This is a genomic window from Spirosoma sp. 209 (assembly GCF_002006735.1).
Classification (GTDB): Bacteria; Bacteroidota; Bacteroidia; order Cytophagales; family Spirosomataceae; genus Spirosoma; species Spirosoma sordidisoli.
Genome location: NZ_MVEC01000009.1, coordinates 56,966 through 114,636, shown reverse-complemented (window position 1 = coordinate 114,636; position 57,671 = coordinate 56,966). Strand labels below are relative to the sequence as shown.

General features: G+C 54.7%; 50 protein-coding genes and 1 tRNA gene (2 of these 51 running past the window's edge). 18 read left to right on the top strand and 33 right to left on the bottom strand.

Annotation, left to right across the window (positions count from 1 at the left end; genetic code table 11):
• Positions 1-1,255, bottom strand: the start of a protein-coding gene (locus tag B1C80_RS15795; protein ID WP_077922158.1) for a glycoside hydrolase family 3 N-terminal domain-containing protein. The gene continues 1,817 nt to the left of window position 1, outside the view; the window shows 1,255 of its 3,072 coding nt (coding positions 1-1,255); the start codon lies at positions 1,253-1,255; the stop codon falls past the left edge of the window.
• A 211-nt stretch (positions 1,256-1,466) separates the two neighbouring features.
• Between B1C80_RS15795 and B1C80_RS15790 the strand changes: the two genes are divergently transcribed.
• Complete coding sequence (locus tag B1C80_RS15790) at positions 1,467-1,967, top strand: rhodanese-like domain-containing protein (protein ID WP_077922157.1); 501 nt, start codon at positions 1,467-1,469, stop codon at positions 1,965-1,967.
• Between the two features lies 1 nt (position 1,968).
• Here the strand turns inward: B1C80_RS15790 and B1C80_RS15785 are convergent, their stop codons facing one another.
• Positions 1,969-2,214 (bottom strand): hypothetical protein, encoded by a 246-nt coding sequence (locus tag B1C80_RS15785; protein WP_077922156.1) that lies wholly within the window; start codon positions 2,212-2,214, stop codon positions 1,969-1,971.
• Between the two features lie 143 nt (positions 2,215-2,357).
• Positions 2,358-3,173, bottom strand: coding sequence for a T9SS type A sorting domain-containing protein (locus B1C80_RS15780; protein ID WP_077922155.1), 816 nt, complete (start codon positions 3,171-3,173; stop codon positions 2,358-2,360).
• Positions 3,174-3,348: 175 nt separating this feature from the next.
• Between B1C80_RS15780 and B1C80_RS15775 the strand changes: the two genes are divergently transcribed.
• From B1C80_RS15775 to B1C80_RS15760, 4 genes are all read left to right on the top strand, one after another.
• Positions 3,349-5,280 carry a HAMP domain-containing sensor histidine kinase gene (locus B1C80_RS15775; RefSeq protein WP_077922154.1) on the top strand — a complete coding sequence of 644 codons (1,932 nt, stop codon included), beginning with the start codon at positions 3,349-3,351 and terminating at the stop codon, positions 5,278-5,280.
• A gap of 49 nt (positions 5,281-5,329) precedes the next feature.
• Positions 5,330-6,010: a response regulator transcription factor gene (locus tag B1C80_RS15770; protein WP_077922153.1), complete on the top strand. Its 681-nt coding sequence runs from the start codon at positions 5,330-5,332 to the stop codon at positions 6,008-6,010.
• 68 nt (positions 6,011-6,078) lie between these two features.
• Positions 6,079-7,059, top strand: a complete 981-nt coding sequence (gene hemB, locus B1C80_RS15765) for a porphobilinogen synthase (RefSeq protein WP_077922152.1) — start codon at positions 6,079-6,081, stop codon at positions 7,057-7,059.
• A 109-nt stretch (positions 7,060-7,168) separates the two neighbouring features.
• Positions 7,169-7,894, top strand: coding sequence for an SGNH/GDSL hydrolase family protein (locus B1C80_RS15760; protein ID WP_077922151.1), 726 nt, complete (start codon positions 7,169-7,171; stop codon positions 7,892-7,894).
• Here the strand turns inward: B1C80_RS15760 and B1C80_RS15755 are convergent.
• Entirely contained in the window at positions 7,863-9,026 is a 1,164-nt protein-coding gene (locus B1C80_RS15755; protein ID WP_161492775.1) for an acyltransferase, read from the bottom strand. The genes B1C80_RS15760 and B1C80_RS15755 overlap by 32 nt on opposite strands.
• A gap of 146 nt (positions 9,027-9,172) precedes the next feature.
• On the opposite strand from B1C80_RS15755, the gene B1C80_RS15750 reads away from it, so the two are divergent.
• Both B1C80_RS15750 and B1C80_RS15745 read left to right on the top strand, forming a co-directional pair.
• The gene (locus tag B1C80_RS15750; protein WP_077922149.1) at positions 9,173-10,510 is read left to right on the top strand and encodes a dihydroorotase; all 1,338 of its coding nucleotides are present in this window, start codon (positions 9,173-9,175) and stop codon (positions 10,508-10,510) included.
• Between the two features lie 83 nt (positions 10,511-10,593).
• Positions 10,594-10,677 (top strand) — tRNA-Leu (locus B1C80_RS15745).
• Positions 10,678-10,951: 274 nt separating this feature from the next.
• On the opposite strand, the gene B1C80_RS28430 is transcribed toward B1C80_RS15745, so the two are convergent.
• Positions 10,952-11,113 carry a hypothetical protein gene (locus B1C80_RS28430; RefSeq protein ID WP_161492774.1) on the bottom strand — a complete coding sequence of 54 codons (162 nt, stop codon included), beginning with the start codon at positions 11,111-11,113 and terminating at the stop codon, positions 10,952-10,954.
• A gap of 132 nt (positions 11,114-11,245) precedes the next feature.
• Between B1C80_RS28430 and B1C80_RS15735 the strand changes: the two genes are divergently transcribed.
• Together B1C80_RS15735 and B1C80_RS15730 are read left to right on the top strand one after the other, a co-directional pair.
• The gene (locus B1C80_RS15735; RefSeq protein WP_139361662.1) at positions 11,246-13,099 is read left to right on the top strand and encodes a sialidase family protein; all 1,854 of its coding nucleotides are present in this window, start codon (positions 11,246-11,248) and stop codon (positions 13,097-13,099) included.
• Positions 13,096-14,817, top strand: coding sequence for a GDSL-type esterase/lipase family protein (locus tag B1C80_RS15730; RefSeq protein WP_077922146.1), 1,722 nt, complete (start codon positions 13,096-13,098; stop codon positions 14,815-14,817). The genes B1C80_RS15735 and B1C80_RS15730 overlap by 4 nt, the downstream gene beginning before the upstream one ends.
• A 150-nt stretch (positions 14,818-14,967) precedes the next feature.
• On the opposite strand, the gene B1C80_RS28125 is transcribed toward B1C80_RS15730, so the two are convergent.
• From B1C80_RS28125 to B1C80_RS15715, 3 genes are all read right to left on the bottom strand, one after another.
• Positions 14,968-16,122, bottom strand: a complete 1,155-nt coding sequence (locus tag B1C80_RS28125) for a hypothetical protein (protein ID WP_129604804.1) — start codon at positions 16,120-16,122, stop codon at positions 14,968-14,970.
• A gap of 331 nt (positions 16,123-16,453) precedes the next feature.
• Positions 16,454-17,110, bottom strand: coding sequence for an HAD family hydrolase (locus B1C80_RS15720; RefSeq protein ID WP_077922144.1), 657 nt, complete (start codon positions 17,108-17,110; stop codon positions 16,454-16,456).
• A gap of 218 nt (positions 17,111-17,328) precedes the next feature.
• Positions 17,329-19,401 (bottom strand): hypothetical protein, encoded by a 2,073-nt coding sequence (locus B1C80_RS15715; protein ID WP_077922143.1) that lies wholly within the window; start codon positions 19,399-19,401, stop codon positions 17,329-17,331.
• 105 nt (positions 19,402-19,506) lie between these two features.
• On the opposite strand from B1C80_RS15715, the gene B1C80_RS15710 reads away from it, so the two are divergent.
• Complete coding sequence (locus tag B1C80_RS15710) at positions 19,507-20,574, top strand: hypothetical protein (protein WP_077922142.1); 1,068 nt, start codon at positions 19,507-19,509, stop codon at positions 20,572-20,574.
• A gap of 15 nt (positions 20,575-20,589) precedes the next feature.
• On the opposite strand, the gene B1C80_RS15705 is transcribed toward B1C80_RS15710, so the two are convergent.
• Positions 20,590-22,695 (bottom strand): 7TM diverse intracellular signaling domain-containing protein, encoded by a 2,106-nt coding sequence (locus tag B1C80_RS15705; RefSeq protein ID WP_161492773.1) that lies wholly within the window; start codon positions 22,693-22,695, stop codon positions 20,590-20,592.
• Positions 22,696-23,298: 603 nt separating this feature from the next.
• Between B1C80_RS15705 and B1C80_RS15700 the strand changes: the two genes are divergently transcribed.
• From B1C80_RS15700 to B1C80_RS15690, 3 genes are all read left to right on the top strand, one after another.
• Positions 23,299-23,577 (top strand): hypothetical protein, encoded by a 279-nt coding sequence (locus tag B1C80_RS15700; RefSeq protein WP_077922140.1) that lies wholly within the window; start codon positions 23,299-23,301, stop codon positions 23,575-23,577.
• Positions 23,578-23,697: 120 nt separating this feature from the next.
• Entirely contained in the window at positions 23,698-24,294 is a 597-nt protein-coding gene (locus B1C80_RS15695; protein WP_077922139.1) for a hypothetical protein, read from the top strand.
• Between the two features lie 3 nt (positions 24,295-24,297).
• Complete coding sequence (locus B1C80_RS15690) at positions 24,298-24,882, top strand: hypothetical protein (RefSeq protein ID WP_077922138.1); 585 nt, start codon at positions 24,298-24,300, stop codon at positions 24,880-24,882.
• A gap of 4 nt (positions 24,883-24,886) precedes the next feature.
• Here the strand turns inward: B1C80_RS15690 and B1C80_RS15685 are convergent, their stop codons facing one another.
• The 14 genes from B1C80_RS15685 to rpmG all read right to left on the bottom strand — a co-directional run bounded on the left by B1C80_RS15685 (position 24,887) and on the right by rpmG (position 38,106).
• Positions 24,887-25,795: an HTTM domain-containing protein gene (locus tag B1C80_RS15685; RefSeq protein ID WP_077922137.1), complete on the bottom strand. Its 909-nt coding sequence runs from the start codon at positions 25,793-25,795 to the stop codon at positions 24,887-24,889.
• Positions 25,792-26,334 carry a hypothetical protein gene (locus tag B1C80_RS15680; RefSeq protein ID WP_077922136.1) on the bottom strand — a complete coding sequence of 181 codons (543 nt, stop codon included), beginning with the start codon at positions 26,332-26,334 and terminating at the stop codon, positions 25,792-25,794. Before B1C80_RS15680 ends, B1C80_RS15685 begins: the two co-directional genes overlap by 4 nt.
• 87 nt (positions 26,335-26,421) lie before the next feature.
• Positions 26,422-29,007, bottom strand: coding sequence for a glycoside hydrolase N-terminal domain-containing protein (locus tag B1C80_RS15675; protein ID WP_077922135.1), 2,586 nt, complete (start codon positions 29,005-29,007; stop codon positions 26,422-26,424).
• A 167-nt stretch (positions 29,008-29,174) separates the two neighbouring features.
• Complete coding sequence (locus B1C80_RS15670) at positions 29,175-30,191, bottom strand: aspartate-semialdehyde dehydrogenase (protein ID WP_077922134.1); 1,017 nt, start codon at positions 30,189-30,191, stop codon at positions 29,175-29,177.
• Between the two features lie 233 nt (positions 30,192-30,424).
• Positions 30,425-31,099, bottom strand: coding sequence for a porin family protein (locus tag B1C80_RS15665; RefSeq protein WP_161492772.1), 675 nt, complete (start codon positions 31,097-31,099; stop codon positions 30,425-30,427).
• A 141-nt stretch (positions 31,100-31,240) separates the two neighbouring features.
• Positions 31,241-31,822, bottom strand: a complete 582-nt coding sequence (locus B1C80_RS15660; RefSeq protein WP_077922132.1) for a 5-formyltetrahydrofolate cyclo-ligase — start codon at positions 31,820-31,822, stop codon at positions 31,241-31,243.
• Between the two features lie 26 nt (positions 31,823-31,848).
• A complete protein-coding gene (bshC, locus tag B1C80_RS15655; protein ID WP_077922131.1) occupies positions 31,849-33,399 on the bottom strand; it encodes a bacillithiol biosynthesis cysteine-adding enzyme BshC in 1,551 nt (516 codons plus the stop codon).
• Between the two features lie 81 nt (positions 33,400-33,480).
• Positions 33,481-34,788 (bottom strand): 30S ribosomal protein S12 methylthiotransferase RimO, encoded by a 1,308-nt coding sequence (rimO, locus tag B1C80_RS15650; protein ID WP_077922130.1) that lies wholly within the window; start codon positions 34,786-34,788, stop codon positions 33,481-33,483.
• Positions 34,789-34,821: 33 nt separating this feature from the next.
• Positions 34,822-35,490 (bottom strand): hypothetical protein, encoded by a 669-nt coding sequence (locus B1C80_RS15645; protein ID WP_077922129.1) that lies wholly within the window; start codon positions 35,488-35,490, stop codon positions 34,822-34,824.
• A 5-nt stretch (positions 35,491-35,495) separates the two neighbouring features.
• The gene (locus B1C80_RS15640; protein ID WP_077922128.1) at positions 35,496-35,966 is read right to left on the bottom strand and encodes a hypothetical protein; all 471 of its coding nucleotides are present in this window, start codon (positions 35,964-35,966) and stop codon (positions 35,496-35,498) included.
• A gap of 165 nt (positions 35,967-36,131) precedes the next feature.
• Positions 36,132-36,488 carry a nucleotidyltransferase domain-containing protein gene (locus B1C80_RS15635; protein ID WP_077922127.1) on the bottom strand — a complete coding sequence of 119 codons (357 nt, stop codon included), beginning with the start codon at positions 36,486-36,488 and terminating at the stop codon, positions 36,132-36,134.
• 8 nt (positions 36,489-36,496) lie between these two features.
• The gene (gene ftsY, locus B1C80_RS15630) at positions 36,497-37,453 is read right to left on the bottom strand and encodes a signal recognition particle-docking protein FtsY (RefSeq protein ID WP_077922126.1); all 957 of its coding nucleotides are present in this window, start codon (positions 37,451-37,453) and stop codon (positions 36,497-36,499) included.
• A 218-nt stretch (positions 37,454-37,671) separates the two neighbouring features.
• Positions 37,672-37,827 (bottom strand): DUF4295 domain-containing protein, encoded by a 156-nt coding sequence (locus tag B1C80_RS15625; RefSeq protein WP_012929818.1) that lies wholly within the window; start codon positions 37,825-37,827, stop codon positions 37,672-37,674.
• 93 nt (positions 37,828-37,920) lie between these two features.
• The gene (gene rpmG, locus B1C80_RS15620) at positions 37,921-38,106 is read right to left on the bottom strand and encodes a 50S ribosomal protein L33 (RefSeq protein WP_012929817.1); all 186 of its coding nucleotides are present in this window, start codon (positions 38,104-38,106) and stop codon (positions 37,921-37,923) included.
• A 158-nt stretch (positions 38,107-38,264) separates the two neighbouring features.
• Between rpmG and B1C80_RS15615 the strand changes: the two genes are divergently transcribed.
• Positions 38,265-39,485, top strand: a complete 1,221-nt coding sequence (locus tag B1C80_RS15615) for an NADH-quinone oxidoreductase subunit D (protein WP_077922125.1) — start codon at positions 38,265-38,267, stop codon at positions 39,483-39,485.
• Here B1C80_RS15615 and hpt read toward each other — a convergent pair.
• Positions 39,482-40,012 (bottom strand): hypoxanthine phosphoribosyltransferase, encoded by a 531-nt coding sequence (gene hpt, locus B1C80_RS15610; protein WP_077922473.1) that lies wholly within the window; start codon positions 40,010-40,012, stop codon positions 39,482-39,484. The two genes, B1C80_RS15615 and hpt, sit on opposite strands and share 4 nt — an antisense overlap.
• A gap of 128 nt (positions 40,013-40,140) precedes the next feature.
• On the opposite strand from hpt, the gene B1C80_RS15605 reads away from it, so the two are divergent.
• On the top strand, positions 40,141-41,358 hold the full coding sequence (locus B1C80_RS15605) for a lipopolysaccharide assembly protein LapB (protein ID WP_077922124.1): 1,218 nt from the start codon (positions 40,141-40,143) through the stop codon (positions 41,356-41,358).
• 75 nt (positions 41,359-41,433) lie between these two features.
• On the opposite strand, the gene B1C80_RS15600 is transcribed toward B1C80_RS15605, so the two are convergent.
• Both B1C80_RS15600 and B1C80_RS15595 read right to left on the bottom strand, forming a co-directional pair.
• Positions 41,434-41,904, bottom strand: coding sequence for an Lrp/AsnC family transcriptional regulator (locus B1C80_RS15600; RefSeq protein WP_077922123.1), 471 nt, complete (start codon positions 41,902-41,904; stop codon positions 41,434-41,436).
• Positions 41,905-42,077: 173 nt separating this feature from the next.
• Positions 42,078-42,371 (bottom strand): TIGR03643 family protein, encoded by a 294-nt coding sequence (locus B1C80_RS15595; RefSeq protein WP_077922122.1) that lies wholly within the window; start codon positions 42,369-42,371, stop codon positions 42,078-42,080.
• Positions 42,372-42,532: 161 nt separating this feature from the next.
• Here B1C80_RS15595 and B1C80_RS15590 point away from each other — a divergent pair, with 161 nt between their 5' ends.
• Both B1C80_RS15590 and B1C80_RS15585 read left to right on the top strand, forming a co-directional pair.
• The gene (locus B1C80_RS15590; RefSeq protein ID WP_077922121.1) at positions 42,533-42,697 is read left to right on the top strand and encodes a DUF2256 domain-containing protein; all 165 of its coding nucleotides are present in this window, start codon (positions 42,533-42,535) and stop codon (positions 42,695-42,697) included.
• A gap of 53 nt (positions 42,698-42,750) precedes the next feature.
• Entirely contained in the window at positions 42,751-44,418 is a 1,668-nt protein-coding gene (locus tag B1C80_RS15585; RefSeq protein ID WP_077922120.1) for a glycoside hydrolase family 10 protein, read from the top strand.
• Here the strand turns inward: B1C80_RS15585 and B1C80_RS15580 are convergent.
• Positions 44,415-45,656: a 4-hydroxy-3-methylbut-2-enyl diphosphate reductase gene (locus B1C80_RS15580; protein ID WP_077922119.1), complete on the bottom strand. Its 1,242-nt coding sequence runs from the start codon at positions 45,654-45,656 to the stop codon at positions 44,415-44,417. The genes B1C80_RS15585 and B1C80_RS15580 overlap by 4 nt on opposite strands.
• A gap of 124 nt (positions 45,657-45,780) precedes the next feature.
• Here B1C80_RS15580 and B1C80_RS15575 point away from each other — a divergent pair, with 124 nt between their 5' ends.
• The gene (locus tag B1C80_RS15575; RefSeq protein ID WP_077922118.1) at positions 45,781-46,311 is read left to right on the top strand and encodes a flavin reductase family protein; all 531 of its coding nucleotides are present in this window, start codon (positions 45,781-45,783) and stop codon (positions 46,309-46,311) included.
• Here the strand turns inward: B1C80_RS15575 and B1C80_RS15570 are convergent, their stop codons facing one another.
• From B1C80_RS15570 to B1C80_RS15545, 6 genes are all read right to left on the bottom strand, one after another.
• Positions 46,312-47,844 (bottom strand): GH3 auxin-responsive promoter family protein, encoded by a 1,533-nt coding sequence (locus B1C80_RS15570; RefSeq protein WP_077922117.1) that lies wholly within the window; start codon positions 47,842-47,844, stop codon positions 46,312-46,314. It abuts the gene before it with no gap.
• 98 nt (positions 47,845-47,942) lie between these two features.
• A complete protein-coding gene (locus tag B1C80_RS15565) occupies positions 47,943-48,833 on the bottom strand; it encodes a glycerophosphodiester phosphodiesterase family protein (RefSeq protein WP_170315664.1) in 891 nt (296 codons plus the stop codon).
• Positions 48,834-48,871: 38 nt separating this feature from the next.
• On the bottom strand, positions 48,872-52,396 hold the full coding sequence (locus B1C80_RS15560; RefSeq protein ID WP_077922116.1) for a VCBS repeat-containing protein: 3,525 nt from the start codon (positions 52,394-52,396) through the stop codon (positions 48,872-48,874).
• Between the two features lie 73 nt (positions 52,397-52,469).
• Positions 52,470-54,005: a RagB/SusD family nutrient uptake outer membrane protein gene (locus B1C80_RS15555; protein WP_077922115.1), complete on the bottom strand. Its 1,536-nt coding sequence runs from the start codon at positions 54,003-54,005 to the stop codon at positions 52,470-52,472.
• Positions 54,006-54,062: 57 nt separating this feature from the next.
• Complete coding sequence (locus B1C80_RS15550; protein WP_077922114.1) at positions 54,063-57,557, bottom strand: TonB-dependent receptor; 3,495 nt, start codon at positions 57,555-57,557, stop codon at positions 54,063-54,065.
• Between the two features lie 18 nt (positions 57,558-57,575).
• Positions 57,576-57,671: the end of a FecR family protein gene (locus tag B1C80_RS15545; RefSeq protein WP_077922113.1), read on the bottom strand. It continues 897 nt past the right edge of the window; the window shows 96 of its 993 coding nt (coding positions 898-993); its start codon lies beyond the right edge, outside the window; it ends in the stop codon at positions 57,576-57,578.

Genomic DNA, 57,671 nt, shown 5'->3' with positions numbered 1-57,671 from the left:
CGCTCAGACTGATTGGTTTGTACTTGTTGAGGCCAACCCAGTATTTGGCGCGCAGAATCTTTTTAACTTTTTCGTCGATGAACTCCTGGGTGATGAGGCCCGTCTGTACGGCGTTCAGGATATGCAGCGTAGCCTCGCGTACGTTTTCGGGATACAGCAGAATGTCGTTACCCGCAATCAGGGCCCGAAGGTTTACGTCCATCGCCTTGGGCGACCGGCTGATACCACCCATGTTAAGGGCATCGGTAAACACAAGCCCGCGGAACCCCAGCTCTTTCTTGAGCAGTTCCGTCACAATTTTCTCCGACAGGGTTGCGGCCAGTGCCGGGGTGTTATCCATAACGGGTACGTGCAGATGACCCGTAACAACGCCCATCAGGCTATCGGCAATCAGTTTGCGGAACGGATACAGATCCACTTCGCGCATCTGCTCCGACGACCGGCTTACCGTAGGCAGGGTATGATGCGAATCGGCGTTGGTATCGCCATGACCCGGAAAATGTTTAGCGGTGGCAATTACGTGCGTCTGCTGCAGGCCGCGCATGTAGGCCGACGCTTTCAGGGCTACGTTCTCTTTCGATTCGCCAAAGGACCGAACACCAATAACGGGATTGGCCGGATTGCTATTAATATCCGAAACCGGAGCAAAGTTGATATGAATACCCAGCCGCTGACACTGGCGACCGATTTCGGCGCCCATCCGGTAGATGACTTCGTTGTCGCGGATAGCGCCGAGGGCCATCTGCTTCGGAAATTCCATGGTGCTATCCAGCCGCATACCGAGACCCCACTCTCCATCGATGCCGATCAGGAGAGGGACTTTCGACAGAGCCTGATAGCGGTTGGTCAGCACAGCCTGGCGGTACGGGCCGCCCTGGAAAAAGATCAGCCCGCCAATGTGGTTGTTCTGGATCAGGTGATCGATGTATTGGTAGTGGTTTTCGTGGCGGTTCGAAAAGGTGGCCACCATGAAGAACTGACCTATTTTCTGCTCGGGTGTTAGCGTCTGAAAAACACTGTCGACCCAGCGCTGGCCGCTGTCGGGTAACGAAAAAACCTCGACTGGCTGAGCGGGCGCATAGGTACGAATGCGGGCAACCGGCGCAGCGGGTCGTGTACGAGTGACTTTGGCGTGAGAGGGGCGGGCCAGCCGATGCCAGACAGAGCGCCCCGGTTTGGTTAAGCCAAACGCAGTCAACAAACTGACAGACAGTAGACCGAGGATAAAGATCGGCCGTACGATGTTGTTACGCATGGATACACAATGGGTAAAATATGTACAGTCGGTTGTCGGTGGTTTTCGCGAAACCATAAAAGTAGCCAAAGACCGCCTAAAACCATAGCCAATGCCCGAATTGTCTAATCATTTAACGGAAAAAGGACAGCTTTCGATTTACTTCTATAGCGAAAGAAGGCATATCGGCACCGCACATAATGTGTGCCAGTGGTTTAGCTATCTTTACTTCATGAAACGAATCTGGATGGTATTGGGGGTCCTGCTGGGAAGCGCATTGCTTTGCTCGGCTCAGACAACGAGCCGCGCTTACAAGACTATGCTGGAAGCCATGTACAAGAAAACGGTACCGCTGGTCAGCGTTGAGGAGCTGAAAAAAATGAACAACGTAATACTGCTCGACACCCGGGCCAGAGCGGAGTACGACGTGAGTCATCTACCCCACGCGCGCTGGGTAGGATACGATGATTTCGAGCTGAAGCGGGTGCAGGGAATTGCGAAAAATGCGAACGTGGTACTGTATTGCTCGGTGGGGTACCGGAGCGAGCGGGTCGGAGAGAAGTTGCTGGCGGCTGGCTACCAGCACGTACATAACCTGTACGGAAGCCTTTTTGAATGGGTGAACCAGGGTAACCCGGTTGTCGATAATCAGGGGAAGCCGACCCGGCGGGTGCATGCTTATTCGCGGCCGTGGGGTATCTGGCTGACTACGGGAGAAAAAGTATACGACTAGATCAGTACGTACGCGTTGGCCGCAGCCGGCTCAGGGTAACCAGTACCCGCCGACTCAGTTCAGCCTGCTCCACCGCCGACTGCCAGCAGGAATACGTTGCCGGTCTGGTTCTGGGCTTGGCAGCTGAGGCCGAGGTCTTGGCCCGCATCAGTTTACGGGCGGCAAACATGTTATGTGGATGCCCCATGCTCAGCGCTTCTCCACACAGGCCTATCAGTATGATTCCGACTAACAACAGGGTTTTCATGGCCGTTTCTCTAAGGACACTACAAAGATATAGGTTTAGATTGGTATCTTGCAATACATAGTACTAAATTTTTTCTCAAAAAGCGGTAATTTGGGGGTAGCTGCCCAACGGGTTTATTAAACGGTTGGGCAGCTACCGACCTGTTAGTCAACAACGATGCGTTTTACCGCGCCGTCTTCGTTCTGCGTTACCGTAATGAAGTAGGTGCCCTGGGGCTTTTTGCCCAGATCGATTTGTCCGACAAACTCGCCGGAGAAATCATTGAGTTCGCGACGCGCCACTTCTTTTCCTTTCGGATTTGTCACAATAATGGTTACGTTGCCTTTAGCCGGCGCCGTGAACCGTACATTGAGCTGATTCCGATCCGGATTGTTCGGATACGCGTCGAGACCGCGGATGGTGGAGGTTTTAGTGTTCAGGTTACGGGCCCAGTCTTCGAAAGGGCGGGCAAACTGCCGGTCGAAGTCGCGGGGAAACTGAAACCGGAACCGGTCCATACGATCGGCCAGCGAGTCGGCCCCCCGCCGAAGCTCAAACTCCCACTCCCGATTGCGGGGGCTGATGCCGGTGCGGGGCAGCCGGTTGCGCATGACCCAGGCGTCGCCGGGTTTGCCATCCGTACGATACCGCTCGCGGGTTACGATCCGGTCGCCCTCGCCGTCTTCAACGATGATGGTCATCTGACGTTTGCCGCCGTCTTTCCGGGTTGCTTTGAGGGAGTCAACCAGTTTCATCACCAGTTTGTCGCGTTCGGGATCGGTCATGCCCTCGATGCGGTAGGTGCGTTCGATCTCGCGTACTTCGTTGCCGTTGCGTTCAATGATGCGGACGTTTACATCCCGGTCGGCGGCTTTCTTATCCGATGATTCATTCTTTTGGGCGACGGCTACGCTGCTCAGCGTACCCATCAGCAGCAGTACCGATGCGAACCGGTATCCGGCAAAAACTGTTTTTTTCATAGCAGTTTACAAGAATCAGACAAAGAAACGGTTAGTAACCTGACTGGTTACCAGTCGGCTTGTTAAAGTTTGTTAAGGCGCCAGTTGGCGGTCCTGCGCTTCGTACTTTTACCAGGGCCACATCTTTTTCCATAGATGAAGAAAACCGGGTCAAGGTTGCATGAGCTAGTAAAAAATGTCGAAACAACGCATACAATGGATTGTTGCCCTGATGGCAGTGGGGTTGCTAGGTCTGGTTGGTTTGCAACTCTACTGGATCGGTAGTGCCCTTCGGCTGCAGCGGGAACAGTTTGCCTATAAAGTGACCGATGCGCTTCAGGAGGTGGTTCGAACCCTGGAACGGCAGGAGATTGTATACCATTACAAACAGCGCGTTCAGGCCCAGCAGCAGCAGGACCGCCTGATGGCCATTGCGCGCAAAGAAAAGAAAACGCCCGCCCCGGAAATCAGCCGACCGCGGCCGCGCGCGGGGGCATCTGACCAGCTGGCCCAGCGGGGTCGCCCTGCCGAAGCACCCACTGCCGACCGGCCGGTTGTCGGGTTAAGTATGACCCCCGCCGGAGCCATGGTGGTTCAGTCTGACGTGCTCCACCCAACGGTACACCCGCTATCGGCCGAGCAGATGATGGTCGTTGAGGAGTTTTTTCGTCAGCAGGAGGTGCTGATGGCCGTTGGCGATTGGCAGACCCAGCTCCAGCAGCAGCAGCAGTTCGATCATTGGGTGGAGCGGGTGCTGGCCGATGAGCTGACCCAGATCAACAACTCCGTGCAGGCCACCCAGCGCGCCGACTCGCTGAAACGACTGGCGCGGCTACGCGCCAAACGGGCTCGTCAGGCCATACCCGAAGCCACGCGGGCTGGCCTGGCCGCTCGTCAGAAAGAAACCACCGCCGACAGCACGTCGAACCGCCGGCCCGTCAGCGCCAGTGCCGTAGCGTCGAACCGGACCGAAGCGCAGTCGCACATGATTAAAGACGTTCTGAAAGGGCTTCTGCTGTCAGACCGGCCCATCGAGGAGCGGGTGAACCGGCTGGCGCTCGATACCTTGCTGCGGCAGGCCCTGACCGAACGGGGTATCTCCATTCCGTTTGCCTACGGGGTGCGCACCCGGCAGCAGCCTGCTTTCCTGTTTACCTCGCTCAATACCGATGCGCACCAGTTCGAGAGTAACGGCTACAAGGCTGCGCTTTTTCCGAATAACCTGATCGAAACGGGTAACTACGTTTATGTACACTTTCCGACCCAGCAGCAGTTTATTCTGAGTCGGCTGGGGTTCACGTTTGCGGCTTCGGCCATCCTGATTCTGGTCATTCTGGCTTGCTTCTACATTGCTATCAGCACCATTGTGCGGCAGAAAAAACTGGCCGACATCAAAAATGACTTTATCAACAACATGACCCATGAGTTCAAAACGCCGATCTCGACCATATCGCTGGCCGTAGAGATGGCGCAGGAGGTAACCGCTCCGGGGCTTCAGTCGCGTACTGATACCGACGTTAGAACCCAGGAGCGCGAACGGCTCACCCGCTACATGGGCATTATCCGCGACGAAACCCGCCGGCTGGGGTCGCACGTGGAAAAGGTATTACAGATGGCCCTGCTCGACCGGGGTGAGATTCAGCTCAAACTCTCGTCGGTCAACGTACATACCGTCATCGAAAATGTGTTCAACAACATTGGGCTGCAGATCGAGCAGCGCGGGGGCGAGATCGAGATCGACTTCGAGGCCGACCGGGAAATTGTCGAAGCCGACGAAATTCACCTGACCAATATTCTGACCAATCTGGTCGATAACGCCATCAAGTACTCGCCCGAAGCGCCCCACATTACCATCAGGACGCGCAGTTTGCCCGATGCGCTGAGCATCGTTGTGGCCGATCAGGGCATTGGCATGACCAAAGAGCAGCTCAGTCGCATCTTCGAGAAGTTTTACCGGGTACCAACCGGCAACCGGCACGACGTTAAAGGATTCGGGCTGGGGCTGAGTTACGTTAAAAAGATGATCGACCAGCACAACGGTCAGATTCTGGTGGAGAGCCAGCCCGGTAAAGGCTCATCCTTTGAACTTATTATTCCGTATAAACTGAGCGAACGAACGAAAGAGTAAAGCCGGTTACCCGCCTGCCGCTCATCCCGCTTCTTTGCCCATCCCGCTTATGCCTACCATTTTACTCGTTGAAGACGATCCAAACCTGGGTCAGCTGGTGCAGGAATACCTGACCATGAAGGGGTATGACACCGACCGCGCCACTGACGGAAACCAGGGCCTGCAGCAGTTCATGGCCAAACCCTATGATCTGTGCATTTTCGATGTGATGATGCCCCGAAAAGATGGATTTACCCTGGCCAAGGAGGTGCGTATGTCGGAGCGTGACGTACCCATCATTTTTCTGACGGCCAAATCGATGCAGGAGGATACCATTCAGGGGTTCAAGGTCGGCGCCGATGATTACGTAACCAAGCCCTTCAGCATGGAAGAGCTGCTGCTGCGGATTCAGGCCATACTGCGCCGGTATCAGCGGTCGGCCGATGTGGCGGAGCCAACGGTTTACCAGATCGGCTCGTTCTCGTTCGATTATCCACATCAGCTCCTGATCCAGAACGGCACGTCCCAAAAGCTGACCAGCAAAGAATCGGAGTTATTAAAACTGCTCGCTCAGAACCTCAATCAGCCCGTTAGCCGTAGCTTTGCGCTGAAGATGGTCTGGGGCGACGACTCGTATTTCAACGCCCGCAGCATGGATGTGTACGTGACCAAACTACGGAAGTATCTGAAAGAAGACGCTGCCGTTCAGCTGGTGAATGTACACGGAGAAGGATTTAAATTGATTGTTTAGCGGTTTTCTGTATGCGGTTTCTGACACGTCAGACGGCGTAGACAGCCAGCAGCCGCCAACCAGAACCTATGAACTTGATCAGACGTCCCCGTCGGAATCGGCAGTCGGCCGTTATCCGCGATATGGTGCAGGAAACGCACCTGTCAGTCAACGATTTTATTTTCCCGCTCTTTGTGATGGAAGGGCAGAACATCCGCAGCGAAGTGGCGTCGATGCCCGGCATTTATCGGTACTCGCTGGACCTGCTGCTCGATGAGATCGGGCAGTGCGTTGACCTGGGTGTCCGGGCTTTCGATCTGTTCCCGAACCTGCCCGAAGCTAAAAAAGACAAGTACGCCACCGAGAGCTGCAACCCCGACGGGCTGTATCTGCAAACCATCCGGGCCGTAAAAGACCGCTTCCCCGATGTCGTTGTCATGACCGACGTGGCCATGGACCCCTACAGCAGCGACGGCCACGATGGCGTTGTTGAGAACGGTAAGATCCTGAACGACCCGACTCTGGAAGTACTGGGTAAGATGGCGGTGGCGCAGGCGCAGGCTGGCGCCGATATTGTGGGGCCGTCAGACATGATGGATGGCCGGGTCGGCTACATTCGTCAGATGCTCGACGTACACGGGTTCCAGGATGTGGCGATCATGTCCTACAGTGCCAAGTATGCCAGCGCGTTCTACGGCCCGTTCCGCGACGCGCTCGATTCGGCCCCTAAGTTTGGCGACAAGAAGACGTACCAGATGAACCCCGCTAACAGCCGCGAAGCGCTCATTGAAGCCGAACTGGATTTTGCCGAAGGAGCAGACTACCTGATGGTCAAGCCTGCGTTACCGTATCTTGATATAATTAAACTACTGAGCGATAATTATGAACTGCCGATCGCTGCTTATAACGTTAGTGGCGAGTATGCTATGATCAAAGCTGCTGCACAAAACGGGTGGCTTGACGGTCAGCGCGCTATGGCAGAAGCGTTGATGAGTATCAAGCGGGCCGGCGCTTCGGTTATTCTGACCTATTTTGCTAAAGAGATGGCTGAGCTGCTCAACGACCGATAGCGAAATAATACAAATTTTAATCGAAGTATAATGTTTATACGTTTGTAGAGTAGGTAGTTTTGTAGAGTTGTTGTGATCCTAGCTTTGCAACCTCTCGGCAAAACTACTTATGGTAAAAGTATACGCATTGGTATCAGTACTGTTTCTGTTGCTGGGCTGTGCTCAGTCGGATGAAGTAATTCCTGACAAAACGCCATTCACACCAGTTAAAGAAACAGAACAGTCTCCGCTGATCGTTATCCTGGGTTCATCGACCGCATCGGGCGTGGGGGCTTCTGACTATAAGCATGCCTGGGCGGGGTTGTTCAGTGCTTACCTGAATAAGGGCAAAGTAATCAACCTTGCCAGAGGAGGCTATACAACCTATCACATCCTGCCCGATACCGACGCCCGCCCAACCAACCGGCCGCCCTCCGATACCGCGCGCAGCATCACCGCGGCTCTGAGAAGGCACCCCAGCGTACTGATCATCAGCATGACTACCAACGACGTTGCCAATGGCTACAGCGTGGATGAAATAATGGAAAACCTTCGAATTATTCGGGCAACGGCTTTTGCCAACGGCGTAAAGAGGGTTCTGATTACAACTAGCATGCCCCGCAGGCTAAACGCCTGGGCTACTGCCCGATGGATTCAGCAGCGTGACCGAACGCTGGCCACCTATCCGTTAGAAGCCGTCAACTTCTTCGACCCGCTTGCTGACCCATCAGATGTCTTCAAAGACGAGCTAACCGTTGATGGTATTCACCCCAACGATAATGGGCATAAGGTGCTGTTCGACGAGATGGTGAAGGTGTTCGATCCTACGCCGGTTTACCAGCCCGTAGACCAATAAGCCACCGCCACCGGCTGGTTGCAATCGCTTTCACGAATAGCAGTGTAAGCGTGTAGATCAATAATCCACGCAATAGCGAAAGGATTACGAGCGTAAGGCCTGAATAGTCGGCTTGGTACGTGAACGCCCTCATCTGGGGAATAAGGTCTATTGCTCTCCCCAGCACGATCACAAAAAACATGTGATACAGGTAGATACCGAAGGATTCGGTACGCGGGTGCAGAAAGGGAAGTTTATGGAGGTAATTAACCCGGGTCAGCAGGAAAAATAAAGCGATAGCAAACAGCTGATTACTTAGGCGAAGGGAGTTGACCGGGTCGCCCGATCGGGCATTGAAAAGAATATAAATTTCGAGTAGAGCGAAACCGAATAAAGCAATCGTCAGGCCTGCCAGCGCTTTGGTTGATATATAAGCTCTACTCTTCATCACGGCATCTGTACTGCCAATTATATAGCCGAGCCATAAATAGAACAAGAAGCCAAACAGCGCATAGTTATGTCTGGCTGCGAGCCATCCGGTATACACATTTACAGCATATAACAGATTAACGGCAACCAGTATCCAGCCGAACCAGGCCCTGGCCAGATAAGGCCTGCATGCCAATAGAATAGCCAGCGAGAAAAAGTAGGTCGGGATGAACCAGTAGGGTGTATCGAGCAGAGATACTATCAGTTTATCGACAGCATACGACGAAAAATCGGCCAGTGAGCCAAACTCGCCTTTCGCAATATTGAACCCCAGTGATTTTAAATAATACAGACCAAATGCAATCAGGAAGGGGTACGCTATGGTCGTCAGACGGCGTCTGAAATAACTAATGGCAGACCCATCTTTCAATGTTTTTCCGATCAGGAACCCGGCTACAATAAAGAAATGCAGGGTGCCAAATCGCATACATTGCTCCAGGGTCAGGATGGCCGCTGCCTGGCCGTTTGTCATCAGGTTGGCCGTCGGAAACGCAAGTAACTGGTTTATGGGCGTAGAAGCGGGAGGAGCCGGGAACGTAAGACAATGCACCATCACTATAGAAAACATGGCAATCAGACGTACCCAGTTTATAAATGCATAGTCAGTTTTTAAAGGATCAGAGTCAATAGGATGTGTTTTAGTAGGTTGAGTCGTAGACAGCATAATGAGACTGGAAAAATGAACTGTTACCTTACTTTTGCTATACAGTACAGCATGATTCATTCTATCATATCTATGGACAACGTATGAATTTTCTGGCTAGTATGGTGTGCTTCAAGAAATGATTAAACATACGTAATGTTACTTAAATGGCAAGTGTATTAATACTAAATGTACGTTTAGTAAATGAATCTAACATCATTGATACTGACGTACTTATAGAAGATGGGCGGATTTCACAAATTTCGCCCCGGCTGTCGGGGCGGGTGGCCGATCAGGTGATTGATGCGAAGGGGCAGTTTCTGCTACCTGGCGTCATTGATGACCAGGTTCATTTCCGCGAACCTGGTCTTACGCACAAGGCAACCATCGGGTCTGAAGCGCGGGCAGCTGTAGCCGGGGGAGTAACGTCGTTCATGGAGATGCCGAATACGGTTCCCAACGCGCTGACGCAGGAGTTGCTGGCCGATAAGTACGCCATCGCAGCCCGGACATCGCTGGCCAACTATTCGTTCTTCATGGGCGTGTCGAACCACAACCTGGACGAAGTGTTGCGTACCGATCCGCGTACCGTTTGCGGCATAAAAGTGTTTATGGGCTCATCGACCGGCGATATGCTGGTCGACGATTCGCATATTCTGAATGAGCTCTTTCGGCAGAGCCCTATGCTGATTGCTACCCATTGTGAAGACGAAGCCACCGTGCGCGCCAACACGGAACGGTATCGGGCCGAATACGGCGATCGGGCTACGGCCGAGCTGCACCCGCTCATCCGCGACGAAGAGGCCTGTCTAAGATCATCGTCGTTGGCCGTCGAGCTGGCCCAGCGTCACAATACCCGGCTCCACATTCTTCACATCTCCACCGCCGATGAACTCGCGCTATTCGACAATAGCGTTCCGCTAGTCGACAAGCGTATTACGTCCGAAGCCTGTGTGCATCATCTGTGGTTCGACAGTCGCGATTACGAGCGGTTAGGTAATCAGATCAAGTGCAATCCGGCTATCAAGGCGCCCCACCACAGAGAAGCTATTCTGGCCGCCCTGCTCGACGATCGGATCGACATCATCGCCACTGACCACGCGCCCCACACCTGGGATGAGAAGAGCCAGTCGTACTGGCAGGCACCGTCGGGCTTACCGTTGGTGCAGCACCCGCTGCTGATGATGCTTGAGTTTGCGCGGCAGGGCAAAATGCCGATCGAGACGGTGGTCCGGAAAATGTGCCACGCGCCGGCCGACTGTTTTCAGATCGACAAGCGGGGCTACGTGCGCGAAGGGTACTGGGCCGATCTGGTATTAGTCGATATGAATCAGCCGTTTACGGTATCGAAAGAGAACCTGCTCTATCAGTGTGGCTGGTCTCCGCTCGAAGGCGAGACCTTTGGTGCCTCGGTCACGCACACGATTGTATCGGGCGAGCTGGTATATCAACATGGTCGGTTCGTGTCTGACCGGCCTGGCCAACGCATGCTTTTTAACCGATAGAACAGAATTTTTTTCAAAAAACACTTGCGTGATCCAATTCGGCGGCCGTATCTTTGCAGTCCCAACACGGGGAAAGTGAATCTGCCGAAGTGGTGAAATTGGTAGACACGCACGTTTCAGGGGCGTGTGTCTTTACGGACATGCGAGTTCGAGTCTCGCCTTCGGCACATTGCAACCGCCTGTAAGTTAACTACTTACAGGCGGTTTTTTTTGATAAAGTTAAGTCTAGTGCGTTAACGAAATAGAGTATAACCTATTGATGTAAAGATGGTTATGAATAGAAATAGCTTTGCGGAATAGTTATCTTATAGGATTACGGAAGGTGTCAGGGTTCGAAGAGTCGCTGGGTTTGTAGTTTGGTAGTAATAATGAACTGTGGCAGATGAAGAAATCCATAGGCCAGGCCCCTGGTACGAATAGAGCGTGAAAGCCAAGAACCCATTAGATCCATTTCTGACGACCGGCTTTAATAAAAAGGTACTCCTTCTCAACAACGACACCAGACACGCCATCGACTTTACGATTAAAGTCAATATCTTGGACAACAACACCTGGACTATCTACAAAACCACTGCCGTGGGTGCCAAAGGCTACAACCACCATGAGCTTTTCGATAGATTTCTGGCCCTCTGGGTACGGGTCTCATCCAATAAGCCAGCCAGGAAAGTGTAGATATTCCTGATTTATAATTAGGGGTAAAGCCGTATGTTGAATCGCAGTTTTGTTGTGATGAACATGACGAAGTTCGTTTTTGCGGGACTCTTTTTGTCTTCGCTGGCCAACGCCCAGACCGCGCCCAAAGCGGGTACGGCAGCCATGCCCTTGCAGTACGTCGGCGAGCCTAAATTTGTGGATCACCGGCAGATGGACGGGCAGCTCCGCCCCATTCCCGGTACCCAGAACCGCCAGATCCTGCGCGCCAACCGCTCGCATCCACCCGAAACCAACCGGGCGGGCAACACCTACAACCACGCCCCGATGCTGGCCCATTGGAACGGCAAATTCTACGTGCAATACCTGGCCCATGAATACCAGGAAAACGGCACGCCGACCGAGACGTACCTGATGAGTTCGGCAGATGGGAAAACCTGGTCGGCACCGTCTCGCACCTTCCCGGCCATTGAGGTGCAGCCGGGGCAGTTCACGATTGCCCACCAGCGGATGGGTTTTTATGTGGCCACCGACGGTCGACTGCTCACCCTGTCGTTTTATGGCCTGCCCGACAACCCCAACAACGGGCAGGGCATTGGCCGGGCCGTTCGTGAAATTTATAAAGACGGTCGGTTGGGGCCGATTTATTTCATCCGCTACAACGCCAACAGCAAAATTCCGCAACCGGACCGTGCCAACTGGTTTCCGTTTTATAAAACCGCCCCCGATACCGGATTCATTACTGCCTGCGACGAACTGCTCAACAACAAGCTGATGACCCAGCAATGGTGGGAAGAAGACCGCAGCGACGACGGGTTTTATGCGCTGGCGGGAAACGACGAGTTTTCGGCCAAAGGATTCTGCTTTTTTCACCGGAAAGATGGCAAAGTGGTGGGCCTCTGGAAAGAAGCCTGGGCGGCCCTGAGCGACGATGAAGGCAAAACCTGGTCGAAACCCGTAGTGATCAGCTCGAAGCCCGAAGGGACTGCCAAAGAATGGGGGCAGCGGCTCGATAATGGCCGGTATGCGCTGGTGTACAACCCGTCGGGAACGGACGAGCGGCTTCCGTTGGCTATACTCACCAGCGACGATGGCATTACGTTTACCAACCTGCGGGTGGTTCACGGCGACATCCCGCCCCTGCGGTTCGCGGGCCGCTTCAAAGACATTGGTGCTCAGTACGTTCGGGGTATTGCCGAGGGCAATGGCAACCCGCCCGGCGATGATCTTTGGGTGGTGTATTCGGTCAATAAAGAAGACCTCTGGATCAGTAAAATTCCGCCCGAAGACCAGGTTAAACTCGTTGAAAAAGCCACTTACTCGTTTGACGACCAGCCGGTGGGGTCGGAGCCGGTGGGCTGGAATACGTATCAGCCCTATTGGGGTACCGTCAGCGTGGACGAAGAAAAAGGAAACCGGTTTCTGCTGCTTCAGGACGAAGAACCCTACGATTATGCCAAAGCCATTCGGGTGTTCCCGGAGACCAAAAAGCTGACCGTTCAGTTCACCCTGCTCGATTACCAGAACGGGCATCTGGAGGTAGATATTACCGATGGAGCTGGCCGTCGACCGGTGCGGATTTACGACCACGTTGCCTGGAATTACCTGCTGGCCAACCACGGGCGGGGCATGCCATACCTTCGGCGGCTCGATGCCCAAAAAGATCATACGGTCAGGCTGGATATCGATGTTGCCAGCCAGACCTACTCGCTGACGCTGAACGACGAGGTGATTCTGAAGAAAGTCCCCTTTTTTGAACCGGTATCGTCGGTCGAGCGACTTGAGTTTCGTACCGGGCCGTATCGCCTGACCAACGCGTACTCGTCGGATACGCTGGCCCCCAAAGACGCGGGACTGCCCGGCGCCGACGAAAAACAGGCACGCGGCAACCGCTACAAAATCGACTCGGTGATTATCGACACCGCCCCCGTAAAATGATGTGGCAACGTACCTGGCTTATCGGTGTATGGGTCATCCAACTGGCTGTTTGTCAGGCACAACCGACTATCCGAATCGTGCCGATGGGCAACTCCATTACGCAGGGCGCAGGCGCACCCGGCGGGTACCGGAAACCCCTGCACGAGTTGCTCATCAAAGCGGGTTATGCCGTTGATTTTCGGGGACGGTTCACCACCAACAGCGACCGGCTGACCGACCCGGAGCACGAAGGCCGGTCGGGCTGGCAGATTACCGCAACGGCCTTTACCGACGGGGTTGCGCTCGACGGACAAACCCGCAGCGGCCTGCTCGATGATTTGCCGACCGCGCTGGATAGCAGCCTGCCGCCCAGCCCCACGCCCACCGTAGATGTGATTTTGCTCGAAATTGGCACCAACGACCTGCAACACCGGGTGGCTCCGCAGGGCGACTCGACCCGGATTGTGCCGCACGCGATCAGCCGCCTGACGACCCTGATTGGGGACATTCACCAACAGCGACCAACGGCTCAGGTATTGCTGAGTACCCTCACGCCCATGACAACCCAATGGCGGGGAATCAGCGCGGCCACGGCCAGTCGGGTGCCGGTCTTCAACCGCCTGTTGCCCGCTCTGGTCCAGGCGCTTCGTCAGGAAGGCGTACCGATTCGGTTGGTCGATCAGTACGCTAACTTCATGGCCGCCAATGGTACCGCCCAACACCTTATCGACGGTCTCCATCCCGATTCGACGGGCTACCGGCTCATGGCCAATACCTGGCTGGCTGGTATTCAGCAGGTGGTTGCGCCAGTAACGGCACCAGCAAAGGAATCCCCGTTCTGGTCGGCCCCGTTTCGGCAGGTACGTATTCCGTCCCGACTGGATGGAGCGGTGCAGCCCGCTTTTTTCTACGCCAGTCAGCAGCCCCGCCCGCAGCCGCTGGTGGTAAGTCTGCACACCTGGAGTGGCGATTACAGGCAGGTTGATTCGCTGGCTCTGCTGGCCCGTCAGCGCGACTGGAACTACATTCACCCCGATTTTCGGGGGCCAAACCGAACGGCCAACGCCTGTTGCAGCCAGTATGCGCTCCAGGATATGGAAGACGCCATCGACTACGCCATAGCCAACGGCAACGTCGATACGAGTCAGATTCACGTCATCGGGGTGAGTGGGGGCGGCTATGCTACGCTCTGTCTGTACATGAAAACCAGACGGGCCATCAACAGCTTTTCGGCCTGGGTGCCCATTACGAATCTCGTCGACTGGTATTACGAAACCATGTCGCGGGACCCGAAGCACACGCAGGATATTCTGGATTGTGTGGGCCAGACGGGGAACAGCCTGAACGTACCCGAAGCCCAAAGCCGGTCGCCTTACTTCATGAAAACGCCCGTTGCCCGCCGTCGGCATAGTCGGTTGCACCTGTTTGCGGGCGTACACGACGGGTACACCGGGGCCGTGCCCATCACCCAGACGATCCTGTTTTTCAACAAACTAGTGAGCGATTTTACGGGATCGGCCAACCATCCTCAGCAAGTTGATGCCGCCACCATTCAGGCGTTGCTGACCCGGCGGGGCCACGACCGGCGAACCGGCGAAAAGCTGGCCAATGGTCGGGCGGTAATCCTGAAGCGATCCCTGCCAGCCGCTGACCTGCTCATTTTCGAGGGTACGCACGAGATGTTGCTCAACGAAGCCTGGAACGTGCTGACTAGACAGGCTCAGGTACGTTCGCGCTGAATACGATATGGGCAGCCCCTGGCGCCGTATTAAATCGACCCAGGCAACGATGCTTTTTGAAGCTGGCTACCAACTGCTGCTGCAGGCCGGCCCGACTGTGTTTTACAGGCGGAGCCAGCACACCAAACTATTGTTCAATGACAGTGCCTTTTAATCCGCTGCATACTGCCAGAAGTCCTTCAGCGGTTTTACGTAGATTCCACCATTCGATGTCGTAAGATACACCTTGCCCTCATATTGAGCCAGCCCCGTAATTGTACCTCTGAATTCAGGAACCCCGGTCAGCCGGAGTGTTTTGACTTGATTTGACTCAACGTCATATTCCTGTAATCTCTGATGGAGATAAACCGTAACCAGTCGATTGTCGATCTGATGAAAAGACGAGAAGGTAGCTCCATACAAATTAGCATTCGTTAACTCATACAGACTTGACCAGCTTTGACCTTTGTCGGTTGATTTATATAGTCTTAACGGACTGTTCAGAGGGCCACCGACCGCATAGAGCGCATTGTTGAACAGAAACACGTTTTGTACACCTACTCTTGGCAAGACTGTTTTCAGTTGGCCAGTTGGACCAATTCGTTGCAACTCGCCCATGAGTGTACTGGCAATTAGATTGTCTCCCACATAGTTTCGAGCTGCTTCGACAAAAAGCAGATCCTCAAACGCATATAGGCCCCAGAACATGGGTACAAATGTTGAGTCACTTAACACAATCGGGTGGCCAATTTTACCATCTGGCGAGTTACGAACAGCTCTTCCGTTATCGTCTAATTGCAGGCAGTATAGATATCTAGGTGCTGTCACTGCGTCGAGTTCCACTACGAGTAAACCAGACGAGTTAATGGTAATGGAGGACCGCCGTGAAAAAGCTACGCGACCATTTGGGGTTACGGGAAGGTTAAAGTCGGCCAATCTAATCGTAAATGGTGGCTGATTGGGTTGTCGGTAGGGAAATGCCTGAATGGTATTCTCTGAAGTAATCGCATAAGCGACACCTTGGTAGAAGGTAGGCCGAATACTGCTCCAATAGTCATTGAAAAGTGAATAAATGTAGTGAGTAGGTTGTGGGTTATTTTTTCGAAGCAATGTGAATCCGTTCTGCTTCATCAAAATAAGTCCCGCACTATCAGCGTATACGCCTAGCGCTGTTCGATCTGATGAGCCAAACAGGGAGTCCACATTTTGCCAGTTAATTACAGCAGGCGCTTTGATAATCGGCACTAAATTGTCAGAAGAGGCCTGTTTACAGCTGATATGCCCCACAAAGAGCAACACCAGCCAGCTATATATTGCTGGTTTCATAAGGCTTATTAGTAGGAAGGTAAGCTTATATTCAAATCTATTTCTTTGAAAGAAAGGTAAATAAGTAAAATTACTTATCAAATAAACTGGTTTCGTTCACAAGTTAACTACAACTTTAAGTGACACAATTCTGGTCGTTCAAAACAGAATGTAGTGCCCAGCATACAAATAGAGAACCATACCAGAAATGGCACTGTTTGCAGAAGCGTTCTATAAAGAGGAATTACAGTGCTCGTCTAAAGGTAGAAAGGGGCTACTTCGATGGATGAGCAACCTTCTTTTAAAAAAGTTAAACAGCACTTTAGTCGAACTACGATCAGGCCCTATTCATTTACCGAACAGCGCTACGTACCCATTGATCAAACGCGTCAGTGGAAATAAAGAGTTGGTCCGGTTGTAAAGCCCTTAACTCCTCAACGTTGGTGGTTTCGGCCCAGGCCGCGCTAACAACGGAGATGCCAGCCTGTCTTGACGCGAGAATGTCGCTGGGGGCGTCGCCTACGTACCAGACCTGCCCGGTGTTTATATCAGGCCACTGAGACAGGATCGACCGGATACCATCCACTTTTCGGGGGCCGTGAATCCAACCCGTTTCGATAAAGTCGAAATAATGACTGAGCTTGAAGTAACGCAACGAAATAGCTGTGCTTTGAGGGCCTTTGCCAGTGACCAGACCTAACCGAATTCCTTCGTTTCTGAGATGCTGAAGCAGTTCTGGTATTCCCGCAAACGGTGTTGGGCACAGTGCGTGCAGTTGCTCGTACTGCGTGATATAGCTGGCGACTCCTTCCTGGTAGTGCGTTGGTACCAACGCCTGAATGGTTCCCTCTTCAGAAGGACCGAACGTGGCTATAATTTCCTGATCGGTGAGTATCCGATTAGCCAGCGGCTCAACGGCTCGGCGGAAGGCCTGAATACACAAGGGAAGCGTATTGGCCAGAGTGCCGTCCAAATCAAATAGTAAGGCCTTGATGGGGTTTTTATGCATCTCGCTGTAGTTTATTCAGTCAATCGAGAATTGAAAACGGTCCTTTCTGTCATCTCAATGAAGGAGGGATCTTTCCAAGCCGGACGTAATGTCAGCCTCACCCGAAGATCCCTCCTTCATTGGATGATAAAAAAAGAACATAATGGTTTGATTAGTAGTGGCTTACTCTAGTGGTCGTTGTAGCTCAGAGTATCGTTTGGCATTGTTTCCTGAACATACTACGCTTGGCCGGGGGGCAGAGACTGGCTCTGTAGCTGGGATACCCACTGGCAGAATAGCTGCCATTTGGCCATCGGCATGTCCCGGCTCGACGGCATGTAGGTGGCCGACGACCAGTTGGCGGGGTCCATCCGTTGCCAGATGAACGGCCATCCCCGGCTGAAATACGCTTCTGTGAACGGAGTAATCAGCGACGCCTTGGGAAACACCAGATCATAGGCCATCAGGAGTTCCTGATACAGAAAATCGAACGGGATGGGTTGGGGGTAGTCCGGATGGGCAGGGTTGAGGTAGGGGCCGTAATCGGGCACGGGCAATATCCGCAGGCTAACGAAGAAACCCGTTCTGATCAGGTCGGCCAAGAGGTTGTCGGAAACCGTAGCCGATGCCCCCGGATAGAACACATACATACAGTTAGCCGCCTGATCGGTAGGGAAGACGAGCGCCTGGCCATTCTGAAAATGGCTGGTTTTCAGAAACTGACTAACAGCCGCCGACGAACCGGATTGAGTGATGGTAAGCGCCATGATGGTCATGGGCACGGGTTCGGTCAGGGGCTGGCCGCGTCGGTAAACACTGACCCGGCAGGGCTCCTGCCCGGGGCCGTAGCTTCTGTACCCCCGGCTGGCATCCTGCCCCTGATCGGCATACAGACCCGACTCGTCGGCAATAGCCATGTACTCGTTTTCGAGCAGGTAGGTCGGCGGGTCGTCCGGATCGGGCCGGGCTGATCGGGCACGTATGGCTAGTAAGCCCTTGTCAACGTCTGCTTCGGTCAGCGCCAGCGACGGATCTATGACGATGTCAAGAACCCCACCCGTTTGCAGCAGGCGTTCCCGGCTCAGGTGATAGGCGTCGATCTGAAAGGTACCGAGGGTTACGTCGGCCCGGCCAGGTCGGATGAGGTCCAGCGAGAGGGCGCCCAGCGGGTAAGTTTCGTACCGGAGCGGCTGTTGACTGAGCTGCGTTTCGGGAATGCTGCCCAGCAGGTCCAGGCGCACCCGGCCTTTGGCATGATCGACCCGGCAGACTACGGATGAAAGGGTTTTATCGGATAAATAAGGCCTGTCGGGCAACAGTATCCGGCCCATCGTCATCGACTTCAGCTCGCCTTCGTACCAGGGCGTGAGGCTCCCCGAAACAGTGGCCGTGGCCGGATTGGCTTTGGTACCCAGCGCCGAATAATCGGGGTGTTGGTTTTCCTGAACCTCGAACAGATTATAACGAATCAGCACCCCCGCCAGCGGCTCCTGCCGGTGATTGTATTCCTGAAACAGACGCATGAGTGGTGACGCCAGCCCACCGTCCAGTTCCTTTAGGGGCAGGGCCATGAAAAAGGTACCCGAGCTGCTGAAGACCCCCGCCTGATTGACGATTCTGTGCAGATTCAAATGCCGCAGAGAGCCTTTGTAAGGTCTGCCTGACAACAACACGCTGCCTGGCTGCCGAATCTGGATCGAGTCGCAGAAGACCTGACTGAACATGGCCAGGCTGGGCAACACGTCGATCATGACGGCCGTAGTCTGGCCGGCGTCGTTATCGAAGCTAACGACCGCATCCAGTAGCCGGGCGATGGTGGACGGACAGGTGGCCGACTCGGGCGTAAACAACTGCTCATCGGTTGTTGCCACGCTTCTTACCCGTACGTCGCGGAAGCCGAACTCCATGCCGCCGTAATAATTCCAGCCAGCCGGCAAATGGCCGCGGAGGGGTTTGCCCGTCCGTTTGATCGTAACCAGCTCGTATAGCGCGTGGTAGGCAGTGTCGAGCGGGGAGCTGCCCAGGGGCGTTGTGGCCCAGTCGGTGAATGTCTGGCGCGTGTTGATCGGCTCCAGGTCGATATACCGCTGCTTGCCGTCTTCCCGGATGACCTGGCCCGGCGGAACAGGAAGACCGCCCAGTTTATGGAGCGCCAGCAGATCGGTAGACAGATAGATACGAGGGGGCAGAAACGCGTTGACCTGAATGGGGTCGTAGGTTACCAGCGGCAGCAGGATGTTATTATTGGCCGTGCCGGGGTTAATGAAAGCCTGCCCCGAGAAGTTGACGCGCGGAAAATCAAACTGACTCATATCGACTCAAAAGATTACAAGCATTACGGTTATATTTATCGGCTGCCATCACTGGCCTGCCAAAGCCCTGTTGCGGCCAGCTTCCGGCCTTATCCACGACCTGCCATGCAAGCAGACTTAGCCGACTACATTGACGTACTGACCCCCTGGCTGTCGACAGACCTGATTTCGGACGACTACCTGAGCCGCATCCGGCAGATTGGCCGACGGCTACCGGCTTTATCGTTCGGTTGCTTCGAGTGCTGGCTTGGTCAGGATCAGATGCGGGTCGACCTGAACCTGGCCATTACGGGTAAGGTAAACGAGCACCAGGTGGTCATAGACTGGCTGGCCGCGACTTCGGACACCGACGATGCCGGGCATCAGGCTGCTCTGGATAAGATACGATCTATTTGCGGTCTTTGGCGCGATAGCCGGTTTATTCTCCATCCGCATATTAAAGTACTCTGGCTGGTCTATGATATTACTGATCCGTTGCGCAGAGCGCCTGCCCCGTGGCTGTACATACATTTCAGAAGAAACCGACTGAGCGACGATGCGCTGGTACGGCCCGAACTGGTTCTTCAGACCGTTGCGCTTCTGAATGATCAGTACCCCCGGGAGCGGTTTCGGCCGTTTTTCGAGTCGATTGCGCCTGCTGTACAGATCTGTTCCATCGGCGCGCCAACCAGCCGCGACAAACAGGCGCTGCGGGTGTATCTGATGATGAACTCTTTTTCGGACCTGCTACAACTCCTTATTGATCACCACTGGCCCGGGAACCTGGCTGAGTTTAACCAGGTGATGAGTCCGTACGCAGACCGTAGCGATCTCTTAGGTCTCTCCATTGATATCACACCTGAGCTTCAGCCCCGAATCGGTATAGAGTGCTGGTTTGCTGAAGATCGGGCGCAGGAAAAACTGACTGATTTTACGCAGCAGCTGGTGGCTGACAAGCTGTGCTCAACTCAGAAACGGGATGCGCTGCTCGGCTGGAACGGTCAGTTTGAGGTCCAGTCAAGCCCAGGCCTTTGGTCGTGGTATGACCCGGAAACGGACGCCCCGCGGCATGATCCGAAGCCAACCGTTATCAGACGAATGGCGCAGTACGTAAAGCTGACCTATCAGCCGGGCAAACCCCTGCTGGCGAAAGGCTACCTTTACTTCGATCGCTCGGTCAGACGGCCTGACTAGCAGGGAATTGGTCGATCAGGCAGCGGGTGTGTAGGGCAGAATAATCGTAAACTCTGTATACAAGCCCTGTTCGGTTTGTACGCGCAGCTCACCGGCATGGCCTTTGGTAATAATGTCATAAGCCAGATACAGCCCGAGTCCCGTTCCTTGCCCCGTTGGTTTTGTGGTGAAAAAAGGCTGGTATATTTTATTGAGAATATCAGCCGGAATACCAATACCATTGTCTCTGATCTGAAGTACCAGCCTGTTTTTTTCCAGAAATGTTCGGACCGAAAGCTGGGGTTGATACCCTGTTTGCGCTTGCCGGGCTTTTTCTTTTATGGCATAAAAAGCATTGCCATAGATGTTCAGTAATACCTGACCAATTTCCTGCGGGGCCAGTTCGGTAGGCTGTATGGTCGGGTCGAAATCTCTACGAAGTTCGGCGCTGAATAATACATCTTTGCTTCGAAGTCCCTGGAAAACAATCATTAAGTATTCTTCGGCGAGGTTGTTAATATTGGTCATCCGCTTTTCGGCGGTTCCCATGCGGCTGTGCTCCAGCATTCCTTTCACAATCGCATTGGCCCGGCCGCCATGAGCCGTGATGCGTTTCATATTCTGTTTTAAATCCTCCAGAATAAAACTGGCTTCTGTCAGATCGCCTTTGCTCAGTTCCTGCTGTATTTCTTCGACCAGTTCAGTGTTAATTTCGGAGAAGTTATTGACGAAGTTCAGGGGGTTCTGAATCTCATGTGCCACCCCGGCGGTCAGTTCACCCAATGATGCCATTTTCTCGCGCATAATGAGCTGATCCTGCGTAGAGCGTAACTGGTTGAGTGATTGGTTTAGCTCCTGGGTTCTCTCCTCTACTTTTTGTTCCAGTTCCCGGTTCAGGGTAATCTGAAGCTGTTGATTCTCCTCGAACTGGTGAATGATGCGGGCCTGTTTTTCTTCATTTTCGCGCCGGAGCACATTAATCATATTGGCCAGCGCAAAAGCCAGCATAATGACCTCCAGCGCCGAGCCGGTGGGTAAGGCGTACTTGAACGTAAAGTCATTTTTGGGCAGCACGCCCAGCAACATCAGAATGACGCACAGTATACCGGTGAACAGGAACGAGAAACCAATGGAGAAGAAAAGAGCCGATGGGTACCGGTCGCGAATACTACGTATACCCAGATAGATGATAAGCGGAAACGAGGCCAGGCCCAGTAGCTGGGTCATGGCAAACCCCAGTTCGAAGTAGATAAAGATTAGCAGACCCGAAAGAATATATAACCCGATCAGGCCGTTCAGGATGTTATTCCAGAAAGGATACCGCTGCTTTACGTTAAGAAAACTCTGGACAAATAAGACATAGACAATTGCCAGCAAATTGGACGCTATCGATTCAAAATCTGAAAACCAGATCGAAAAATCATCGATGAATCCAAAAATAGAAATAAGATACCCTGAATTGCCCGCCGTGAAAAAGAAAGCGAAAAATAATACTAATAGATAGTATGCGTAACTCTTTAAACGCGTTGAAATATAAATAAAGGCGTTGTAAATAAACATGACAATAAACACGCCGAGGAACATGAAAATAATCTGTCCTGAAAAGGCGTTTGCGTCGTCGATTTTAGCGCGGGGGGCTGCAATGAAATTAAGCGTAAGCGGTACTTTTTCTATATTGAATTTAGATACTAATCGAACAATACATTCCTGCGTTTGTCCGGCTTTGAGCGGTAGTTTTATGTATACTTTATTCGCATGCGGATAATCCCGTTTTCGGTATGGGTACAAATAGCCCGTCTCTTTGCGTAGTAGCTTATTTTCTGCTCCGTAAAAAAAACTAACAAAAGACCAGTTTTCGAAATCGAATACCCACTCTTTATCGAACGATGTATTATTTTTTACAGAAAATTTCAGCCAGTAAACCTGAATATTTTTGTTCCAGGGTGTATTATCTGCCGGTATGAACTGGCGGGTAAACGTAGGGTTTAAGACATCAGCAATGGTTAGTTTACCGGTAGTATCATTCAGGTAAGAAAAACCGGAAGAGATCGTGATTGGTTGATCCTGCTGTAACAGAATCGGTTGCGCCACCAAAGCCGTTGAAAAAAACAGACAGCAATAGAATAAATAGAGGTATCTCATAGGGTTACAATTTATACCACCGGTCTGGCATATCAGGGTGAGTCTTCGGAAAATATCAACATTCTTTCCTATTTTTTGGGGACCGATGCCCATCATTTTTTTGCCGTTTCTGGCGATAGGGCGGTACACACAGGGCTGTAGTCGCGAACACACGGTAGCGGTTACGGATAGAGTTACTGGTAAAAGAGGGGTTGGGTGCTGGTTGAGGCAGGCAGGTCAATATCATCAAAAGGCGTATTCAAAGCAATGTATACTGGCAAATAGTTGAAAGAAGCCATCGGTTAAGCCGGGTTAATATCGATGCTGGATGCTGATTTCAGCCGCTTACGAAACGAATGGGCAACTTACTCAACCGCTCACACAAATATTTCCTTTTTTCTGGCTACTCCCTTTGATTTTACTACCGGCTTCTTACTTTTATACGCTTCATTTATAGGGCAATTGACGGTTCCTGACAGGTATTCGCCTGCGCAATGGTTGCGGATGTGTTTGGGCGGATTAGATCGACGGGTGATGCAGGCTAACTGCATACATCTGTATTTATTGAAAGCGATTAATTGTTTTTTATAGTCAATAGTTCACTAACCTAATTTGCCATAAACCATGAAAGATTCTGAAACCCTGAAAGACGCCCTGACACGCATAGGCGATGCCAAGTATGTTAAACACCTAACCCCCGATGCGCAGCAGCTAACCAAAGCTCAGATTACTGATTTTATGAATAGCAAAACGGATCAGGAATTTAAGCCGGAAACGATTAGTTCATTACGGAAATTTGCCAAGATGCGTATGAAGGATGGTAAAAGTATTTTTCCATACGAAAAGATGGAAAAACTGAAACATAATGAGTCCGACGACCACATGGGCGGAGGCACCTGGTAAACCAAATACGTATTCCCTGCTGATACTATAAGGTACAGACAGGGAATACGTGTTTATTGATTATCTACATTTAAGTATGTAATTAGATAACTCTCTTTATATCGTTAACTTATCTGTATTATGCCTGCGAAAAAAGAGAAAAAAGTATCACTTAATTTTACCATGCAGCATCAACTGGGACATGCTATGTGCTGGGCTGCTGTGGGTACAAGCTGCGCGCTTTTTTATGATCCCGACAGTAAATGGACCCAGTGCAAACTGGCCAGTCAGTCAATTGGACCCAACACGGGCGATTGCTGTACTAATCCCGAAGACTCACCCTGCGATATAGTCTGGTATCTTCAGAATGATGAAAACATAGGGTCGTTCGTAACGGCCGGCATTGCGCGGGGCTATGAAAAAGGATTTATTCCTTACAAAAAACTCGTCGGCGAGCTGGATGCCGGCAGAATCATTGCGTTCCTGCTCCGGATGGATATCGACGGGACCATCAATAACAGGAATGAATTTTCCCATTTCGTAGCCATCGCGGGCTACGAGTGGACCGATTCGGAAGAAAATGTAACTATATATGACTCTTTTTTCGGTAAATCAGAAATGCCTTACAAAGAGTTTGTGACTAATTATAAATGCCATGGCGGCACGGTGCTGGGCCACGCCGTTAAAGATAGTCTGGTAGAATATACGTTTTTTTCGACCCCAACATCAACGCCTTAAGCCATGCCGATCCGACAGATACTCGCCCCCGAAAAATCAGTTGTCAAGTATACGGGCTGGCTCACCCAGCGAAAGCCGAAGTCGGTACAGCTCAAAAGAACCTTTACCTACGAGAAGGCCTTGCCGCATAAAGTCTACCACGCGCAGCTGAGCGATATCCTTTCCGAAGTTGGGTTTAGCCAGGCGGATGTTGTTTCCTGGCGACACCTGCATACGGATCAGCATGGTACCGTGGCTGTAGAGACCAAAGTTGGCAAAAGGGGGCAATATCATGTTCACGAGGTCCATTCCGGCCACATGGTCGATGCGTTGAAAGAGCTATATCCCGTTCTGAAAAAGAAGAAAGAACTCCGGACCGGCGATTATGAGTACTCGTTCCTGCGGCTCTTCTCGCTCAAAATTTGTGCTGTCTGGTTGCGGGCCGATAGCCGCGAAGCTGATTTCTTCGTACCGTTGCCTCCCTGTTTTTACGGCTTAGAGCAGGATAAGCTGTATACCTACGCCGAGTTTACCGACATTGTCCGGAAAGCTATCCAAACGCTCCAGACCAAGACCGATACGTACGGCCACCCGATGCAGGGGGGCTGATTAGCTACGCCAGCCATCGTTGAATCTGGCCGAATAAATAGCCGTACTCGTGCGGGCTGACAAAGGCCCCCAGGCCGACGATCATGGCCATCTGAAAAAAACCGATGCGCAGGAACACCCACAGCCCCAGGTGAAACAGGACGCCCAGCGCCACCACCGCCAGCCGACACTCATCGATCCAGATCAGGGTGAAAAGAGTGGTTTCGACGACGAGCGTGCCGTAGGTGGTTGCCTTATAAAACCAGGCCCGGTCCAGAATCGTCGGAACAACGAACCGATTCCAGATTCTGACGTGTAAGACTAGCTGGGTGGCGGTTCCGTTAAGCCAGCTATTGCCCTGTAGTTTGAAAAAGACGTTTTTCAGGTAGATGTTCGCCATAAAAAGCTGAATCATCAGCAGGGGCCAGGCTGGGGCTTTGGCTTCGGGCCGGAGCAGGTTCGGATAGTCCATCACCGAGAGCTGAGTCTGGGTCGGTGCGAAGATCAGGAACAGGCAGAAAAAGCGGTACAGCGCATCCCCCGAGCTAAGCACGTACATATTTCGGTTGTGGATAGAAACGAGCGTCACAAAACAGATCAGCGCGGCCAGCTGGGGCAGGATGCCGACGGTCAGGCAAAACCCGGCTATGGCCTGAACGCCCAGAACAACCTCCACCGACCGGGTCGTGGGCGGCATGTAGTTGAGGAGCGAAAAACGGGATGGCTGCTGAAGGGTGATGTAGTCGTCGTAGCCAAACCAGCCGTCGGGACTTAACAGGAGTTTATAGACGCTGAGCCAGTTCCGGGTTTCAGTAAGTACCAGCATACCGGTCAGTACCCTGAATACGCAGAGCGTCAGGCTGGACTGCTCGCTGAACAGTAACTGATTCCAGCCTCCGGCCAGCTCGCCAAAAGTGATAAAGAGGAGTGTCATACGGCCGGTGTGCGAAGCTGTTCGATTACGTCGTGCGTATAAACTACCTGACTCATCCAGGGAATCAGCTGAAACGTGCCGTTGACTGGGGGCTCGTAGTACTGGAGTAGGTGTACGCGAATGGGTGGATTGGCGGCATCCTGTTGCGGTCGGTACTGGCGAAGAACGTACCGGCAAATGGCCTCTTTGGGAATCGGGTCTTTCTGCGACAGCAACTGGTTATGCATCTTGATGAACCGGAAATGATCCGTCAGCTGATAGTCGTCTTTGAGGGTGTAGGGGGGGAGTTTCCAGGCCACAACGGTACCGTTGGCCAGTTCGATCTCGAACCCGATCAGGAAGTTTTTGGAGATGGGGCGGGGCGCAAACAACGACCAGTAATTGTCGAGCCCGGCCCAGCAGATATACCGGCCCAGCTTTGTGTGCAGCAGATCCCGAAAGAAATACCCTTCCGGCAAACACCAGAAGAGCAGAAACAGACTCATCAGGATAACGAACAGGCTCGCCAGCGTTTGCTGAACCAGTACAAACCATTCCACGGCCGATCAGCGGTTAGTTTTTATGTTACAGTCTGTATAGTAACAGATTGAGCGGAGAAAAACAAGCCCGGACAGCTGGTTGACAGGCTACGGTTTCCCGACCAGTATGTACTCTTTGCCGGCTTCGGTAGCCAGATCATATACGCTGACCCCGTTGGTTGCCTGCTCCGGCGAGCGGGTCTGGTACTGATTCTGGGGAAGCTTGAAAAACGGATTGGGGTTGCTGCCCGTGGCGGGGCGCAGTTGGACATTGGCCGTGCCGGTGAGTGCATTAGGTACCCGCAGCCGACAGAGGCCGCCCAGCGACGAGCGAATCGCTACCCGGGTCAGTTTGCCGTTTTGCCAGCGCATCGCCACTTCGTAACCACCTCGTGCTTTGAGGCCGCTTACCTCGCCCGATGCCCAGGCGTCAGGCCGGGCGGGCAGTAGGTTGAGCAGGCCGTCGTGGCTCTGGAGCAGCATCTCGCCAATACCCGACGTGCCGCCGAAGTTACCGTCGATCTGGAAAGGCGGGTGGGCGCAGAGTAGGTTCGGGTAGGTACCTCCCCCGTTGGCATAGTCAGTGCCCTCCAGGCCGGTCAGGCGTAATAGCTCGCGCAGTAGTTTATAGGCATGGTTACCGTCATGCAGCCGGGCCCAGAAGTTGATTTTCCAGGATTTGCTCCAGCCCGTGCCGCCGTCGCCCCGAATGGCCAGCGTCTGACGGGCCGCGTCGGCGAGGGCGGGCGTTGTCAGGGGAGACAGCTCCCGGCCGGGGTGCAGGGCGTAGAGGTGCGACACGTGGCGGTGTTGCGGATCTTCGTCGGCCCAGTCCTTGTACCACTCCTGCAGGTTGCCTTTGCGGCCAATCTGTAAGGGAAACAGCTTCGCCTTTTTAGTCAACAGCGTCTGCCGGAAATCAGCATCGACGTTGAGTTGCTCGGAGGCTTGGATAACGTTGCTGAACAGATCCCATATCAGGGCCATGTCCATGGTTGTGGCTACCGACACCGAGCCCTTCTCGCCTTTTTCGGTCACGAAAATATTTTCGGGGGTGGTAGCGGGTGCGGTTACCAGCCGCCCCTGACTGTCGGTAACGAGCCAGTCGAGACAAAATTGGGCGGCTTCTTTCATGAGCGGGTAGGCGTATTGCTGCAGGTAGGCCCGGTTGCCCGTAAAGGCGTAGTGATCCCAGAGGTGCTGGCTGAGCCAGGCTCCGCCCATGGCCCAGTTTGCCCAGGAAGGACTGCCTTTGCCCCGGTCGCCAACGGGGTTCGAGGTGGCCCAGATGTCTGAGTTGTGATGAACGGTCCAGCCCGACGCGTTGTAGAAATGACGGGTGGTTTCGCGGCCGGTTGTGGCCATATACCCAATCCAGTCGAGGAGGGGCGTATGCAGCTCCGACAGATTGGTCATCTCGGCTGGCCAGTAGTTCATCTCGGTGTTGATGTTGGTCGTGTAGTTGCTGCTCCAGGGAGGGCGTACGATGGGGTTCCAGATGCCCTGCAGGTTGGCCGGAATGGCGCGCGCAGCCGGGTTGCCGGGGCGTTTCGGACGCGAACTCGATATGAGCAGGTATCGCCCAAACTGAAAATACAGACTCTCCAGCTGCGGGTCGGCCGCTCCGCCTGCGTAGCGCTGCAAACGCTCGTCCATCGGCAGGTTGAGGGGCGGAGTCGCTGCGTCGGCCTGCAGCGAGAACCGCACCCGGTTGGCTAGTTGCTGGTAGTCGGCTACGTGGGCGCGGTACAGCGCATCGGCCGATTTGCCGGTTGCCTTAGCCAGGTAAGCCGCGGCCAGCTTTTTCTCGTCAAGACCGTCGCGGTCGGGACATTTGTCGAACCCGTTAAAACTGGTAGCCGCCGAAACGAGCAGGACCGCTTCGGTGGCGTTATCGATGCGCAGGCCGCTGGTGTCGGTCGATACTCGCCCATCGGTCGACTGGACGTTGATTCGCCAGTCGAAACGCATGCCCCGACAGCCGGCCGTGTCGGCATAGATCACCGGAGTCGGGTTGTACTGAACGTAGTTCGGATCGCTATGGGCCGGTGCTTTTCCCCGAACGGCCAGCTCGTTCCGGGCCATTATCTGTTTGGTAACGGGATGCGGGCTGGTGGCGGAAGCGGTCAGGCTCAAGGCCCCTTTCTTCGACGACCGGAGCCGGATAACAATCAGCTGGTCGGGGGCCGACACAAAAACAGTGCGGCTATAGGTAACCCCATTGATCGTAAACCGGGTCGTGGCGGTGGCATCGTCGATGTTCAGTTCGCGCGTATAGGCGGTTGGCTCGCCCGTGAGGGTTTGTTTGAGCCGCAGGTCGCCCAGGGGTTGGTAGGCTTCGGTGTAGAGGCCCTGTAGTTTGGTTGTCAGCCTGGCCGCTTCGGCATAGTCTTCCCGGAAAAGCGCTTCCCGAACCTGCGGCAGATAAGCCGCGGCACCCGGATTCGGCTTGCGGTTAACCGGCCCGCCCGACCATAAGCTCGACTCGTTGAGTTGCAACAGCTCTTCGGCTACTCGCCCAAATACCATCACCCCCAGTCGGCCATTACCAACGGGTAACGCTTCGTTCCAGTTGCGGGCGGGTTGTTTATACCAGATGGGCGATGTCGGCTGGCTAACGGCGGATAAACTGAGTAGCAGACCCGAAACGATGAGAAGGATGGGGGCAACTTGTACGATGGCCGGTCGGAACATAGGGCGAAAAACGGTAGGTTGACACCTGAACAAGACCAAACCCCGGGTTGCCTACTCTACTCCACCAGGCTTTGGCATAGTAGGGTCAGGGAGTCGGGCCTGCAGGATGCCCAACAAAAAAAGCGCCGTCCGTAGACCGCGCCTTTCAAAACAGGTAGTAGACCGGCTTAGGCCAGACTGGCTTCGGTCGTTTCTACGAGGTTGTGCTTCATCAGGTATTCGGCAATCTGAACGGCGTTGGTAGCGGCTCCTTTGCGCAGGTTATCCGCAACGCACCAGAAGTTGAGCGTGCGGGGCTGGGTTTCGTCGCGCCGGATACGGCCTACGAACACCTCGTCGCGCCCGTGGGCGGTCAGCGGCATCGGGTAGATTTTATTGGCCGGATCGTCCTGCACCACAACGCCCTCGGCATTCCGCAGCAGTTCGACCACATCGTTCAGCTCAAACTCTTCGTCGAACTCCACGTTTACGGCCTCCGAGTGGCCGCCAATGGTCGGAATCCGGACCGTGGTCGCGGTAACCCGGATCGAGTCGTCGCCCATGATCTTTTTCGTTTCGTTCACCATCTTCATCTCTTCTTTCGTATAACCGTTGTCGAGGAAAACGTCGATATGGGGCAGTACGTTGAGGTCGATGGGGTGGGGGTATACTTTCGGGATATCCGCGCGTCCTTCCCGTTCGGCAAACAGCTGGTCAACGGCCGCCTTACCGGTGCCGGTTACCGACTGGTAGGTCGATACAACGACCCGCTTAACCCGATACCGATCGTGCAGCGGCTTCAGCGCTACGACCATCTGGATGGTCGAGCAGTTCGGGTTGGCAATGATCTTGTCTTCGGGAGTCAGGGTGTTGGCATTGATTTCGGGTACGACCAGTTTCTTGGTCGGGTCCATCCGCCAGGCCGATGAGTTGTCGACAACCGTAATACCGGCTTCGGCAAACTTAGGAGCCAGGGCCAGCGAGGTGCTTCCGCCCGCCGAAAAAATTGCAATGGCAGGTTTGGCGGCAATGGCATCCTCAAAGCTGACAACCGTGTACGCTTTTCCCTTGAACTCAACCTGTTTACCAACCGAACGCTCGGAGGCAACGGGAATAAGTTCTGACACGGGGAAGTTGCGTTCTTCCAGTACTTTCAAGATTTCGCCACCGACAAGGCCGGTAGCCCCAACAACTGCGATTTTCATTGATAGAATGCGGATTGGTGTCCGCACGAATTGGTTTATACAGAAGGCCCGCACCTGCGCGCCATTTTCGCCCGCAAAAGTACGGTAAATTCGTTGATGGACAGGGTGTATTGTTCAGAAAAAATAGACAGACTGATTCCGCGGGCGGGATAATCGGCGCCGGGCTGTCAACAAAAAGCCCCGATCACGCTGCAGCGCGATCGGGGCCCGGACTATGGACCGCAGGCATGGTGTTACTCTCCGCCAAACAGGAAACCCAGCGATAGGCCGAAAGCCGTGTTTTTTACTTTCTGATCGGCCGTGTGGGTTAGGTTGCTCAGACCGGGCGAATAAAAGCCGGTCAGTACCAGGCCAGACGGCAACTCATAGCCCACCGACACGCGTAAACCATAATCGAGCCGTTTGGCCTGGTCTTCACCCGATCCAAAATCGATCGGGGTTGTTTCATTCTGCCCTGCCAGCGAGCTGACAGTTTTTCCGCTTAGGCCGTAGGCTACATATGGCCCTGCTCCCAGGTTGATCCAGCCTGGTCCGGCATCCAGGCTGTAAACCAGCTGAAGCGGCATCTCGATATACGTCATGATGCTCTTCACCGACGCATCCAGACTTCCAAATCCGGTAAGACCCCCCAAATCGCCCAGTAACTGTCCGATCCCTAGATCCGGTAGCTTGGATCCTTTTACTGAATAGAGCAGCTGTGGCCGGAATGAAATGTTGTCGGCAACAATAGCATCGAGCATGAAACCTCCATGATAACCCAGTATGCCCTTGCCGGACATGGGTTGACCGTCAAACGTATAAGCCTGATTAACAAGCTGCCCGCCCCCCGTTATACCCAGGCGAACCTGGGCAAAGCTGACAGTCTGAATTAGTAATAGGACAAAAAATAGGCGTGTAACTGGTTTCATGCGTGATGTGTAAGGTATGAACATGATAATTAATGGAATGGTAACTATACCTTGTGACGTAGAAAGTATACAATAGTAATGCCGTACTGCACGCTTGTGGATACAGTAGACAAAAAGATACCGATGTGTATCTGGGATAATCTAGAAGGTGTATAGCCTCTGCGGAGATAAACAGGCGGTCAGGCTGATGTCAGTATCCGTGATGTCGTCAATGGTCGTTACCGGCTCAAACAGTGACAGACCAACCCGCGCACAGTCAGAACGACATTCGGCCAGAAACCGGTCGTAATAGCCACCGCCGTAACCAACCCGATGCCCGCTTTCGTCGAAAATCAGCAGCGGAACCAGCACCAGGTCAAGCTCGGTAGGGGAAACCGGGGCGCTGGCCGAAGCGGGTTCCGGAATGCCCCAGCGGTTCTGGATGAGGGGTGTTTCGGGGGTTAACCTCGTATGGATGAGTAGCCCGGTACCCGGATCGGTAATGGAAACGACCAGCCGAACCGATGGGAAATCCTGCCAGATCCGGTGAACGATGGGCCAGGTGTTTACTTCGTTCTGCCGCGCAATGGGCAGAAACACATGCACGCAGGAAACAGAAGGAGAGGAACCAAAAAACGTCTGGAAAAACTGGTCGGCAATGGCCGCACTGCGATCGCGAACCGCATCGGCCGACAGCGCCCGGCGCAGGGTCAGGAAGTGGGTTCTGAGGGCTGCCTTTTCCACGGTAGACCGTTGAAAACCGAAATTACTTAGCTCTCCAGACAGAGCTGCATCTGAAAGTTGAACGGATCGAAACTGGCCAGCATTTTTTGCAGAAACGCCCGGTCATTGAGGTGAAACGTCAGGAAGTTTTCGGTCCGCTCCTGCAAACCTCCGTTCGGAAAGAGCTCGTTCTTGACCGCCAGCAGCTGCCGGATGCCCGTATCCTGATTGCGTTCTTCGGCCCGGCGCATTTTTTTCTCCAGACGAGCCACCGCGTTGGCAAACCGCTTGGTTTCGGCCAGCACTGCTTTTTCGAGGGTCGGATCAACGATCTGCGCTTTATGCAGAATAGCGTCCAGCGCCTTGTTGATGGTCCGGTTTTCGTTGTCGAACTTCAGCGCATGACGCGTATGGGTATCGATGTAGTTATGCTTGAGGGTGAGGGTATCCTGAAACAACTCTTCCGGTGTCAGCCCCAGTTTGTGGATGCGCTTGGCCGTTACTTTAGGTACGTAAGTGGCAAAGTTGCGCGGCATCAGCATCGGAAAAGGCGTCTGGTAATGATCGAATACGCCTTTGAGCTGCAGCCAGTACGGCACCTCCGACGGACCGCCAATATAGACCAGGTTCGGCAGGATCGTTTCCTGATACAGGGGGCGCAACACGACGTTCGGGCTGAAGCGTTCGGGATGCTCGTCCAGCAGGGCCAGCAGTTCCGGTTCCGTAAAGCGAATTTTGGTGTGAACCACCTTGTAAGCGCCGTTAGGAAGCCGTTCGATGCGTTCGCGCAGCTGATCGTCGAGATAAAACAGGTTGATGTCGCGCGGGGTGATAACGGTTTTGTAGCCCAGCTGCTCCAGCTGCTCGGTGCGGGTGTGTACGAGGCCACCGGCCGTTTGCTGAAGCAGATCGTCGCGCATGATGGGCGCAAATACGCGTTTCAGAGCCGCATCGTCGGCATCGAGACAAACGAGCCCCTCGGCGCCGAACAGCTCGTTGATGAGGTACCGCACCGAATTGGCCAGGGTCTCCTGCCCAAGATACGCTTCTTCAAAGAGGGTTAGTTTCTCGGGTATTTCGCCAAACAGGGTTTTCAGTTCCCGCGGATCCATACGACCCACGGCCCCGCGCTGTTCGGTCTGCCAGGTATGCGTCCGGCCAAACAGCGAGAAGTGGTTGATTTCGGCAAAATCGTGGTCCTCCGTCGCCATCCAGTAGACCGGCACGAAGTTGTAGTCCGGGTAGGCTTGTTTCAGCTGTCGGGCCAGATTAATGGTCGTAATCAGCTTATATACAATGTAGAGCGGCCCGGTAAAGATGTTGAGCTGGTGGCCGGTTGTAACGGTAAAGGTGTTGGGCTGAAGCAGTATCGACAGGTCGGGCTTGCTGGCTAGTCCTTCGTACTGGCGCGTCAATGCATCGACCAGGATCCGGCGTTTGGATTCATCAACCGTTTTTTCAGCTATTTGCTCCCTGAACTGGGCTGGGTCTGGAAAGCGGTTGTAAAACGGGCGAAGACTTTCTTTTTGGGCGAGGTAATCGAGAAAGAGCGGAGAAAACTGGCCGGTTTGAACAAGCGGTAGGTACTGACAGTCCATGCAGGATTGGGATTTACGGACGCAACAAATGAAGAACCCGCAAGGTTCGGGAGGGCCTTGCGGGTTGAGGGAATACGCTACTTAGACCACGTTGCCGTACAAGTCGAACTCTTCGGCCCGGTCAATGCGGACGTTGGCAAAATCGCCCAGGCGCACGTACTGGCTGGCCGGAACCAGCACTTCATTGTCGACTTCGGGCGAGTCGGCCTCGGTGCGGCCGATGAAGTAGCCACCTTCTTTCCGGTCGAACAGGGTTTTGTAGGTCCGGCCTACTTTCTGCTGGTTCAGCTCGGCCGAAATGCCCTGCTGCAGGTCCATCAGCTCGTCGGCGCGTTCCTGCTTGATATCGGCCGGAATATCGTCGGGCATCGAGTACGAATGGGTGTTTTCTTCGTGCGAGTAGGTAAACACGCCCATCCGGTCGAACCGCATCCGGTCTACGAAATCGTAGGTTTCCTGGAACATGGCGTCGGTTTCGCCGGGATGCCCCACAATGAGTGTCGTACGCAGGGTGATATCGGGCACTTTGTCCCGGATGGTGTTAATGAGCGCTTCGGTTTTTTCGCGGGTGATGCCCCGGCGCATGAGCCGAAGCAACTCGGTCGAGCCGGTTTGCAGCGGCATGTCCAGGTAGTTGCAGACGTTGGGCCGGTTGCGCATGACATCCAGCACCTCCAGCGGGAAACCCGACGGGTAAGCGTACTGAAGCCGAATCCAGTCAATTCCTTCTACGTCGGCCAGGCGGGCCACCAGCTCGTCGAGGTTGCGTTTTTTATACAGGTCGAGGCCGTAGTAGGTAAGGTCCTGGGCAATCAGAATCAGTTCTTTGGTGCCGCGCCGGGCCAGCGAGCGCGCTTCGGTAACCAGCTCGTCCATGGACCGCGACACGTGCTTACCGCGCATCAGCGGAATGGCACAGAACGAGCAGGGCCGGTCGCAGCCTTCGGCAATTTTCAGGTAGGCAAAGTGGGCGGGGGTGGTCAGCAGCCGTTCGCCCACCAGTTCGTGTTTATAATCGGCCCGGAGCGTCTTCAGCAGCCGGGGCATTTCGTTGGTACCAAACCAGGCATCGACGTCGGGAATTTCGACTTCCAGCTCGTCTTTGTACCGATGCGACAGGCAGCCGGTTACGTAAACTTTATCCACCATACCCGCGTCTTTAGCATCTACGTAGCGCAGAATCGTGTTGACCGATTCTTCTTTCGCATTGTCGATGAAGCCGCAGGTGTTGATAACGACAATATTGGCGTCGTCTTTTTTGGACTCATGCGTTACGTCCATGCCGTTGCCCCGGAGTTGCGTGAAGAGAACTTCCGAATCGACCAGGTTTTTCGAGCAGCCGAGCGTAACGATATTGATTTTATTGGTACGTATTCCTTTGGTTTTCAAAACAGGACTTATTAGCAGGCGGTTAGAGAAAAACTAACGCCCGGTGGTTGGACAAAGTTCGCCGATGGGGCTGTCGTTTTCGGGCTCGTACCAAATGGTCTTGTGGCTGACCAGTACTTGAGCGGTACCGGAAAAATAGGATTCCAGTAAGTCGTCGGCCGTTAGAAACAGGTCGTGCAGGCTAAACCGTCGCCCGTCTATAAGGACAAACGTATAAAAAGCCCAGTCCGCTTTTCTGTCGGCCCGGTGGTTGGTATGAAACTCGATGGACAAAACATTCTGCGCGCTGACGACAACGGACCCGTCGGACTCCGCAATGGTAATGGTCTTCAGCGCCGGATCGAAGGTTACGCGCTTGTCGCGAACTTGTTTCCACAGCCTGTATTGCTGGCTGAAAATGAACGCCACTAGCGCCACCGTAGCGACGCCCAACAGCATAAGAAACACCGCCCCCATAACCTGATCGGGCTGGCGAACGAAGGTGGCCACCCCCATACCCATATATAGCAGGCCCATCAGCGGAATTGGTAAAAGAAGTAGAACGGTGAACCGGGTGAAGAATCGATTACGATCCCACGTAACCGTAACGGACCGAACCAGCGGAGAGCCATCGCCCAGGCTCTCGCGGGTATGACGGAGCATGCGGAGGATGAAGAAAACGAAGGGCGCGAAAACGATCAGAAACAGCAGCAGGACGTTCATAGCCGCTAAAATACGGCACTATGCGAAATCTCTACGGTGACAGTAGACTGACGATTCTTCTGTACGCTGACTGGGAAGATGTTATTCTGACTGTCAGACAGGTTGGCGTACAGGCCTTTCGGTTCGCGCACCATAAGGGTGTACTTCCCAACCGGCATACGAACGCAGAACCGGCCATTTTTGTCCGACTTCACCGTTTTGAGCGGCTTAACCCCACGCACGGATGCAATAAACCCGTTCTCACCCGCGTCGACCTGGCTGCTGTTCAGCAGGGGGAAAATAAGCACCTCGCGAATAACCGCTGCTCCGTTGGTACGGGCCGATGCCGGACCCACAGAGGGCATCATGTTTCCTTTTTTCTCGACCACGGTGCCGCAGATTCCCTGCCTGACGGTCTTCTGCCGAGACGCCTGCTGGGCATTACTGGGAAGAGATACGCTAAGGAAGACAGCCCAGAAAATGATGTATTTATGCATAACGTTCGTTGACAAAAGCGAGAAAGTTTTCGGCTAGGCTAAGTAGATGCAGTATAGCATCTAACGAAAAGTCGCCGTCTATATCATAATCGGCTAGCTGCCTTTGCTCAAACAGGGTCGCAAAGTCATCTTATTTTAGCATTTGCCAAGTAGCCAGTGGCCTTCCTAACGCAATTGCCCAGGTCGTCGCTTATAAATGCATTTCCCGTCTTTTTTAACTTCGCGGTAAAACATACGGTTTGACGTTAGAAATTGAGTTTTGGAGACAACGACGGTTGATATAGGAATCAGTGTTTGTAGATAGTACTCGTTACGGGCGGCTATGGTTGTATATACCTCTTTAGATGGCGACACGTTTTCGTCTGTCAAAACGACTAGGTAATCTACGTCAGATTCTTCGTTGTAGTCACCCCGCGCGTACGAACCAAACAAGATGACGCTATCCAGGCGTGAGCCATAGTAACGCTCCATGATGTTAATCACATCATTGTTCACAGCCGCCAGATCCGTCACGATGGCCATCCGGTTTGTTATTTTTTGAAGAACGAATCGACAAACTCCATCTTGTTGAATGTCTGCAGATCCTCGATTTTTTCGCCTACACCAATGTACTTGACGGGTATTTTGAACTGGTCCGAAATGCCGATTACTACGCCCCCTTTAGCCGTCCCGTCCAGCTTGGTAATGGCCAGTGCCGACACTTCAGTAGCTTTGGTGAACTCGGTAGCCTGAATAAACGCGTTCTGTCCCGTCGACCCGTCCAGCACGAGCAACACCTCATGGGGCGCGTCGGGGGTTACTTTCTGCATGACCCGTTTGATCTTGGTCAGCTCGTTCATCAGATTCACTTTCGTATGCAGTCGGCCGGCGGTGTCGATAATGACCACATCGGCACCCATTTCGGTTGCTTTTTTCACGGCATCGTAGGCAACGGCCGAGGGGTCGGTATTCATCCCGTGTGAAATGACCGGCACGCCCACCCGGTCGCCCCAGAGCTTGAGCTGATCGACGGCGGCTGCCCGGAAGGTATCGCCCGCGCCCAGCACCACCTGTTTGCCCCTTTTGTGGAACTGAGCGGCCAGCTTGCCAATGGTAGTCGTTTTGCCGACACCATTCACGCCGACAACCATAATGACGTAGGGCTTGATCGAAGCCGGCAGCGCAAAATCGTCGGACACGTCTACAGTATTGTTGCTGGCCAGGAGCCCGGCAATTTCTTCGCGCAGGATGCGGTCGAGCTCGTCGGTGCCCATGTATTTGTCGCGCGCCACCCGCTCTTCGATCCGTCGAATGATCTTAACGGTTGTTTCGACGCCCACGTCCGACGATACCAGCACGTTCTCGAGTTCGTCGAGTACTTCTTCGTCGACGGTGGCTTTGCCGACTACGGCGCGACCCAGCTTGGCGAAGAAGCTATCTTTGGTTTTCTCTAACCCTTTGTCTAGATTTTCTTTCTTTTCCTTCGAGAAAAAGCCGAATAAAGCCATAGTTCGTAATGAATGAGTTGTCAGTTAGGGACCCGATTCAGGGGTGCAAACAGCCCAACAGTCTACTGATTGGAGGGGTGTACTGGATTCTTACCTGCTAGTTAACTGATTTGCAACAAAAAAAGTCCCACCGGGCCGCGTGGGCTGGGGGGACTTCCTGAAATTTTGCGCAAACGGTCTGTGTCGCAGACAACAGGCCGTTGTAGCTGAGAGTGGGCCTAGCTTTTGAGGGCAGCCTGTACTTCATCAACCGGAACCATTTCTTCTTTGAAGGTATAAGCGCCGGTTTTGGGCGACTTAACGGCTTTGATAATTTTGGCGAACGCCTTGCCGTTGTCCTTCGTCTTCAGGGTTGCAACTACCTTTTTTGCCATGACAGATGGTTAGTTTAGGGTTTATGGTTTTCAGTTTTCGGAATGGGCAGCCTGTGAGCTCCACCGTAACCAGAAAACTATAAACCAGAAACCTTATTTAATTTCTTTGTGCAGCGTTACTTTCTTCAGGAACGGATTGTATTTCTTCCGCTCGATACGAGCCGGCGTGTTCTTCCGGTTCTTGGTGGTAATGTACCGGGACATGCCGGGTACACCGCTGTCTTTTTGCTCGGTGCATTCCAGAATAACCTGGATTCTATTGGCGCCTTTCTTTGCCATTGCTCAGTTCGTTTTCTCGATAAGGAGCGCAAAGGTACGAAATGGGTTTTATTCTCCCAATAGCCTGACAAGAAAAAGTAATGATTTGTAGTTGATTAGACGAGAGCCGGCGCTGATTTTTGACTTTAGACCGTCCACTGCCGACCTTTGAGGAGCTCATGACAACCCAAACCATCCAATACGACTACGCGCCGGGTCATTTTCGGGCGTCAGAACCGGCGGTCTATCGCCCCGATATGCTGGCCGAAGGGGAGATGATTCTCAACATGGGGCCGCAACACCCCTCTACCCACGGCGTACTGCGGCTGGAGGTCGTTACCGACGGCGAGATTATTGTCGATGTGGTGCCGCACGTGGGGTACCTGCACCGCTGTTTCGAGAAACACGCGCAGTCGCTGCCGTTCAACCAGGCGATTCCGTTCGTCGACCGGCTCGATTACCTGGCGGCCATGAACTGTGAACACGCTTTTGTCATGGGCGTTGAACGGATGCTGGGCATCGAAAACGACATCCCCAAACGAACCGAATACATCCGGGTACTGGTCGCCGAACTGAACCGCATTGCCGCTCACTTTGTCGGCATCGGCACGTATGCGCTCGACATTGGTGCCTACACCCCTTTTCTGTGGCTCATGCGCGATCGTGAGCATATTCAGCGGCTACTGGAATGGGTCAGCGGAGCGCGGATGTTGTACAATTACATCTGGATCGGGGGCTTGTTCTACGACCTGCCGGTTGGTTTCGAGGAGCGCTGCCGCGAATTCATAGCTTACCTGAAACCCAAGCTGGTGGAGTTGCAGCAACTGGTTATCGAGAACGAAATCTTCGTGAAACGAACGGCCAACGTTGGCGTCTTACCGTTAGCGGTAGCCATCAATTACGGCTGCACCGGCCCCATGCTCCGCGGATCGGGGCTGCGGTACGACCTGCGCCGGGTCGATGGCTATTCGGTCTATCCCGAACTGGCGTTCGATATTCCGATCGGGCAGGGCCAGATGGGAACCGTAGGCGACTGCTGGGACCGCAATAACGTTCGGGTGCTGGAGTGCCACGAGTCGATCCGGATCATTGAGCAGTGCCTCGATCAACTCACCGGCCCTCACAAACGCACCCGCGATTACGATCCGCAGGCGGTGGTGCCGAAGAAAATACGGCCGAAAGCGATGGATTTTTACGCCCGTGCCGAGAGCGCCAAAGGGGAACTGGGCTTCTTCTTCCGCACCGATGGTCGTGCCGATGTGCCGGTTCGCTGCAAGGCCCGGTCGTGCTGCTTTCACAACCTGTCGGTTATTGGTGAAATAGCCAGGGGGGCTATGCTGGCCGATCTGGTGGCTATAACGGGTTCGCTCGATCTGGTTATGGGCGAGGTCGATCGCTAGTCGGCCAGCACCAGAATATCTTTTGTGTTGCGGCCGAGTCCGTCGTAGTCGAGGCCGTAGCCCAACACGAACCGGTTTTCAATCTCGAAGCCGACATAGTCCAGGTGAAGGTCTTTCTGCAGCGCCGATGGTTTGTACAGCAGCGTCACCAGCGCCATAGACGCCGGATTGGCGGCCTGGAACTGTTCGCAAATGTCGGCCATGGTCAGACCCGTGTCGACGATGTCTTCCACAATGATGAGATGGCGCCCTTCAATGGATTCATTCAGGCCCAGAATTTGTTTCAAATGGCCGGTTGAGGTGGTAGACGCATACGACGCTACCCGAATAAACGTGACCTCGCAGGGAATATCGATGCACTTGAGCAGGTCAGCGGTGAATACTACGGCTCCGTTCAGTACACCGATGATCAGCGGCTGCCGGTCGGCATAGTCGCGGCTGATCTGGCTGGCCAGTTCCTGTACGCGGTTCTGAATAGTATCGGCGGCAATAAACGGGACGAAGGTTTTGTCCTTGATGGTTAGCATGGTGACGTCGGCGAAGGTCAAAGATACGCCCAGCGCCGGAAAGGGGGCTAAATTTCAGTGAAAAATACGCACGAGCAAACGGACCGACATCCGTTTACGTTCATAGATTGATAACGAATCAATAACGAATGAAGAAGACTCTGTTGACGGTATGGCTGACGGCGCTGGCCTTTTTAGCGCAGGCGCAACTCTATGATCCGTCGGCGTTTGATAAAAAGTACGATGGTCTCCTCAAGCACCCGGGCGTGCAGATCGAATCGGCGGAGGCCATCAACCAGATGTACAACTTCAAGTTCTACGAAGCCGACAAGGAGTTTCGGTGGCTGCGGGTGCGCTATCCGAAACACCCGATGCCGTATTTCATGATGGGGCTGGCCGAGTGGTGGAAAATTGTGCCGAATACCGACGTAACGGACTACGACAACCTCTGCCATGCTTACATGGACTCGACCATCATCCTGGCCGAGCGGCTGTACGACGAAAGCGACAACAAGCTGGAGCCTTCGTTCTTCCTGGCGGCTGCCTATGCGTTTAAAGGGCGGTTATACTCGGAACGGAAAAAATGGGCCAAGGCGACCCTGGCCGGTAAAAACGCGCTCAAGTATTTCGACAAGTGCAAGGGCAATGCTGACTTCAGCCCCGAACTGCTCTTCGGCGATGGGATGTACAATTACTATTCCCAGTGGATTCCGGAAAATTACCCCATTCTGAAGCCTATTCTGATGTTTTTCCCAAAAGGAAACAAGCAGAACGGGATTAAGCAGCTGGAAAAAACGGCTAATTCAGCTTTCTACACCCGCGTTGAGGCCCGGTACTTCCTGCTTCAGATCTATAGCATGGAAAACCAGTACGACAAGGCCTACGAGATGGCCAAATACATGTCGGAGCAGTATCCGGATAACCCGTTCTTTGAGCGGTATTATGCGCGGTCGGCCTTTGTGCAGGGGCGACTGGCCGAAGCCGAGCGGATTTCCAAAAGTATGCTGGAGAAAATTGCGCGCTCCCAATCAGGATACGAAGGCGTCAGCGGCCGAACAGCGGCTTATATTCTGGGATACATCAACCAACTGTTTCATAAAAACCTGCCCGAAGCTAAAAAATATTATCAGCAATCGATCGATTTTGCCCGGCAGACCAACGCTACGAACGCAGGCTACTACTGGTCATCGGTGCTGGCACTCGGAAAAATAGCGACGGAAGAGAAGAATTACGATCAGGCCCAGCTCTATTTCAAAGAGGTACTGGACAAGTCGGATCGGAAGTCGAGCCAGCACAAGGAAGCACAGAAGCTGCTCGATGAACAAAAGAAAGCCCGACGCGAAGAGCGCCGAAAGCGGAGAGGATAAACGAAGTGATGAGTTAAGGGTGATGAGCGATGAATTAATTGAACTTTGCTCATCGCCCTTAACTCATCACTCATATCAGGGTATTGGCAAGACTTTGCTTTCTTTGAAGGTCGACATGATCACCATCGTCTGGGTGCTGGCTACCTCGTCTATTTCATTGATCACATCCAGCATCAGCGCCTGATACGAGGCAATATCTTTGGCAATAACCTTCAGCAGAAAATCGCCCGAGCCGGTGATGTGGTGACACTCGATAATCTCAGGAATTTCGTTGGCTTTATCGACGAACGACATGGTCGTCTCCTTTTTGTGTCCCGTTAGCGTAACCATAACGAAGGTGGTAACGCCGAGTCCTACCTTTTCCCGGTTGAGCTGGGCGTGGTAGCTCTGGATAATGCCCGAGGTTTCGAGTTTTTTGACGCGCTCCAGGGTAGGAGCGGGCGAAAGTCCGATTTCTTTAGATAGTTGGGCGTTGGTAATTTTAGCGTTGGCTTGAAGAATTTCTAGTACGTTGCGATCTATCTGATCTAACTTCTGGCTCGACATAACAAGGTGATCTGTTTGAAACTTGGTTGCAGAACGGCGCAAATCTACTACCTTTAAAGATAAAATAGTCTAAAAAGATATTGGTTTTCTGCTATAGGCAGAATAAAGATTGCTGACCCGTTACTTTAGCGGTACAAAACTACGCTAATTCGTTCGGACGCCAAATTACCATTTCAGCGTTTGGCTATCTTATTATGCGTCACTACCCGTTGCTGATTTGACTTGAAACGGGCGTCATCAACGGCTGACCGGAGCGCGTGTTTGGTGGCCCGTCCCTGCACCCGCGCCCGCCACATACGCCACGACGACGGCTTCATTTCGCGACGCATGAGCGCAATAACGGCCTGCTCCGGCAAGCCAAACTGGGCTTCGATCGCGTCGAACGGCGTACGATCTTCCCAGGCCATTTCAACAATTCGGTCAATGTCGGCTTCGGTTAGCGCAGCGATCAGGTCGGTGTCTTTCATATACTTACAACCAAGTAGGAAGCGAAACGTTTGCGGTAATGGATTAGTAAGCCATTAAAAATAATCAGTCAGCCAGAGAGGCCTGACTTCAGGCTGTACGAATCGCCGAAAGGCTCCCAAAAGGCAGAAAACCTATCCCGCATAACCCGGGTTATTGGCGTATGAAGATGCGTAAGAAAGCCGACCTGCCCATCAAGATCTGCCCCGTATGCAACCGGCCTTTCGCCTGGCGAAAGAAGTGGGAACGCGACTGGGAGAACGTCGTTTACTGTAGCGATGCCTGCCGGGCCGCCAGCAAAAGAGGCCAGGTTCAGGCCGGAGCGTAAGACTTCTGGCTGTTCTGTCGTTATTTTGGGGCATTGATTTTTATGTCTCCATGATGCGTTCTGTTGCTTTTCTTTTCCTGCTGTTTTGTCTGGTCCTGGTACATGCCTGTCGTCGGCCTGAACCGGTCGTTACCAAAAAACCGGCTGGTCCTCCCGTAGCGGCCAAACCCGCTCCAAAACCAGCACCTCCTAAACCAAAACCGGCTCCGTCGGCCGTTCTCGTACCGGCCGATACGCTCGAAGACGATGTTCCGCTGATCGGGCCGGTGCCGCCCAAACGGGAGTTTCGGGCCGTCTGGATTGCAACGGTCGAGAATATCGACTGGCCCAGCAAAAAGGGACTGCCCGTAGCCGAACAACAGCGGGAGATCATCGAGATGTTCGATATGTATCAGCAGACGAACCTGAACGCGGTGGTGGTGCAGGTTCGGTCGGCGGCCGATGCGTTCTACGCGCGTGGCTCAGAACCCTGGTCAGAATGGCTGACGGGGCAGCAGGGGCTGGCTCCCCAGCCGTTCTATGATCCGCTCGATTTTATGATCGAACAGGCGCACCAGCGGGGACTGGAGTTTCATGCGTGGTTCAACCTGGACCGGGCTACGTTCGGCAAAACGGCCAGTGTGGCGCCCAGCAATATTGTTTATCAAAAACCCCGCTGGATGCTGGAGTACGGCGGGCGCAAACTGTTCAACCTCGGCATTCCCGAAGTCCGGACCTACATTGCCGGTATCGTCGCCAACGTGGTGCGCGAATACGATGTAGATGGCATCCACTTCGACGATTATTTTTATCCCTACGCCATTGCCGGCCAGACCCTGCGCGACGACAGCACCTATCAGGCCAATTACAACGGCATGAAAAAAGCCGACTGGCGACGCGACAACGTGAACAAACTCGTGGCCGAGCTGCGCGACTCGATCCGGGCCAACAAACCCTGGGTCAAGTTTGGCATCAGCCCGTTTGGCATCTGGAAAAATCAGAGCAACGACCCCGATGGGTCCGCTACCAACGGCGGGCAGTCGTACTACGATCTGTATGCCGACACGCGTAAATGGATTCGGGATGGCCTGATCGATTACATCGTGCCGCAGGTTTATTTCAGCTCGGAGTTTACGCGGGTGCCCTATAAAACGCTGGTTGAGTGGTGGACGCGCAACTCGGGCAAATGCCATCTGTACATTGGTCACGGCGCCTACCGGGTTGGGCGCGGGTCGGAACGGGATCCGGGCTGGGCGCGGGCTACCGAGTTTCCTGATCAGATGCGCTACAACCGGCTCCAGCGCATTGTGCAGGGGAGCGTGTTCTTCAGCGCCAAAAATCTGAAGCTAAATCCGCTGGCCATCCGCGATTCGCTGCAAAGTAATTTCTACCGGCATCCGGCGCTGGTACCGCCCATGACGTGGCTGGATAGCATCGTGCCTCTGCCCCCGCGCGATCTTAAAGCCGCCGATACGCCCGAGGGGGTCGAACTGTTCTGGCAGCAGTCGGCCGAGGCCGAAGATGGCGACGGAGCCAGTGCTTACGTCATTTACCGGTTCGAAGGGCGCAAACCCCGCCTGCGGCTTGATGATCCGCGCTATATCGTGGCGCGTTGTCAGGGCGAATCGACAACGCGTTTTGTAGACAGGACCGCCGATCCTAAAAAGAAGTATGTGTACGCGGTAACGGCCCTCGACCGGCTCAACAACGAAAGCCGTGAGGTAACCATCCGGGTTCGCTAAACCATAAACTCGCTCATCACCTCGCCAACGGGCCGGGCATCCGGAAAGAAGCCAACCAGCCGGAGCAGTATGCCTTCTACAACCGCGTCGGGGCAGGAAGCTCCGCAGGTGAGCAGTACCGTTACCGGCCGATCGGGCTGCGTTGAAGCCGTCAGAAAATTTTCGGTTACGATCTCCTGTTTGGTGTGGTTGTCGAAATGCCGGATCAGGGTCTCTGACAGAATTTTCTGCTCCGACTCAATGAAGTAGGTCGGCAGTTTTTCGGCGCAGAGTTCAACGATATGCGAGGTGTTGGACGAGTTGTAGCCCCCGGCCACTATGGCAAAATCGGCTTCGTAGGTCAGCAGCGCGTAGGTGGCGTCTTGGTTGTCGTTCGTGGCGTAGCAGAGCGTGTCGCGGGTGTTGGCAAAGTGGGCGTCGATCTGGTCGGGCTGGAGCGCATACTGCCGGATCATGACCTGCTTGAGGTAGTCGGCAATGCCCTGCGTGTCCGAAGCCAGCATGGTTGTCTGGTTCACGACGCCGATGCGCTGGAGGTCGCGGCCCGGGTCGAAGCCGTCGGAGTACTGGCCTGCAAACTCGCTGAAGAACTCGGTCGCCGAAGCCTCGCCGGTGATGTAACGAGCCAGCCGCTGCGCCTGCGCCATGTCCTTTACTACTACCGTCGGGGCGGCTTCTTTGCTGTGCGAAAAGGTAGCCCGCGTTTCTTCGTGCGTCGGTTTACCGTGTACCACAACGGTATAGTTCTTCTGACCGATCTGCCCGGCTTTGTTCCAGACTTTCTCGACAAACGGGCAGGTTGTATCGTATTTCGCCACGTCGAGGCCAATGGCCGCCAGCTGGTGCTGAATTTCGAGGGTAGTACCGAAGGCGGGTATAATGACTACGTCATCGGGCGTCAGTTCGGCCCAGTTCACGAGCTGATTGCCTTTCGTGTCCATCAGAAAGCGGACACCCCGGCTCTGCAGGTCGGCGTTCACATCGGGGTTGTGAATCATCTCGCTCAGCAGAAAAATGCGTTTGCCGGGGTTTTCGGCAATGGCTTTATAGGCGATCTCTACCGCATTCTCTACGCCGTAGCAGAACCCGAAGTGGCGGGCCACCAGAAACCGGACCGGACCGAAGTCGAGCACGGTAGGGGTAAAATCACGCTTGAGCTTGTCCCGTCTCCGCCGGAATTCTTTCAGGGGGGTAATGATGCTGCTGCGGTAGTACTCGGGAATATCGAACGATTTCATTCGGCAGTCGTTAGGGGTCAGCGTATGGTTGCCAACTTCACGTCAAAATTAACCAGACTCATAGAATCAACAATCAGGCTGGCTCCTTCGTTCTGCCAGCGGTCCCCCAATCCTACACGATCTTATGCCCAAACGCCTGCTGAAATACAAAAACTACGACGTTCACAGTATTACTACCATCACATCAGACGGTCAGAAAAACGCCAATATTGCAACCTGGGTGATGCAAACGGCCATGGGAGGAACGCACCTGGTGGTGGCACTTTACAAAACCGATTATACCATTGAGCTGGTGCGGGAAAGCGGTATCCTGAACGTCAACCTGCTGGCTACCGACCAGACCAGCCTGATCCGGAAACTGGGCCAGCAATCGGGCCGTCCAATCCAGGGTGGCCCAATCCAGGGCGGCCCTGGATTGGAAGGAAAAAGGAAACAAACGGATAAATTCCGAACGTTGCCGTATGCACTCGATGAGCGGGGTTGTCCGTATCTGACAGAAGCCATCGGGTACGCCCAGTGTCAGGTGCTGCACACGACCGATTCGGGCGATCACGAACTGTTCGTCTGCGCGGTGCTGAAGCAGGTGGTGCTCAATCCGGACAAAGCTGTGATGACCAACGACTTTATCAAAGAGAAGAAGCTGGTTCGGGGCTGATTATGACCAGTTTCCGACCGAGAACTGGCCCAGAATATCGTCGAGGTATTCGCGGGAGTTGGCCAGCCGCGGCACTTTGTGCTGACCGCCTATTTTGCCGCGCTGTTTCATCCAGGCATAGAACGTGCCGCGCGGAACAACGTGGATGCGGGGCTGTTTCAGCACGTAATTGTTGTAGCGCTTGGCGTCGTAGTCGGAGTTGATCTGCCGGAGGGTTTCGTCCAGAATCTGGTTGAACTGCTGCTGATCATGAGGGTCCTGCGCGAACTCGATAACCCACTCGTGGCAGCCGTTTTTTCCGTTACCCATATAAACCGGCCCGGCGGTATAATCGGCAATAACGGCGCCGGTAGCCTCGCTGGCGCGGGTGATAGCGGCTTCGGCATTTTCTACAATGACTTCTTCGCCGAAAGCGTTGATGAAATGTTTGGTTCGGCCACTGACCTTCAGTCGATGGGGGTAGAGCGACGTAAACCGAACCGTATCGCCAACGCGGTATCGCCACAGGCCACCATTAGTCGATACGACCAGGGCATAATTTTTGTCGAGCTCTACTTCGTCGATGGTCAGGGCTTTGGGAAACGGCTTATCGGCCTCGGCGGCTGGCACGAACTCGTAAAAAATGCCGTAGTCGAGCATCAGCAGCATCTCCCCAACGCGCGTCAGATCGTCCTGAATGGCGAAAAACCCTTCCGATGCATTGTACACTTCCTGGTACCGAACCGAATCGGACGGGAAAATCTGCTGACGGAACAAATCGCGGTACGGTTGGAAATTGACAGCACCGTGAACGAACAGTTCAAAGTTGGGCCATACCTCCAGAATATTCGATTTGCCGGTCCGGGCCAGAATCTTATCGATCAGCACCAGCCCCCAGGTCGGCACGCCGAGCATACTGGTCACGTTTACCTGGGAGGTGACTTCGGCCATGCGCTCCAGCTTGGCTTCCCAGTCGTCCATCAGCGCTACGTCGATACCGGGGGTACGGATGGCCTGGGCCCAGCTGGGCAGGTTCTTCATGACAACTGCCGACACATCGCCCGCCACGCCGTTCGTACCGGTTGGGTTGGGGTGCAGGCTGCCGCCAATGGAGAGGCCTTTGCCTTCAAAGGTACGGGTATCCGGGTTGTTGGCTACGTACAGGGCCATCATGTCTTTACCCCCTTTAAAATGGCTTTCGTCGAGCGATTCGGGCGTAACGGGGATGAACTTGCTGCGGGCGTTGGTTGTACCCGACGACTTGGAAAACCAGCGCACCGGCGATGGCCAGAGCACTTTCTGTTCGCCCCGCATCACCCGCTCAATGTAGGGATACAGCTCTTCGTAGCTCGAAACCGGCACCTGCTGCTGAAAATCCGCCACTGTCTGGATCGACTGGTACTGGTGGGCTCGGCCCCATTCGGTTCGCCGGCCCGCTCGGATCAGCTGGTCAAACACCTTCTGCTGCACCGCTCCGGGGTGTTTTTTCATGGCTTCGATGCGCGGCAGTCGCCGTTCGAGAAGCCATTTGAGCGTTGTGTTCAGAAGGGTCATGGTGCCAAAATACGAAAAACCGACCTAAACCTATTGGTCAGTCATACAAACTTGAAAAGACGGGGGTTAGTTTGGACTACCCGGGTTGGCGAGGGTTGTCAGAGTCCTTTTGCCCGGTCTGGATAATCGGTAATCAACCCATCGACACCCCAGGCTTTCAGCCGCTCCATGTCGTCGCGCTGGTTTACCGTCCAGGGAATTACGTTGATCTTCTGTTCATGCAGCCGGGCAATTTTATCCTGGCTCAGGAGTCGGTAATAAGGGCTGTAGATATCGGGTTTGAAGCCCAGCTCTTCGAGGTTTTTTTCGGGACTACGCAGGTTTTCGACCAGGGCGGCCAGCCTGACGCGGGGATAAACGCCGGCCGCTGCCTGCTGCTGCCAGTGCTTCAGAATGGCGAAATCGAAGCTTTGTATAGTCACCCGATCAGCGGGTAGCTGCTTCTTCAGGATGGCCTGCACCAGGTCGCAGAAGGCCGCCGGCTGGGGTTGGCTTTTATCGTATTCCGACGACTCGCTCTTCAGCTCGATGTTGTACGAGAAAGCAGGCCCTTTATTTACTTTTCGGTAGGCTTCGGCCCGTTCGATTACCTCGCTCAGCAACGGCTTGTAGGTGTTCAGTTTCTGCTGCTCCGGGTAGGCCGAATTGCCGTTCGATCCGACGTCGTATCGCTTTATGTCGGCGTAGTTCATCTGGTACAGGATCAGGCTCTTCTGCTCGCTCTTGCTGACCGGCGTGCCGTCGGGTTTGATACTGAAAGCTGCGTTGAAATACGGCTCATGCGACACAACTACCTGACGATCTTTACTGATAACAACGTCCATTTCGAGGGTCGTAACGCCCAGGTCGAGGGCTTTCAGAAAAGCAGGAACCGTGTTTTCGGGCATCAGTCCCCGACAGCCGCGGTGGCCCTGCAAGTCGAAAGCCGGGGGGGCGGGGTCAACAAAAGCAGTAGCAGCCATGCAAAACAGAACCAGGATGAAACGCATAAACTAGTAGGTTGATCTGCCAAATGTACGGTTTCCGTTTAATTGGATCGCTCTCTGACCACCCGCGACGACTGCGAAAGATAGCCCCCGCCCCAGCCGGATTCAGGCAGCCGCTGGCCCGGTTTTGCCGCCTTGTCGGTACCGGCCTGGCGCCGGTATCGGATGGAGCGATCAACGAGCCGGTACGCACGCAGGGGGCCATTGTTCTGGGTCGACACGTACAGCAGCTGCCCACTGGCCAGCAGCACAGCCCCCATCGCCTTGGCGTCACCATCCACCAGCAGGCCGGACTGGGCGGGCCGGAGCGGCTTCCAGCTACCCTGGCGCCCACCCAGCAGACAGAGGCCAAGGCCGGCATCCTGATACCCGGACAGGACTTCGGTGGCGTAGTCGTTGCCGATGGTGAGCAGGTCCAGCTGATTGTCGCGGTTGAGGTCGGTAGCCAGCGTTCCGAAGATAGGCGAGAACTGTGCTTCGGTGGGAAGCGGTTGCAGCAACAGCGTGCCGTTCCTGTTCTCGATATAGGCCGACGCCAGGTAGGTTGCCTGCCGGGTCATAGACTGGGCGCGCTCATCGCTGGTAAGCAGGTCGGGCAGGGTGAGTTTACCATAAGCCGCGTAGGAGGTCATCCGCTTCTTGAACGAAGGAATCTGGTCGATCAGGGCGTCGCGCGGGTGGAGCGGGTATTCCCTGTCGCCGTTGAACAGGCTGATGATGGGGTCGAGCGAGCCGTTTTTGTCGTAGTCGGCCGCGTAGACGGAGATGGGATGGCCGGGAGGTGCCTGCATTCGGCTGTTCAGACCCAGATTACCGGCTATGTAATCCAGATCACCGTCGTTGTCGAAGTCGCCGGGGGTGAGGCTGTTCCAGAAACCGGTAGCTGCCTGCAGGGCAGGTTGCTGAGCAGCCTGGTTCACGAGCGAACGCCCCTGCTTATTCCGGTACAGCGTGATGGGCATAAATTCGCCAGCCAGCAACAGGTCGGGCCAGCTGTCTTTGTCCACATCGGTCCATAAAGCGGCACAGACCAGACCCGCCCGGGCTAAACCGGGGGCCAGCTGGTCGGTAACGTCGGTAAACCGAACTGTTGGCGAAGACCGGGCACCTGCCGAAGGGGCGCTGTCGTTTCGGAGTATGTAACTGCGGGCTGCTTCGGGATACCGTTGGGGTACAACCCGCCCGCCAATGAACAAATCCAGGTCGCCATCCTGGTCGTAGTCGGCGGCCAGCACGCAGGAGCCGCTGGCCGTGGTTGGGGGAAGGGCGCTGGCCGACGCCCGGAAGTGGCCGCGCCCGTCGTTCAGGTACAGGCTGTCCTGATACAGGTTTTTGTTCTGGCCAAACTCGGTGCTGCCGTGTACGGCATACAGATCCAGATCGCCGTCGCGGTCGGCGTCGAACAGCAATACGCCCGTTTCTTCCGGGAGCTTTGCGGGCCGGTCGCGCCGGACAAACGGGCCGCTGGCCTGCTGCAGGAAAAAAGTACCACCCCGGTTGGCCGCTCCGGCAAGGTACAGATCGTCGAGCCCGTTGCCGTCTACATCGCCTACGGCCAGCCCCGGCCCAATCTGCGAATGTTTGCGGGGCAGGGTGGCCTGCTGCTGTTTATAATCGACAAAGTCGTCTTCCTGATGCTGGTAGGTTAGCCCAAGCGCCTGCGTAACGTCGGTGAGCAGGGGTTGGGCGGGAGTCTGTAGCTGCATAAACGAAGCCGGCTGCGGCCGGGCCTGCTGCTGGTTGAGGGTCAGCGTCTGGTTGACCGGCAGGTTCTGCAGCGTCTGGCCACTGCCGCCCGGCCACCAGATCCGCAGCGAGTCGATCCGCTGGGCCGGTCCCAGGCCGATGTGCAGTTCCGACTCGACCGACGACTGGTAGCCGCGCTGGCGTGTATGTTCGACGTAGTGGCATTGTCCGCCCGCCCACACGGCTACTTTAGCGCCCAGCCCTTCGCGATTGCCCGGCCTGCCAACCAGGCTGATGCGCAGAAAGTGATGCGTAGTGGAGTCGGAAGCGGTTTCGGTCGTTTGGTTTCGGTAGAGAAAGGCCTCACCATTGATATTATTCATAACCAGGTCGAGGTCGCCGTCGTCGTCGAAGTCGGCATAAGCCGTTCCGTTGGTGAACGAGCGCTCCGAGAGGCCCCAGCCGGTGGTAACGTCGGCAAAACGGAGATTGCCCTGGTTGTGAAAGAGGAAATTAGGCTTGTCGACCGGTTCCAGGTCGGCAATGCGTTTGAGCAGGCCGGCGCGCCGGTCGTTGTCGGAGCCAAAGGTACCTTCGTCGCGGTTGTAGCTCGTGAAATCCAGGTCGGTGATGTCTTTGCGGTAGCCGTTGGTGATCAGCAGATCGCGCAGCCCATCGTTATCCAGATCGGCCAGTAACGCGCTCCAGCTCCAGTCGGTAGCCGACGTACCCGCCAGGTAGCCAATATCGGAGAAATGGGGCAGAGGACTCGGCGCCGGTTCTCCCGCTGCCGGCTCTGCCAAACCCCCGCGGTTGAGCTGAAGCATGTTGCGGACATACTGCGGCTGGTAGCCCAGGCGCCGGGCCAGCTGAAACCGGTCGTAGGGAATGCTGGAGAACATAGTCTTCTGCCGGAGGTTATCGTCGGGCATCATATCAACAACCGCCAGATCGGTCAATCCGTCGTTGTTGATGTCGGCCATGTCGGCACCCATGCTGTTGTGGCTCTGGTGTTTGAGCAGCCGGGCAATCTGGTTCTCGAACCCGCCCTGCCGGTTGTTGATGAGCCAGACATCGTTGGACTGAAAATCGTTGGCGACGTAAATGTCGGGCCAGCCATCCAGGTTGATGTCGTTGACCACCACGCCCAGCCCCCAGCCTTCATGAACCAGCCCGGCCTGATCCGAAACATCCGTGAAGCGAAGCGGGCCACCGGCCGGGGTGTCGTTGCGGAACAGCTTGTCGCGGCTGCGGGCACGGCCCTGGTTCTGCGGGCCGCTTACGGTATTACGATTATAAATTTCCAGCGCGTTGGTCAGCAGGAACATATCCTGATCGCCATCCTGGTCGTAGTCCAGCCAGGTGGCCTGCGTCGAATAGCTCGAATCGGCCAGTCCGGCGGCCTGGGCCATCTCGCGGAACTGTGGAATACCGTCGGCGTTGTTGCCGGTGTTGATAAAGAGCAGGTTCGGTATGGATCGGTCGCGGTTGGGGTGGATGGTGGAGATGTACAGGTCCTGCCGCCCGTCCTGGTTGACGTCGGCTACCGATACGCCCGTACACCAACTGTGCGTTTCTACCCCCGCTGGGCGAGTTACGTCTTCAAACGCAAAATTGCCCCGGTTCAGGTACAACTGGCTCGACACCTGATTACCCGCGAAGAAAACGTCGGGCCGCCCGTCGCCGTTGAAGTCGCCCACGCCTACGCCCCCGCCGTTGTAGATGTATTCGAACTCAAGGACGTTGAGCGAATCGGTTTCGGTGATGGTGTTGGCAAATCGAATACCGGTCTGACTGGCCGTCATCCGATCGAAGCGGGCGGTTCTGGACTGGCACCCGGCTAACCAGGCCGCAAAAACGATGAAGAGCAGTAAGCGCATAAGGCAATATAGGCGTACAAAAGCCTTCCCCGGCTGGAGAAGGCTTTTGTAGCGGCACGAAATGAAAGATAACTTAATAACCGGGGTTCTGATCCTGCTGGCTCAGGCGGGCGTTGTTGTCCAGCTCCTGTTGCGGAATGGGCAGCAGCTCCTGCCGGTTTCTTACGAAGTAGGCAATAGGCTCGGTGGCGAGCTTGTTCTGGGCTCTCCAGCGCAGGATGTCGCGGTTCCGAATCTGCTCGCCCGCCAGTTCGACCCGGCGTTCGTGGACAATGGCCCGGAATACTTCGTTTTTGCTGTTGACCGGGTAATTGGTGGTCGGGTAGGCAGGCATCGCTACGCTCGGGCGGGTCCGGACCTGGTTGAGCAGCGCAATGGCCGCAGCGGTGTTACCAGCTTCGTTTTCGCACTCGGCCATGCCCAGCAGTACGTCGGCGTAGCGGATGATTTTCATGTTGATCCCCGACGTGTAGAACGTCTCGGCGTTTTTGTAGAGCGCCGTGTACTTCCGCCAGCTCACTTTCTGGCTTACCCCGTTGAACACTTGCGCATTGCCCTGAACATCGGCGTCGGCCAGTACACGGGTGCCATTGTTGAACGAGTCACCGATGAAGTAGAAGTTGAACTTGAGCCGTGGGTCGGTTTTGGCATCGCCCTTCGCTGTATTCTCGAATTCGGCCAGCAGCGAAGCCGACGGGATCAGGTTACGCCAGCCGATGGGGCTGTACTCCTGACTGCGGGTGGTCGTTTCGTTAGCTCCGCCGTCGTTCCCGTCGCCGTCCCAGTTGAAGTCGCCAATTCTGGAGAAGCCGATCTCGAAAACCCCTTCGGCGTTGAACTTGCTTTCTTCCGTAAAATTATCCGTGTACTGATCGATCAGTCGGTACTGGCCCGAGCTGATTACCTTCTGAAACTGCGTACGAGCATTGGCGTAGTCGCCTTTCTGCATGTAGGCGCGTCCCAGCAGAGCCGCAGCAGCACCCGACGTGGCCCGTCCTAGGTCGTTACCGCTGTAAGAAGCGGGCAGGTCAGCCTGGGCGGCTGTCAGGTCCGCGATAATGGCGGCATACACTTCATCGACAGAGGCCCGGGGTTTGGTGCCGTCAACCGCCGTAACAACGCTGGTATAGAGCGGCACCCCGCCCCACAACGTAACCAGCTCAAGATAGGCCAGTCCCCGCAGAAAACGGGCTTCGCCAACGGCCCGTTTGGCCAGGGTTGGGTTATCGTTGACCGTAGCTCCGTTGTCGATAACGACGTTGGCCCGGTGGATGGACCGGTACAGCCCGTTCCAGACGGCGGCCGATACTGCGTTGTTCGGCAGCTGGGCGCCAATCAGAATCTGGTTACGGGGCGCTTCCAGCTGACCACCGCCCGTTGCCATGTCGTCGCTGCGGAGGTCATGGGTGAAGAACCACTCGCGCCCGGTCAGGTTCAGACTTTGCCAGATGGCATAGACCGAGTTCACGCCGGAAACGAGCTGACTACCCGTTTTGTAGTAGATTTCGGTAGTTACCTGGTTGGGGTTGATCTTGTCCAGGCTACTGGTGCTACAGCCCATCAACAGGCTGAGGGCGACAACGCTGGTTGTTATATATTGACGATTCATTTCTGTAAGTAATTTATGGAAATGGCTGCTACTCTGTTTGTTGTGTGTACTTAGTCATTAAAAGCCGAGCTGAAGGCCAATCGTCATGGTACGAGCCTGCGGGAACTGACCGTAATCGACGCCGTTGGTCAGCGTTGCGTTGGCCCGTGAACCCACTTCAGGATCATAGCCTGTATACTTAGTAAACGTCAGAAGGTTAGTGGTTGATACATACAACCGGGCCCGGCTGAGCGTTCCGCGCGACCAGCTCTGCAGCATACCACCCGGCAGGTTGTAACCCAGGCTCAGGTTCTTCAGGCGCAGGTACGAACCATCTTCCAGGAAACGATCCGACGTCCGGGTGTTGCCGTTCGGGTCACCGCTGACCGCACGGGGGATGTCAGTGTTGGTGTTCTCGGGCGTCCAGGCGTTGAGTACGCCGGTGCCGGCATTGAATAGCCGCAGCATACCTTCGGTCAGCACTTTGGTTCCGTTATAAATTTTGTTGCCCTGTACACCCTGGAAGAACAGCGCCAGGTCGAAATTGCGGTAGTTGGCATTGAAGTTAAAGCCGTAGTTGAACTTAGGCAGGAAGCTACCCAGGTTCACCCGGTCGCTGGCATCGATCGTGCCGTTACCGTCGACGTCAACAAACCGGACATCGCCGGGTTTCGCATTCGGCTGGCTGGCGCCCGACGTGACCTCGCCCGTGTTCTGGTAGATACCGGCCACTTTCCAGCCGTAGAACGACTGAATAGGCTCGCCGGCCACGGTGCGGGTAATGTCGTTGCCGCCGAAGTCGGCGTTCAGACCGGCAAACAGTGGCGATACGTTGGGGCCGAGGCTCAGCACCTTGTTACGGATGGCGCTCAGGTTGGCCGATGCGTTGTACCGGAAAGCGCCTTTCTGTTTGTTATAGCCCAGTTGCAGCTCCAGACCCTGGTTGCGCATGTTGCCGATGTTGACAATGGGCGACTGCGAATAGCCGATCGAGGGCGCAATGGGCTGGGGCAGAATAAGCCCGTCGGTATTCCGGATAAAGTACTCGGCTGTCAGGGTAATGCTGTTGTTGAACAGGCCCAGATCGACGCCCACGTTGCTCATTTTGGTGATTTCCCACTTCAGCGAGGTGTTGCCCAGACGATCGTAGAAAACCCCCTGCGTACGGACACCACCCAGAACGGCGTTGGTGTTCTGCGCCACCGCAACCTGCCAGTCGTAGTCGCCGATGCCGTTGAAGCCCAGCGAGCCATAGCTGGCCCGTAGTTTCAGTTCCGAGATAGCCGGCACATTCTTGATGAACGACTCCTCGCTGATCCGCCAGCCTACCGAAGCCGATGGGAAGTTACCCCACTTGTTGCCCGGAGCGAACTTCGACGAGCCGTCGCGCCGGATCGATGCGCTCAGCAGGTACTTGCCGCCGTATTCGTAGTTGACCCGGCCCAGATACGACAACAGGACGTTCTGGTTACGGCCACCCTGCAGACCCACACTGGTCGGCGACAGGGCCGAGATCTCCCGGATGTCGTTGGAAGGAGCCTGGCCGCTGCCGTTCAGGAAGTTGGAGTTGGCAGCCTGGCGCTCAGCTACCGCCACGGCGTTGAGGCTGTGTTTGCCAAAGGTGCGGTCGTAGGTCAGCTGGTTAGAAATCAGGGGCGATACGTAAACGTTGCGGTTGTCGGCGATCGTGGCCTGGGTGCGGGCGTTGAAGCTTTCGCTGTAGATGGGCTGGAAGGTAAAGTCGCGGTTCGACACGTAATCGACACCGCCCCGAATCCGGTAGGTCAGCCCTTCGATCAGCTTCACATCCAGATACGCGCTACCGAGCAGTTTGAACTGCTGCGAGTTGGTCCGATCCTGCAGCGCGGCCCGAACCGGGTTTTGCGGGTCAGACGCGTCTGCGCCATCGGGACCCCGATAGCCGCCGGGCAGGAAAGGATCCGTAACCGGTATGTAAGGCGTCATTCTGATCATATTCTGCACCTGCGTACGGCCGCCGGCGCTCACCTCACCATAGCGGTCACTGTAGGCCAGGGTCAGAGCCTGACCAAACGTGAACCGCTTGCTAATCGTATGGTCCGAGTTGAGCCGGAAGTTACCCCGCTTGTAGTTTGTACCGATCATGATCCCATCCTGGGTGAAGAACCCAACCGACGACAGGAACCGGGACCGCTCGTTACCACCCGACAGCTGAATGCTGTGCTGCTGAATAGCGGCATTCCGGAATACTTCATCCTGCCAGTTGGTGTTGGTCTGCGCGTAGGTCTGGGTAGCGCCCGTGTAGATGGGGTCGTTCATATTCAGGAAGCGACGGGGCCGCGCATCTACCGGCGGGCGGTTGGCCGCCAGGGCCGCATCATTCTCTGCATTTTGCAGCAGTGCCGTACCAAATTGCAGATACTGGTCGGTATTGAGCAGGTCGAGTTGCCGCCAGGCGCTCTGAACACCGGCGTAGCCGTCGTAGCTCACATGCAGCCGACCGTCGGCTTTGCCACGTTTGGTGGTGATGACGATAACCCCGTTGGCCGCCCGCGATCCGTAGATGGCGGCTGCACTGGCATCTTTCAGCACATCCACCGACTCAATATCCCGTGAATCGAAGTTGTTGAGGTCGCCGGTCGGGAAGCCATCGATGACGTAGAGCGGGTTAGAGGCAAACAGAATGGAGCCGATACCCCGGATGCGCACGATGGGCGACTCGCCGGGCGAACCGTTGTTCACAACGCTTACCCCCGGAACCCGGCCCTGAATGGCGCTTTCGATGCTGGGAACGGGAAGTTGCGTTACTTCCTGCGCGGAGATCGATGAAATAGCGCCCGTTACCGAGGCCCGTTTCTGGGTACCGTAACCAACAACAACTACCTCCGACAGCGCTTTCACGTCGTCGAGTAAGGTAACTGAAACCTGGCTGCGATCGCCAACCGGCACTTCCTGCGACACGTAGCCGACAAAGCTGAATACCAGTACCCCACGAGCCGGTACGTTGATGGTAAAGTTACCGTTGGGGTCAGTGGTAGTACCCCGGTTGGTGCCTTTCACCAGAACGCTGACGCCCGGTATACCCTGGCCGGTTTTGTCAATTACTCGTCCGCTGATATCGGCCAGAGGCTGGGAGGAGGTGGTAGTCCAGCCGATCTGTTCCAGTTTATCGAGCGTTCGCGACGGTATGCCCGTAGCTTCGGCGGGCTGGCTGGTGCCGGTCTGTACCTGTTCGATTTTCCGAAAAAGCCGGGGCTGTTTGTCTTTATTCGAAACGATGGCGTAGAAATTAGGCTGTATTTTCCGGAACGAAAGATCTTTTCCGGCCAGCAGCGTCGTGAGTTCGGTTTCCAGATTATTGACAGCATGGCGGCCCACCAGCACCTTGGTTTCGACCAGGCTGGATGGGTAAATAAATGATACGCGATAGCGTTGCTCCAGTTCGGTCAGCGCGTTCCGAAGCGTAAGCATGCGGGTGTCGCTCGCTCTGGCCTGTAAACTGGTGTACCGACTCGTTGACGCGAGCAGCTGTGCTCTGACCGATCCAATTCCGATCAGCAACAACAGCCACAGGGTAGATAGTATTTGCTTCATAACAGATTAATTGATTGATTATTGAATGAGTATTTGGTTGCCTTTCCGCGTGATACGCAGATCGAACAGGGTGGATAGGCCGTTCAGGATGGTCTCTACGGAGTTGTTGGGCAC

Coding starts and splice junctions, on each gene's coding strand:
- B1C80_RS15790 (WP_077922157.1), top strand. CDS start 1,467: ATGAAACGAATCTGGATGGTATTGGGGGTCCTGCTGGGAAGCGCATTG.
- B1C80_RS15785 (WP_077922156.1), bottom strand. CDS start 2,214: ATGAAAACCCTGTTGTTAGTCGGAATCATACTGATAGGCCTGTGTGGA.
- B1C80_RS15780 (WP_077922155.1), bottom strand. CDS start 3,173: ATGAAAAAAACAGTTTTTGCCGGATACCGGTTCGCATCGGTACTGCTG.
- B1C80_RS15775 (WP_077922154.1), top strand. CDS start 3,349: ATGTCGAAACAACGCATACAATGGATTGTTGCCCTGATGGCAGTGGGG.
- B1C80_RS15770 (WP_077922153.1), top strand. CDS start 5,330: ATGCCTACCATTTTACTCGTTGAAGACGATCCAAACCTGGGTCAGCTG.
- hemB (WP_077922152.1), top strand. CDS start 6,079: ATGAACTTGATCAGACGTCCCCGTCGGAATCGGCAGTCGGCCGTTATC.
- B1C80_RS15760 (WP_077922151.1), top strand. CDS start 7,169: ATGGTAAAAGTATACGCATTGGTATCAGTACTGTTTCTGTTGCTGGGC.
- B1C80_RS15755 (WP_161492775.1), bottom strand. CDS start 9,026: ATGCTGTCTACGACTCAACCTACTAAAACACATCCTATTGACTCTGAT.
- B1C80_RS15750 (WP_077922149.1), top strand. CDS start 9,173: ATGGCAAGTGTATTAATACTAAATGTACGTTTAGTAAATGAATCTAAC.
- B1C80_RS28430 (WP_161492774.1), bottom strand. CDS start 11,113: ATGGTGGTTGTAGCCTTTGGCACCCACGGCAGTGGTTTTGTAGATAGT.
- B1C80_RS15735 (WP_139361662.1), top strand. CDS start 11,246: ATGACGAAGTTCGTTTTTGCGGGACTCTTTTTGTCTTCGCTGGCCAAC.
- B1C80_RS15730 (WP_077922146.1), top strand. CDS start 13,096: ATGATGTGGCAACGTACCTGGCTTATCGGTGTATGGGTCATCCAACTG.
- B1C80_RS28125 (WP_129604804.1), bottom strand. CDS start 16,122: ATGAAACCAGCAATATATAGCTGGCTGGTGTTGCTCTTTGTGGGGCAT.
- B1C80_RS15720 (WP_077922144.1), bottom strand. CDS start 17,110: ATGCATAAAAACCCCATCAAGGCCTTACTATTTGATTTGGACGGCACT.
- B1C80_RS15715 (WP_077922143.1), bottom strand. CDS start 19,401: ATGAGTCAGTTTGATTTTCCGCGCGTCAACTTCTCGGGGCAGGCTTTC.
- B1C80_RS15710 (WP_077922142.1), top strand. CDS start 19,507: ATGCAAGCAGACTTAGCCGACTACATTGACGTACTGACCCCCTGGCTG.
- B1C80_RS15705 (WP_161492773.1), bottom strand. CDS start 22,695: ATGAGATACCTCTATTTATTCTATTGCTGTCTGTTTTTTTCAACGGCT.
- B1C80_RS15700 (WP_077922140.1), top strand. CDS start 23,299: ATGAAAGATTCTGAAACCCTGAAAGACGCCCTGACACGCATAGGCGAT.
- B1C80_RS15695 (WP_077922139.1), top strand. CDS start 23,698: ATGCCTGCGAAAAAAGAGAAAAAAGTATCACTTAATTTTACCATGCAG.
- B1C80_RS15690 (WP_077922138.1), top strand. CDS start 24,298: ATGCCGATCCGACAGATACTCGCCCCCGAAAAATCAGTTGTCAAGTAT.
- B1C80_RS15685 (WP_077922137.1), bottom strand. CDS start 25,795: ATGACACTCCTCTTTATCACTTTTGGCGAGCTGGCCGGAGGCTGGAAT.
- B1C80_RS15675 (WP_077922135.1), bottom strand. CDS start 29,007: ATGTTCCGACCGGCCATCGTACAAGTTGCCCCCATCCTTCTCATCGTT.
- B1C80_RS15670 (WP_077922134.1), bottom strand. CDS start 30,191: ATGAAAATCGCAGTTGTTGGGGCTACCGGCCTTGTCGGTGGCGAAATC.
- B1C80_RS15665 (WP_161492772.1), bottom strand. CDS start 31,099: ATGAAACCAGTTACACGCCTATTTTTTGTCCTATTACTAATTCAGACT.
- bshC (WP_077922131.1), bottom strand. CDS start 33,399: ATGGACTGTCAGTACCTACCGCTTGTTCAAACCGGCCAGTTTTCTCCG.
- B1C80_RS15645 (WP_077922129.1), bottom strand. CDS start 35,490: ATGAACGTCCTGCTGCTGTTTCTGATCGTTTTCGCGCCCTTCGTTTTC.
- B1C80_RS15640 (WP_077922128.1), bottom strand. CDS start 35,966: ATGCATAAATACATCATTTTCTGGGCTGTCTTCCTTAGCGTATCTCTT.
- B1C80_RS15635 (WP_077922127.1), bottom strand. CDS start 36,488: ATGGCCATCGTGACGGATCTGGCGGCTGTGAACAATGATGTGATTAAC.
- ftsY (WP_077922126.1), bottom strand. CDS start 37,453: ATGGCTTTATTCGGCTTTTTCTCGAAGGAAAAGAAAGAAAATCTAGAC.
- B1C80_RS15625 (WP_012929818.1), bottom strand. CDS start 37,827: ATGGCAAAAAAGGTAGTTGCAACCCTGAAGACGAAGGACAACGGCAAG.
- rpmG (WP_012929817.1), bottom strand. CDS start 38,106: ATGGCAAAGAAAGGCGCCAATAGAATCCAGGTTATTCTGGAATGCACC.
- B1C80_RS15615 (WP_077922125.1), top strand. CDS start 38,265: ATGACAACCCAAACCATCCAATACGACTACGCGCCGGGTCATTTTCGG.
- hpt (WP_077922473.1), bottom strand. CDS start 40,012: ATGCTAACCATCAAGGACAAAACCTTCGTCCCGTTTATTGCCGCCGAT.
- B1C80_RS15605 (WP_077922124.1), top strand. CDS start 40,141: ATGAAGAAGACTCTGTTGACGGTATGGCTGACGGCGCTGGCCTTTTTA.
- B1C80_RS15600 (WP_077922123.1), bottom strand. CDS start 41,904: ATGTCGAGCCAGAAGTTAGATCAGATAGATCGCAACGTACTAGAAATT.
- B1C80_RS15595 (WP_077922122.1), bottom strand. CDS start 42,371: ATGAAAGACACCGACCTGATCGCTGCGCTAACCGAAGCCGACATTGAC.
- B1C80_RS15590 (WP_077922121.1), top strand. CDS start 42,533: ATGAAGATGCGTAAGAAAGCCGACCTGCCCATCAAGATCTGCCCCGTA.
- B1C80_RS15585 (WP_077922120.1), top strand. CDS start 42,751: ATGCGTTCTGTTGCTTTTCTTTTCCTGCTGTTTTGTCTGGTCCTGGTA.
- B1C80_RS15580 (WP_077922119.1), bottom strand. CDS start 45,656: ATGAAATCGTTCGATATTCCCGAGTACTACCGCAGCAGCATCATTACC.
- B1C80_RS15575 (WP_077922118.1), top strand. CDS start 45,781: ATGCCCAAACGCCTGCTGAAATACAAAAACTACGACGTTCACAGTATT.
- B1C80_RS15570 (WP_077922117.1), bottom strand. CDS start 47,844: ATGACCCTTCTGAACACAACGCTCAAATGGCTTCTCGAACGGCGACTG.
- B1C80_RS15565 (WP_170315664.1), bottom strand. CDS start 48,833: ATGCGTTTCATCCTGGTTCTGTTTTGCATGGCTGCTACTGCTTTTGTT.
- B1C80_RS15560 (WP_077922116.1), bottom strand. CDS start 52,396: ATGCGCTTACTGCTCTTCATCGTTTTTGCGGCCTGGTTAGCCGGGTGC.
- B1C80_RS15555 (WP_077922115.1), bottom strand. CDS start 54,005: ATGAATCGTCAATATATAACAACCAGCGTTGTCGCCCTCAGCCTGTTG.
- B1C80_RS15550 (WP_077922114.1), bottom strand. CDS start 57,557: ATGAAGCAAATACTATCTACCCTGTGGCTGTTGTTGCTGATCGGAATT.